62 protein-coding genes and 1 other RNA gene (2 of these 63 running past the window's edge) are annotated in these 55,126 nt (G+C 65.6%); 26 read left to right on the top strand and 37 right to left on the bottom strand.

Annotation, left to right across the window (positions count from 1 at the left end; genetic code table 11):
* From mraY to rsmI, 9 genes are all read right to left on the bottom strand, one after another.
* On the bottom strand, positions 1–429 hold the beginning of the coding sequence (mraY, locus tag EP379_RS11150) for a phospho-N-acetylmuramoyl-pentapeptide-transferase (protein ID WP_127477878.1). It extends 654 nt beyond the left edge of the window; only the first 429 of its 1,083 coding nucleotides appear in the window; its start codon is at positions 427–429; its stop codon lies off the left edge, out of view.
* The gene (locus tag EP379_RS11155) at positions 429–1,793 is read right to left on the bottom strand and encodes a UDP-N-acetylmuramoyl-tripeptide--D-alanyl-D-alanine ligase (RefSeq protein ID WP_127477879.1); all 1,365 of its coding nucleotides are present in this window, start codon (positions 1,791–1,793) and stop codon (positions 429–431) included. Before EP379_RS11155 ends, mraY begins: the two co-directional genes overlap by 1 nt.
* Before the next feature lie 10 nt (positions 1,794–1,803).
* Positions 1,804–3,306 (bottom strand): UDP-N-acetylmuramoyl-L-alanyl-D-glutamate--2,6-diaminopimelate ligase, encoded by a 1,503-nt coding sequence (locus tag EP379_RS11160; RefSeq protein WP_127477880.1) that lies wholly within the window; start codon positions 3,304–3,306, stop codon positions 1,804–1,806.
* Positions 3,303–5,054: a peptidoglycan D,D-transpeptidase FtsI family protein gene (locus EP379_RS11165; protein WP_127477881.1), complete on the bottom strand. Its 1,752-nt coding sequence runs from the start codon at positions 5,052–5,054 to the stop codon at positions 3,303–3,305. The genes EP379_RS11160 and EP379_RS11165 overlap by 4 nt, the downstream gene beginning before the upstream one ends.
* Positions 5,051–5,305, bottom strand: a complete 255-nt coding sequence (gene ftsL / locus EP379_RS11170; protein WP_127478905.1) for a cell division protein FtsL — start codon at positions 5,303–5,305, stop codon at positions 5,051–5,053. Before ftsL ends, EP379_RS11165 begins: the two co-directional genes overlap by 4 nt.
* Positions 5,306–5,313: 8 nt before the next feature.
* Positions 5,314–6,243 carry a 16S rRNA (cytosine(1402)-N(4))-methyltransferase RsmH gene (gene rsmH / locus EP379_RS11175; protein WP_127477882.1) on the bottom strand — a complete coding sequence of 310 codons (930 nt, stop codon included), beginning with the start codon at positions 6,241–6,243 and terminating at the stop codon, positions 5,314–5,316.
* On the bottom strand, positions 6,243–6,704 hold the full coding sequence (gene mraZ, locus EP379_RS11180; RefSeq protein ID WP_127477883.1) for a division/cell wall cluster transcriptional repressor MraZ: 462 nt from the start codon (positions 6,702–6,704) through the stop codon (positions 6,243–6,245). The genes rsmH and mraZ overlap by 1 nt, the downstream gene beginning before the upstream one ends.
* A 234-nt stretch (positions 6,705–6,938) precedes the next feature.
* Positions 6,939–7,304: RNase P RNA component class A (gene rnpB / locus EP379_RS11185), an RNA gene on the bottom strand.
* A 64-nt stretch (positions 7,305–7,368) separates the two neighbouring features.
* Complete coding sequence (gene rsmI / locus EP379_RS11190; RefSeq protein WP_127477884.1) at positions 7,369–8,208, bottom strand: 16S rRNA (cytidine(1402)-2'-O)-methyltransferase; 840 nt, start codon at positions 8,206–8,208, stop codon at positions 7,369–7,371.
* A 246-nt stretch (positions 8,209–8,454) separates the two neighbouring features.
* On the opposite strand from rsmI, the gene EP379_RS11195 reads away from it, so the two are divergent.
* From EP379_RS11195 to EP379_RS11215, 5 genes are read left to right on the top strand one after another with little or no spacing between them, the layout of a single operon-like run.
* Positions 8,455–10,323: a penicillin-binding protein activator gene (locus tag EP379_RS11195; protein WP_127477885.1), complete on the top strand. Its 1,869-nt coding sequence runs from the start codon at positions 8,455–8,457 to the stop codon at positions 10,321–10,323.
* A complete protein-coding gene (locus EP379_RS11200; RefSeq protein ID WP_127477886.1) occupies positions 10,320–10,682 on the top strand; it encodes a YraN family protein in 363 nt (120 codons plus the stop codon). The genes EP379_RS11195 and EP379_RS11200 overlap by 4 nt, the downstream gene beginning before the upstream one ends.
* Positions 10,683–10,689: 7 nt before the next feature.
* Positions 10,690–11,283 (top strand): phosphoheptose isomerase, encoded by a 594-nt coding sequence (locus tag EP379_RS11205; RefSeq protein ID WP_127477887.1) that lies wholly within the window; start codon positions 10,690–10,692, stop codon positions 11,281–11,283.
* 2 nt (positions 11,284–11,285) lie between these two features.
* Positions 11,286–11,867, top strand: coding sequence for a BON domain-containing protein (locus EP379_RS11210; RefSeq protein WP_127477888.1), 582 nt, complete (start codon positions 11,286–11,288; stop codon positions 11,865–11,867).
* 2 nt (positions 11,868–11,869) lie between these two features.
* Positions 11,870–13,261: an FAD-binding oxidoreductase gene (locus EP379_RS11215; RefSeq protein ID WP_127477889.1), complete on the top strand. Its 1,392-nt coding sequence runs from the start codon at positions 11,870–11,872 to the stop codon at positions 13,259–13,261.
* A gap of 48 nt (positions 13,262–13,309) precedes the next feature.
* Here the strand turns inward: EP379_RS11215 and EP379_RS11220 are convergent, their stop codons facing one another.
* The 6 genes from EP379_RS11220 to EP379_RS11245 all read right to left on the bottom strand — a co-directional run bounded on the left by EP379_RS11220 (position 13,310) and on the right by EP379_RS11245 (position 18,047).
* The gene (locus EP379_RS11220) at positions 13,310–13,681 is read right to left on the bottom strand and encodes a ClpXP protease specificity-enhancing factor (protein ID WP_127477890.1); all 372 of its coding nucleotides are present in this window, start codon (positions 13,679–13,681) and stop codon (positions 13,310–13,312) included.
* 71 nt (positions 13,682–13,752) lie between these two features.
* Positions 13,753–14,376 carry a glutathione S-transferase N-terminal domain-containing protein gene (locus EP379_RS11225; protein ID WP_127477891.1) on the bottom strand — a complete coding sequence of 208 codons (624 nt, stop codon included), beginning with the start codon at positions 14,374–14,376 and terminating at the stop codon, positions 13,753–13,755.
* Between the two features lie 120 nt (positions 14,377–14,496).
* Complete coding sequence (locus EP379_RS11230; RefSeq protein ID WP_127477892.1) at positions 14,497–15,225, bottom strand: cytochrome c1; 729 nt, start codon at positions 15,223–15,225, stop codon at positions 14,497–14,499.
* Entirely contained in the window at positions 15,222–16,451 is a 1,230-nt protein-coding gene (locus EP379_RS11235; RefSeq protein WP_127477893.1) for a cytochrome b, read from the bottom strand. Before EP379_RS11235 ends, EP379_RS11230 begins: the two co-directional genes overlap by 4 nt.
* A 2-nt stretch (positions 16,452–16,453) precedes the next feature.
* A complete protein-coding gene (gene petA, locus EP379_RS11240; RefSeq protein ID WP_127477894.1) occupies positions 16,454–17,053 on the bottom strand; it encodes a ubiquinol-cytochrome c reductase iron-sulfur subunit in 600 nt (199 codons plus the stop codon).
* Between the two features lie 235 nt (positions 17,054–17,288).
* Complete coding sequence (locus EP379_RS11245) at positions 17,289–18,047, bottom strand: Nif3-like dinuclear metal center hexameric protein (protein WP_127477895.1); 759 nt, start codon at positions 18,045–18,047, stop codon at positions 17,289–17,291.
* Positions 18,048–18,113: 66 nt separating this feature from the next.
* Here EP379_RS11245 and EP379_RS11250 point away from each other — a divergent pair, with 66 nt between their 5' ends.
* Positions 18,114–19,274, top strand: a complete 1,161-nt coding sequence (locus EP379_RS11250; RefSeq protein ID WP_127477896.1) for a Do family serine endopeptidase — start codon at positions 18,114–18,116, stop codon at positions 19,272–19,274.
* Here the strand turns inward: EP379_RS11250 and EP379_RS11255 are convergent, their stop codons facing one another.
* From EP379_RS11255 to relB, 13 genes are all read right to left on the bottom strand, one after another.
* Positions 19,275–19,802 (bottom strand): hypothetical protein, encoded by a 528-nt coding sequence (locus EP379_RS11255; protein ID WP_197722778.1) that lies wholly within the window; start codon positions 19,800–19,802, stop codon positions 19,275–19,277. It abuts the gene before it with no gap.
* A gap of 18 nt (positions 19,803–19,820) precedes the next feature.
* Positions 19,821–20,879, bottom strand: coding sequence for a histidinol-phosphate transaminase (hisC, locus tag EP379_RS11260; RefSeq protein WP_127477897.1), 1,059 nt, complete (start codon positions 20,877–20,879; stop codon positions 19,821–19,823).
* Between the two features lie 12 nt (positions 20,880–20,891).
* Complete coding sequence (gene hisD, locus EP379_RS11265) at positions 20,892–22,190, bottom strand: histidinol dehydrogenase (protein WP_127477898.1); 1,299 nt, start codon at positions 22,188–22,190, stop codon at positions 20,892–20,894.
* 71 nt (positions 22,191–22,261) lie between these two features.
* Positions 22,262–22,903, bottom strand: a complete 642-nt coding sequence (gene hisG / locus EP379_RS11270) for an ATP phosphoribosyltransferase (protein ID WP_127477899.1) — start codon at positions 22,901–22,903, stop codon at positions 22,262–22,264.
* The gene (gene murA, locus EP379_RS11275; RefSeq protein WP_127477900.1) at positions 22,900–24,210 is read right to left on the bottom strand and encodes a UDP-N-acetylglucosamine 1-carboxyvinyltransferase; all 1,311 of its coding nucleotides are present in this window, start codon (positions 24,208–24,210) and stop codon (positions 22,900–22,902) included. Before murA ends, hisG begins: the two co-directional genes overlap by 4 nt.
* A gap of 51 nt (positions 24,211–24,261) precedes the next feature.
* Positions 24,262–24,519: a BolA family protein gene (locus EP379_RS11280; RefSeq protein WP_127477901.1), complete on the bottom strand. Its 258-nt coding sequence runs from the start codon at positions 24,517–24,519 to the stop codon at positions 24,262–24,264.
* A gap of 133 nt (positions 24,520–24,652) precedes the next feature.
* On the bottom strand, positions 24,653–24,952 hold the full coding sequence (locus tag EP379_RS11285) for an STAS domain-containing protein (protein WP_127477902.1): 300 nt from the start codon (positions 24,950–24,952) through the stop codon (positions 24,653–24,655).
* Positions 24,949–25,416, bottom strand: a complete 468-nt coding sequence (gene mlaD / locus EP379_RS11290; RefSeq protein ID WP_127477903.1) for an outer membrane lipid asymmetry maintenance protein MlaD — start codon at positions 25,414–25,416, stop codon at positions 24,949–24,951. Before mlaD ends, EP379_RS11285 begins: the two co-directional genes overlap by 4 nt.
* Positions 25,416–26,198 (bottom strand): lipid asymmetry maintenance ABC transporter permease subunit MlaE, encoded by a 783-nt coding sequence (mlaE, locus tag EP379_RS11295; protein ID WP_127477904.1) that lies wholly within the window; start codon positions 26,196–26,198, stop codon positions 25,416–25,418. The genes mlaD and mlaE overlap by 1 nt, the downstream gene beginning before the upstream one ends.
* On the bottom strand, positions 26,198–27,022 hold the full coding sequence (locus tag EP379_RS11300; RefSeq protein WP_127477905.1) for an ABC transporter ATP-binding protein: 825 nt from the start codon (positions 27,020–27,022) through the stop codon (positions 26,198–26,200). Before EP379_RS11300 ends, mlaE begins: the two co-directional genes overlap by 1 nt.
* A gap of 76 nt (positions 27,023–27,098) precedes the next feature.
* Positions 27,099–27,548, bottom strand: a complete 450-nt coding sequence (locus EP379_RS11305) for a DUF72 domain-containing protein (RefSeq protein ID WP_172600456.1) — start codon at positions 27,546–27,548, stop codon at positions 27,099–27,101.
* 5 nt (positions 27,549–27,553) lie between these two features.
* Positions 27,554–27,844: a type II toxin-antitoxin system RelE/ParE family toxin gene (locus tag EP379_RS11310; RefSeq protein WP_127477907.1), complete on the bottom strand. Its 291-nt coding sequence runs from the start codon at positions 27,842–27,844 to the stop codon at positions 27,554–27,556.
* The gene (gene relB, locus EP379_RS11315) at positions 27,834–28,076 is read right to left on the bottom strand and encodes a type II toxin-antitoxin system RelB family antitoxin (protein WP_127477908.1); all 243 of its coding nucleotides are present in this window, start codon (positions 28,074–28,076) and stop codon (positions 27,834–27,836) included. Before relB ends, EP379_RS11310 begins: the two co-directional genes overlap by 11 nt.
* Before the next feature lie 108 nt (positions 28,077–28,184).
* Here relB and EP379_RS11320 point away from each other — a divergent pair, with 108 nt between their 5' ends.
* The 20 genes from EP379_RS11320 to EP379_RS11415 all read left to right on the top strand — a co-directional run bounded on the left by EP379_RS11320 (position 28,185) and on the right by EP379_RS11415 (position 45,035).
* Entirely contained in the window at positions 28,185–28,370 is a 186-nt protein-coding gene (locus EP379_RS11320) for a hypothetical protein (protein WP_127478906.1), read from the top strand.
* A gap of 83 nt (positions 28,371–28,453) precedes the next feature.
* A complete protein-coding gene (locus tag EP379_RS11325) occupies positions 28,454–29,200 on the top strand; it encodes an MlaA family lipoprotein (RefSeq protein WP_197722779.1) in 747 nt (248 codons plus the stop codon).
* Positions 29,201–29,411: 211 nt separating this feature from the next.
* The gene (locus EP379_RS11330; RefSeq protein WP_127477909.1) at positions 29,412–30,404 is read left to right on the top strand and encodes a calcium/sodium antiporter; all 993 of its coding nucleotides are present in this window, start codon (positions 29,412–29,414) and stop codon (positions 30,402–30,404) included.
* A 12-nt stretch (positions 30,405–30,416) separates the two neighbouring features.
* On the top strand, positions 30,417–30,617 hold the full coding sequence (locus tag EP379_RS11335; protein ID WP_127477910.1) for a heavy-metal-associated domain-containing protein: 201 nt from the start codon (positions 30,417–30,419) through the stop codon (positions 30,615–30,617).
* Entirely contained in the window at positions 30,614–31,600 is a 987-nt protein-coding gene (locus tag EP379_RS11340) for a KpsF/GutQ family sugar-phosphate isomerase (protein WP_127477911.1), read from the top strand. Before EP379_RS11335 ends, EP379_RS11340 begins: the two co-directional genes overlap by 4 nt.
* Positions 31,601–31,737: 137 nt before the next feature.
* Positions 31,738–32,265 carry a 3-deoxy-manno-octulosonate-8-phosphatase KdsC gene (gene kdsC, locus EP379_RS11345; protein WP_269471024.1) on the top strand — a complete coding sequence of 176 codons (528 nt, stop codon included), beginning with the start codon at positions 31,738–31,740 and terminating at the stop codon, positions 32,263–32,265.
* Positions 32,262–32,825 (top strand): LPS export ABC transporter periplasmic protein LptC, encoded by a 564-nt coding sequence (lptC, locus tag EP379_RS11350; RefSeq protein ID WP_172600457.1) that lies wholly within the window; start codon positions 32,262–32,264, stop codon positions 32,823–32,825. Before kdsC ends, lptC begins: the two co-directional genes overlap by 4 nt.
* A complete protein-coding gene (gene lptA / locus EP379_RS11355; RefSeq protein WP_127477914.1) occupies positions 32,809–33,321 on the top strand; it encodes a lipopolysaccharide transport periplasmic protein LptA in 513 nt (170 codons plus the stop codon). The genes lptC and lptA overlap by 17 nt, the downstream gene beginning before the upstream one ends.
* Positions 33,318–34,049, top strand: coding sequence for an LPS export ABC transporter ATP-binding protein (lptB, locus tag EP379_RS11360; protein ID WP_127477915.1), 732 nt, complete (start codon positions 33,318–33,320; stop codon positions 34,047–34,049). Before lptA ends, lptB begins: the two co-directional genes overlap by 4 nt.
* A gap of 193 nt (positions 34,050–34,242) precedes the next feature.
* On the top strand, positions 34,243–35,763 hold the full coding sequence (locus EP379_RS11365; RefSeq protein WP_127477916.1) for an RNA polymerase factor sigma-54: 1,521 nt from the start codon (positions 34,243–34,245) through the stop codon (positions 35,761–35,763).
* A 42-nt stretch (positions 35,764–35,805) separates the two neighbouring features.
* On the top strand, positions 35,806–36,138 hold the full coding sequence (gene hpf / locus EP379_RS11370) for a ribosome hibernation-promoting factor, HPF/YfiA family (protein WP_127477917.1): 333 nt from the start codon (positions 35,806–35,808) through the stop codon (positions 36,136–36,138).
* A 24-nt stretch (positions 36,139–36,162) separates the two neighbouring features.
* Positions 36,163–36,624 (top strand): PTS IIA-like nitrogen regulatory protein PtsN, encoded by a 462-nt coding sequence (gene ptsN, locus EP379_RS11375; protein ID WP_127477918.1) that lies wholly within the window; start codon positions 36,163–36,165, stop codon positions 36,622–36,624.
* Positions 36,625–36,642: 18 nt separating this feature from the next.
* Positions 36,643–37,596 (top strand): HPr(Ser) kinase/phosphatase, encoded by a 954-nt coding sequence (gene hprK / locus EP379_RS11380; RefSeq protein WP_127477919.1) that lies wholly within the window; start codon positions 36,643–36,645, stop codon positions 37,594–37,596.
* Complete coding sequence (rapZ, locus tag EP379_RS11385; protein ID WP_127477920.1) at positions 37,593–38,450, top strand: RNase adapter RapZ; 858 nt, start codon at positions 37,593–37,595, stop codon at positions 38,448–38,450. Before hprK ends, rapZ begins: the two co-directional genes overlap by 4 nt.
* The gene (locus EP379_RS11390) at positions 38,450–38,860 is read left to right on the top strand and encodes a PTS sugar transporter subunit IIA (protein ID WP_127477921.1); all 411 of its coding nucleotides are present in this window, start codon (positions 38,450–38,452) and stop codon (positions 38,858–38,860) included. The genes rapZ and EP379_RS11390 overlap by 1 nt, the downstream gene beginning before the upstream one ends.
* 156 nt (positions 38,861–39,016) lie before the next feature.
* Positions 39,017–39,286, top strand: a complete 270-nt coding sequence (locus tag EP379_RS11395) for an HPr family phosphocarrier protein (RefSeq protein WP_127477922.1) — start codon at positions 39,017–39,019, stop codon at positions 39,284–39,286.
* Positions 39,287–39,295: 9 nt separating this feature from the next.
* On the top strand, positions 39,296–41,035 hold the full coding sequence (gene ptsP, locus EP379_RS11400) for a phosphoenolpyruvate--protein phosphotransferase (RefSeq protein WP_127477923.1): 1,740 nt from the start codon (positions 39,296–39,298) through the stop codon (positions 41,033–41,035).
* 121 nt (positions 41,036–41,156) lie between these two features.
* Complete coding sequence (mgtE, locus tag EP379_RS11405) at positions 41,157–42,515, top strand: magnesium transporter (protein WP_127477924.1); 1,359 nt, start codon at positions 41,157–41,159, stop codon at positions 42,513–42,515.
* Positions 42,515–43,018, top strand: coding sequence for a ribosome biogenesis factor YjgA (gene yjgA, locus EP379_RS11410; protein ID WP_127477925.1), 504 nt, complete (start codon positions 42,515–42,517; stop codon positions 43,016–43,018). Before mgtE ends, yjgA begins: the two co-directional genes overlap by 1 nt.
* A gap of 79 nt (positions 43,019–43,097) precedes the next feature.
* Positions 43,098–45,035 (top strand): DUF389 domain-containing protein, encoded by a 1,938-nt coding sequence (locus tag EP379_RS11415; protein ID WP_127477926.1) that lies wholly within the window; start codon positions 43,098–43,100, stop codon positions 45,033–45,035.
* A gap of 125 nt (positions 45,036–45,160) precedes the next feature.
* Here EP379_RS11415 and EP379_RS11420 read toward each other — a convergent pair whose 3' ends face one another.
* The 9 genes from EP379_RS11420 to EP379_RS11460 all read right to left on the bottom strand — a co-directional run.
* Positions 45,161–45,985 carry a carbon-nitrogen hydrolase family protein gene (locus EP379_RS11420; protein ID WP_127477927.1) on the bottom strand — a complete coding sequence of 275 codons (825 nt, stop codon included), beginning with the start codon at positions 45,983–45,985 and terminating at the stop codon, positions 45,161–45,163.
* Between the two features lie 35 nt (positions 45,986–46,020).
* Complete coding sequence (locus EP379_RS11425; RefSeq protein ID WP_127477928.1) at positions 46,021–46,377, bottom strand: hypothetical protein; 357 nt, start codon at positions 46,375–46,377, stop codon at positions 46,021–46,023.
* Positions 46,378–46,381: 4 nt separating this feature from the next.
* On the bottom strand, positions 46,382–50,002 hold the full coding sequence (locus tag EP379_RS11430; RefSeq protein WP_127477929.1) for a YhdP family protein: 3,621 nt from the start codon (positions 50,000–50,002) through the stop codon (positions 46,382–46,384).
* A gap of 128 nt (positions 50,003–50,130) precedes the next feature.
* The gene (gene rng, locus EP379_RS11435; RefSeq protein ID WP_127478908.1) at positions 50,131–51,633 is read right to left on the bottom strand and encodes a ribonuclease G; all 1,503 of its coding nucleotides are present in this window, start codon (positions 51,631–51,633) and stop codon (positions 50,131–50,133) included.
* Positions 51,634–51,665: 32 nt separating this feature from the next.
* On the bottom strand, positions 51,666–52,241 hold the full coding sequence (locus tag EP379_RS11440) for a Maf family protein (RefSeq protein ID WP_127477930.1): 576 nt from the start codon (positions 52,239–52,241) through the stop codon (positions 51,666–51,668).
* A gap of 46 nt (positions 52,242–52,287) precedes the next feature.
* Positions 52,288–52,755: a 23S rRNA (pseudouridine(1915)-N(3))-methyltransferase RlmH gene (gene rlmH, locus EP379_RS11445; RefSeq protein ID WP_127477931.1), complete on the bottom strand. Its 468-nt coding sequence runs from the start codon at positions 52,753–52,755 to the stop codon at positions 52,288–52,290.
* Positions 52,756–52,823: 68 nt separating this feature from the next.
* Positions 52,824–53,183 (bottom strand): ribosome silencing factor, encoded by a 360-nt coding sequence (rsfS, locus tag EP379_RS11450; protein ID WP_127477932.1) that lies wholly within the window; start codon positions 53,181–53,183, stop codon positions 52,824–52,826.
* Positions 53,184–53,209: 26 nt separating this feature from the next.
* The gene (gene nadD, locus EP379_RS11455) at positions 53,210–53,923 is read right to left on the bottom strand and encodes a nicotinate-nucleotide adenylyltransferase (RefSeq protein WP_127477933.1); all 714 of its coding nucleotides are present in this window, start codon (positions 53,921–53,923) and stop codon (positions 53,210–53,212) included.
* Positions 53,923–55,126, bottom strand: the 3' portion of a protein-coding gene (locus EP379_RS11460) for a type IV pilus assembly protein FimV (RefSeq protein WP_172600458.1). It continues 140 nt past the right edge of the window; only the last 1,204 of its 1,344 coding nucleotides appear in the window; the start codon falls outside the window, past its right edge; it ends in the stop codon at positions 53,923–53,925. The genes nadD and EP379_RS11460 overlap by 1 nt, the downstream gene beginning before the upstream one ends.

Consider the following 55,126-nt stretch of genomic DNA (forward strand, 5'->3'; position numbering starts at 1 on the left):
ACCGAAGCCGAAGATGGATTGCAGCAGATATTTGTGTTTTGCACGCAGTCCCTGCGACTGCTTCTTCACCAGCTTGATGTAGTCGTCGAGCCAGCCGACGAAGCCGAACAGCAGCGTCACCGCCAGCACCACCCAGATGTAGCGATTGCCCAGGTCCGCCCACAGCAGGGTGCTGACGAAAATGGCCACCAGGATCAACGCGCCGCCCATCGTCGGCGTTCCCGCCTTGGACAGATGGCTCTGCGGGCCGTCGTTGCGCACATGCTGGCCGATCTGATACCGGCTGAGGCGGCGGATCATTGCCGGTCCCAGCAACAGGGATATCGTCAGCGCGGTGAGTATGCCGAGAATGGCGCGCAACGTGAGGTACTGGAACACGTTGAAGCCGCTATGGAACCGCATCAGGTATTCCGCCAGGTACAGCAGCATCAACCACGCCCCCCTTCTTGTAACGCTTCCACCACCCGCTCCATGCGGGCGCTGCGCGAGCCCTTGATCAGTACCGTCATGTCCGCTGTCAGTACCTGATGCAGCGCTGTCGCCAGCGCCGCACTTTCATCGAAATGCCGCGCCCCGGCACCAAAGCCTGCCGCCGTCGCCGCGCTGAGCGGTCCGACGGCGTACAGCGCGTCGATACCTGCGGCGCGGGCATAGGCGCCGATCTCCCGGTGCAGTTGCGCGGCGCCTTCGCCCAGTTCCCCCATGTCACCCACCACCAGAATGCGCGGCGCCGCACAGGCGGCGAGCACGTCGATGGCCGCGCGCATGGAGGCGGGATTGGCGTTGTAGCTGTCGTCGATGAGTTGGGCGCCGTTGAATGCCGTACGCCGCGCCAGGCGCCCGGCCACGCCCTGCATGCCCTCCAAGCCACGTCGTATGGCAGCGAGATCGACCTCCAGCGCCAGCGCCAGGGCAGTGGCCGCCAGTGCATTCATCACGTTGTGGCGCCCCGGCACCGGCAACAGCAGTTCCGCCTCGCCCGCCGGTGTTTGCAGCCACAGCCGGCTGCCGCAACCTTCCGCCTGCCAGCGCGCGGTGACGATGGCCTCCGGTGCCATGCCGAAGCACAGTTGCCGGTGAGTGCCCGCCATGCTGCGCCACAGATCGGCGTAGGCATCGTCGGCGTTGATCACCGCCACGCCGTTTTCCCGCAGACCGCGGTAGATCTCGCCCTTGGCCCGTGCCACGCCCTCGACGCTGCCGAACCCCTCCAGATGCGCCGGACCGGCATTGGTGATCACCGCGGCATCCGGTTGTGCCAGATCGCTCAAATAGGCGATCTCGCCAGCATGATTGGCCCCCATCTCAACCACTGCATAACGATGCTGCGGGGTCAGCCGCAACAGCGTCAGCGGCACACCGATGTCGTTATTCAGATTACCCTCGGTGGCCAGCACCTTGCCGGTGTGGGCGAAGATGGCGCGGCACATTTCCTTCACCGTGGTCTTGCCGTTGCTCCCGGTGATCGCCACCAACGGCGTATTGCAGTGCAAACGCCAGGCTGCTGCGAGGCGTCCCAGCGCCAGACGCGTGTCGCGTACCACGAGTTGCGGCAACGGGCTGTCCACCGCATGCTCAACCAGTACGGCAACAGCGCCGCGTGCCGCCGCCTCGGCGACATAATCGTGTCCATCAAAACGCGGGCCGCGCAGCGCGATGAACAGGGCGCCCGATATCAGGGTGCGCGTGTCGGTGCTCACACCGTGGAACTCCACGTCGGCGCCGCTACGTTCCGCCGCCAGCCAGGCTGCCGCCTGCGACAGGCGCACCTGGATTCCTTCAGGCAGATGCATTGCCGTTGATTTATGCATCTCTCCGCTCCCGCAAGCAGCGCGCGACTTCCTCGCGATCCGAGAACGGCAGCACCTGGCCTGCAATGAGCTGCTCGGTTTCGTGCCCTTTTCCAGCCACCAGCACGATGTCACCCATCCCGGCCATGCCAATCGCATGACTGATGGCAGCCGCGCGATCACGCATGACATAGGCGCCATCCGGTTCTTTCATACCGCGCTGGATATCCTCAATGATGTCCCAAGGATTTTCGCTGCGCGGATTGTCGTCGGTGAGAACAACACGATCGGCCAAGGCCTCAGCCAGCTGCCCCATCAGCGGGCGCTTGGCCCGGTCACGATCGCCGCCACAACCGAATACACACCACAGGGTGCCGGCACAATGACCTCGCAATGCCTTGAGCACCTGCTCCAAGGCATCAGGCGTATGAGCGTAATCCACCACCACCGTCGGCTGCTGTGCGCTGCCGAAACGCTCCATGCGGCCGGGCACCGTGCGTACCTGCTTGAGGCGCTGTATGGCAATATCGAAACCCATGCCGCCAGCCAGCAATGCACCCAGTGCCGCGAGCAGATTGGCGGCATTGAATTCACCGAGCAGCGCCGTGGCGATACGTGCCTCCCCCCAAGGTGAGGACACCTTGAACGTCAGCCCCACCGGGCAGAGTTGCAGCTCGCTGCCACGCAGCACCGTGCCAGGCGTCCGCTGCGCTACGGCGCCGAAGCCGTACCCGATACACGCCAGCCGGCTGTGCATCTCGTCGTACCACTGCGCGCCGATCGCATCATCCAGATTGAGCACTGCGGCCTTGAGGCCATCGCATTGGAACAGCCGGCGTTTGGCCAGGGCGTACGCGGCCATATCACCATGGTAATCCAAGTGCTCGTGGCTCAGGTTGGTGTACACCGCCACATCAAAGGCGACACCGGCGACTCGCTGCTGATCGAGAGCATGGGAAGATACCTCCAACACCGCGGCACTGGCACCGGCCGCCTGTTGTGCCGCCAGCTCCGCCTGTAGGGTAACTGCATCAGGCGTCGTATGGCCGGTAGCGTGCAACGCGCCATAGATGCCGCTGCCCAAGGTACCGTTGACACCGCAGGGCGCGTCCACTGACAGTGCTTGCGCAATGAATTGGCTTACCGAAGTTTTGCCGTTGGTGCCGGTGACACCGTACACGGCCATGGCACGACTGGGATCACCGAAAAAGCGGGCTGCGATATGACCAACTTTGGAGCGCAATCCCGGTACCGCCACCATAGGCACCTTGCTACCTTCATCAACCTGCCCATCTACCAGCACAGCAACGGCACCTCGCTCTATCGCCTGCGCAATATAGGCGGCGCCGTGCTCGCGGCTGCCGCTCAGTGCAATGAACAGATCACCGGGCCGTACCTTGCGACTATCCAACGTTATGCCACTGATGACACAGGAAACGGGGGCCTGCGTATCGACCAGCCCCTGCAACAATTCCTGCAGTGGATATCCAGGTTCCAGGCGCGACTGTGCCATCATAGGACGCCCCGCGTCGTATTCCTGACTGGTGCCGGCGCAGGTGCATCGGCCAGCTTCACACCCAGCGACTCCAGATCGTCCGGAGCAATATCCAGCAGACGCAACGCGCCACCCATCACACGGCTGAACACCGGCGCAGCCACCTGGCCACCGTAGTATTCCTCCCCCTGCGGTTCATCAATCACCACTACCATCGCCAGACGCGGTGCGCTCGCCGGTGCAAAACCGGCAAACAGAGCGAGATAACGATCCTCGCTGTAGCCGCCGGTGGTTACCTTGTGCACCGTGCCGGTCTTGCCGCCGACGCGGTAGCCGGGTACTGCAGCACGGCTGCCCGTACCATCCTTCTCTACCGCCAGCTCCAACATGGCGCGCACCTGCTGGGCAATCTGCGGACGCATCACCCGCTGACTCTCCGGCACCTCGCCAGCCACAGGCAGCAGCGTCACAGAATGCATGCGGCCGTCGGCGGCCAACGCGGCATAAGCCTGGGCCAGTTGCAGCGCTGTCACCGACAGGCCGTAGCCGTAAGACAGGGTGGCTCGTTCGGTTTCACGCCAGCGCGTGTAATCAGTGAGCAGGCCTGTAGCCTCACCCGGGAAAGCGCTGGCGGTTATGGTGCCGAAACCGAGGCGACTGAACATGTTCCACAACTGCTGCGGCTTGATCGCCAGGGCCATGGTAGCGGCGCCGACATTACTCGACTTCTGAATTACACGGCTCACATCGATTCGGCCATAGTTGTGCACATCGCGCACAGTGAGGCGGCTGCTGACGCGCAGAAAACCGCTGCCGGTATCTATCACCGTGTCGGGACGAAACTTGCCGCTTTCCAGTGCCGCCGCCACAGTGAATGGCTTGATGGTGGAGCCGGGCTCGAATACGTCCGTGGCGGTCCGGTTGCGCAGGCGCTCGCTGCTCAGGCCACTGCGATTGTTTGGGTTGTAGGCCGGCTGGTTCACCATCGCCAGCACCTCGCCGCTGGTCACATCCAGCACCACGGCGGAACCGGCGCGCGCCTGGCTGCGCTGCACCACCGCCTTCAGTTCACGATAAGCGAGATACTGGATACGACGATCCAACGCCAAACGCAGATCCTGTCCCGGGCGCGGCTCGCTGATGCTCTCCACGTTTTCCACAATGCGACCGAGACGATCCTTGATGACGCGTTTGCTGCCAGGTGTGCCTTTGAGCCAGTCGTTGTACAGCAATTCCATGCCTTCCTGGCCTACATCGTCGATATTGGTGAAACCGACGACATGGGCGAACACTTCACCGGCGGGATAGTAGCGACGGTATTCGCGCTGCAAGGCAACACCCGGTATCTCCAGAGCCATCACCTGCTGCGCCAACTCCGGCGTGATGTGGCGGCGCAGATAGACGAACTCGCGTTCCTGGCGCTTGGCCAGTAGTTGCTCCAGCGCGCGCGGCGGCAACTCCAGCACACGGGCCAGCACCTTCCATTGATCGCGTGCGGCGGCCAGTTCCTTCGGGTTGGCCCACACCGATTCCACGGGAGTGCTGATCGCCAAAGGCTCGCCATGGCGATCGGTGATCATGCCGCGGTGCGCCGCCACCTCGACCACGCGCAGGGCACGGGCATCACCCTGATGCTGGAGGAATTCACGATTGAACACATGCAGGTCCACCACCCGCCACATCAGTACCACCGTGGCGAGGCCGAGGAGAGCCAGCAGAAACCGCAGGCGTCCGTCGTAGTGCGGAATGTGGGACTCGCGCTCGCTCATGGTTTCACCAGCACCACCGCATCCGGTGGCGGAATCATCATTTCCAGTTTGTCACGGGCGATCATCTCGATACGGCCATGGGTCGCCCAAGTACTCTGTTCCAACTGCAGCCGTCCCCATTCGATGTTCAGTTCATCGCGTATCGCCTGCAGTGCCTGCAGTTCGACAAAGGATTTGCGTGCCTGATGCTGCGTGTACACCACGCCCAGGGCGGTGGCGAATACCGCGCCGGCGAGCAGGGCGAGAAACATGCGCCCGATCACGCCGGCTTCTCCGCCACGCGCAACACGGCGCTGCGGGCGCGGGGATTGGCTGCCACTTCCGCGGCGCCGGCAACGATCTTCTTGCCCACCGCGCGCAGTCGCGGTTGCCACATCTGCGCCTGAGTGAGCGGCAGGTCCGGCGGCAACTCCTCGCCGCGCTGCTGGTGGCGGATGAACTGCTTCACGCGCCGGTCTTCCAGCGAGTGAAAACTGATCACCGCCAGGCGCCCGCCCGGTGCCAGCAAGTCGACGCTCTGCGCCAGAAAGTCATCCAGGTCATCCAGTTCGCGGTTGATGTAGATACGCAGCGCCTGAAAGGCGCGCGTCGCCGGATCCTTGCCCTTTTCCCAGGCCGGATTGGCGCGCGCCACGATCTCCTGCAGTTGCGCAGTGCGGCTGATGGGCGCCTGTACGCGGGCCTGTACGATGGCACGCGCAATGCGCTTGGCAAACCGCTCCTCGCCGTATTCCTTCAGCACGCGGGCAATGTCCTCCTCCGCCGCCTGCGCCAGCCATTCGGCCGCGCTCATACCGCTCTCCGGGTCCATGCGCATGTCCAGCGGACCGTCGAGACGAAAGCTGAAACCGCGCCCCGCCTCGTCCAGCTGTGGTGAAGACACGCCGAGGTCGAGCAGGATGCCATCCACCTTGCCCACCCAGCCGCGCTCCGCCACCAGTGCGCCCAGCCGGGTGAAACTCCCGCGTTCGATGGTGAAGCGCGCGTCGGCACCGAAGCGCTGCTGCGCCACCGCCACGGCCTGCGGGTCCTTGTCCACCGCCAGCAGCCGCCCCTGCGGTCCCAATCGGGCCAGGATTTCCGCTGCATGGCCGCCACGGCCGAAGGTGCCGTCCAGATAGATGCCCTCCGGGCGCACCCGCAGCGCCGCCAGCACCTCCGCCAGCAGCACCGGCTTGTGTTCCATCATCAGAGCACCAGGCTCTGCAGCTCGGGCGCCAGATCCTCGCCGGCGCGGAACACGCCCTCGGCCAGCATCTGGTCGCGCTGGGCATTCCAGCGCTCCTCGTCCCACAGCTCGAATTTCTTGCCCTGTCCCACCAGCACCAGCTTGCGCTCCAGACCGGCGTATTCACGCAGGGTCGGCGCCAGCAGGATGCGGCCGGCACCATCCATCTCGGTATCGGTGGCATAACCGACCAGCAGGCGGCGCAGTTTGGTGGTCATGGGATTGAAGGCAGGCAGGGCGGCGATACGGGCCTCGATCTCCTCCCATTCCGGCTGGGGGTAGATCCACAGGCAGCGATCGTCCGTGTGAATGGTAATCACCAGATTGCCCCCGGCGCGCTCCAGCAACAGGTCGCGGTAGCGCGCAGGCATTGCCATGCGGCCCTTCGCGTCCAGCGTCAGTGCGGTCACACCTCGGAACAAGTTCTGGCCCCCTGGAACTCCATATCCCATTTTTTTCCACTTCGATCCACTTCTGCACACTATAGGTACCGGAGAGCCTCTGTGTCAAGCCGGAAAAAGGATATTAATTCTTATGTGACAGTAACTTAGCGCAGGTGGGTGAAGGTGGGGCATGAGGAAATCCGGGTCTTTCCGACCCTATAAAAATCAATGCGTTGGGGGTTAAAGCTGGAGTGGACTATGAAGAGTTTGGAAGGTGGGAGCCGGCCTGTAAGCCGGGTTCTGTCGTGGACGATCATTCCTCTGGGTAGTGCGTCACCGCACCCCTCAAGCAACCTACCCGGGAACTGTGCGGGCCGCACATCGCGGCCCGAAGGCCGCACGCTCCCCTATTTGGTCTTGCTCCGAGTGGGGTTTACCGTGCCGCGGACTGTTGCCAGCCGCGCGGTGCGCTCTTACCGCACCTTTTCACCCTTGCCGGCGCCCGAAGGCGCTTGGGCGGTATGTTTTCTGTGGCACTTTCCGTCGGCTCGCGCCGCCCAGGCGTTACCTGGCACCCTGCCCTGTGGAGCCCGGACTTTCCTCCATGCCTTGCGGCACAGCGATCGTCCGGCCGGCTCCCGGAGCATAGTTTCAAGTTGCAAGTGACAAGTTGCAAGTTATTCCTGCCTTTACTTGCCACTTGTCACTGCCTTTCGTTGACCAGGTAATCGTAGATCTGGTTCTTCTTGGCGCCGGTTATTTTCGCCGCCAGGGCGGCGGCCTGTTTCACCGGCAGCTCGGCGGCCAGCAGTTCGGCGATGCGCCGCGGCTCGTCCGCCAAGACATCGGCCGCCGGGGGCGGCGCGCCGTGCACCAGCAGCACCGCCTCGCCGCGCTGCTGGTCGCTATCGGCGCGCACAAACTCCAGCAGTTCTCCCAGCGGCGCCCGGCGCAGCGTCTCGAAGGTCTTGGTCAGTTCCCGCGCCAGCACCGCCAACCGCTCCGGGCCAAACACCGCCGCCATATCCTCCAGGGTTTCCAACAGGCGGTGCGGCGCCTCATAAAAGGCCAGGGTGCGGCGCTCGCCCGCCAGTCCCTCCAGGACATGACGGCGGGCAGCGCTCTTCGGCGGCAGGAAGCCCTCGAAGGCAAAGCGATCGGTGGGCAGACCGGCGGCGGACAGGGCGGCAATCAACGCACTGGCCCCGGGTACCGGCACGACACGAATGCCGGCCTCGTGGGCCAGGCGGGTGAGCGGAAAGCCGGGGTCGCTAATCAGGGGCGTGCCGGCATCGGAGATCAGGGCGATGTCCTCCCCCGCCAGCAGGCGCCGCACCACCTCCGCACTGACCTCGCGTTCGTTGTGTTCATGCAGGGCAAACAGCGGGGTATGGATGCCGAAGTGACGCAGCAGACCGGCGCTGTGGCGGGTATCTTCGGCGGCGATGCGCGCGACGCGTTGCAAGACCTCCACCGCCCGCGGCGTCATGTCGCCCAGGTTGCCGATGGGGGTGGCCACCACGTACAGGGTTCCTGCGTTCATTGACACTCGCTGATTCCTTTATTGATACTGTGCGCCTGCGGGCAAAATGCCGCGAGCACCGTTTGCTATTATCCCGGAAACTCCCTCAGAGGGTGTGATGATCGCGCCGGGGTTTGGATTCACAAGGGATTTTCTGAGGGAGCGCAATACCGGGCCGTACTACCGACCGAAGAAAATTCCTTGTAAATCCGGAGATCAAGCGAGGGCGTGCCCTCTTACGGACATTTCGGGATCATCCCTTTTCCCATGCCCAGACTATTCAAGACATCCCTGCTATTGCTCGTCCTGGCCCTGCTCGCTGCCGGCTGCGCCGTTCAACCCCGCGCGCCACGCGGCGAGCCCAGCGAGAGTGCCGCCGCCGCGGCACTGAGCAAGGCCGACTACGAGGCCGCCGCCCGCGAATACCTGCGCCTGGCCGATGCGGCCCAGTATTCCGCCCTCCAGCGCCAGCAGTTCCGCCTGCAGGCCGCCGACGCCCTGAGCCGCGCCGAGCAGCCGGCGCGGGCCCTGCAACTGGCGGAACTCATCGATCCCCGCAACCTGACGGTCGCGGAGCAATTGCAATGGCGCCTGCTGCAGGCACGCGCCTGGCATGCCCTGCGCAACGCCGAGCGCGTGCTGGAGGTACTGGCCATGCTGCCGCCGGCCAGTGCGGCCACGGCCGCGCTGGAGGAATACCACCGGCTGCGCGCCTTGGCCTACACCCAGTTGGGCAACCATTTGGAGGCGGCACGGGAACGCAGCCTGCGCAGTCACTATCTCTATGACGATGCGGTGCTGGAAGACAACCAACAGCAACTATGGAACGCCCTGACCCAGCTCTCCGCCCAGACCCTGCGCGCCCTGCGCTACGTACCGCCACCCGATGAGTTCAGTGGCTGGCTGGCGCTGGCCGAGATCAACAAGCAATACCAGTTAGGCCGACGTGAACTGCAACAATTGATCGATGGCTGGCATCAGGCCTATCCGCAGCATCCCGCGCCGCAGCGCTTCATCGACGACATGCTGCAACGCAGTACCGAACTGGTGCTGCAACCGAAACAGATCGCCCTGCTGCTGCCCCTGTCCGGCCGCTTTGCCAGCGCCGGAGCGGCAGTGCGCGATGGCGTGCTCGCGGCCTACTATCACTCCCCGGCCGAGCAACGCATCAACATCCGTATCTACGACACCGCCAATCCGGCACAGGTCCTGCCCATCTACGAACAGGCACTGCTGGAAGGTGCCGACTTCGTCATCGGCCCGTTGAGCAAGGAAGGCGTCACCGCCCTGCTCGACCGTAGCGATTTCCCGGTGCCGACCCTGGTGCTGAACAGCGTCGACGGTTCTTCCCTACCCGCCAACCTGTACCAGTTCTCCCTCTCGCCGGAGGAAGAGGCGCAGCAGGTGGCGGAGCGCGCCTGGGTACAGGGTTACAACCATGCGGCCGTCTTTGTTCCCGAAGGGGAATGGGGCGAACGCATCGAGCAGGCCTTCGACCGGCGCTGGCAGGAGCTGGGCGGCAGTGTCACCACCCTGGCACGCTATGACGCCAGCAAGAATGATTTCACCCACCCGTTGCGCACCCTGCTCAATCTGGATCTGAGTGATGCGCGGCACCGGCAATTGCAGGCCGTGATCGGCCAGAAACTGCACTTCGAGCCGCGTCGGCGCGAGGACATCGATTTTGTGTTCCTCGCCGCCTTTCCGCGTCAGGCGCGCCTGATCCGGCCACAGCTCAAATTCCATCATGCCGCCGACCTGCCGGTACTGGCCACCTCGCACGTCTATTCCGGCGCCTTCGCCCGCGAGCTGGATCGGGACATGGATGGCGTGCTGTTCGGCGACATGCCGTGGACACTGAAAGCTGCGACGCCCACCCAGGCCCTGCGCAAGGATAGCGATGCCCTCCGCGTCAGCGACAACGGCCTGCAGCGGCTGATCGCCCTCGGCGCGGATACCTACAACCTGATCCCGGTCCTCAAGGTGCTGGAAAACTATCCGTTCGAGCGTTTCCACGGTGAAACCGGCTCCCTGCGTCTCGATGCGCAACGGCGCCTGAACCGCCAGCTGACCTGGGCGCACTTCAGCGGTGGCGTACCACACCTACTCACGGAGAGTGGCGCCGACCAACCGTGATCGATCGTGCCGCCCTGGGACAGGCTGCCGAACAGCTGGCCTGCACTTACCTGCAGCACAACGGCCTCACCCTGCTGCAGCGCAATTACCGCTGCCGCCGCGGTGAGCTGGACCTGGTGATGCGTCAGGGCGACACCACGGTGTTCGTGGAAGTGCGTTACCGCAGTCCCTCCGCCTATGGCGACGGCATCACCAGCGTCGATCGCCACAAGCAGGAAAAACTGCTCGCCGCCGCCCAGCATTACCTGCAGCAACACCCGGACGCAGCGCGTCGTCCCTGTCGCTTCGACGTGGTAGCCGTTACTCCGGAGCGGGGAGAAAACCGCGTAGAATGGATTACCAATGCCTTCGAAACCTGACTCTGCCATGAACGAACTCGACCGCATCCGCAGCCACTTCCAGGAAAGCATCCGCACCAAAGAGACAGCACTGGAACTGCTCACACCCAGCATCGCCACCGCCGCCGAAATGATGACCCAGTGTCTGGTGGCGGGCGGCAAGATACTCAGTTGTGGCAACGGCGGCTCCGCCGGCGACGCCCAGCATTTTTCCTCCGAGCTGCTCAACCGCTTCGAACGCGAGCGTCCGGGGCTGCCGGCCCTGGCGCTGACCACCGACTCGTCGACCATCACCTCCATTGCCAACGACTATGACTACAGCCAAGTGTTTTCCAAGCAGGTACGCGCCCTCGGCCATGCCGGCGACATGCTGCTGGCCATATCCACCTCCGGCAACTCTGCCAACGTTCTCGCCGCCATTCATGCCGCGCACGACCGGCAGATGCATGTAGTAGCACTCACCGGCCGCGACGGCGGCACCATGGCCGCCGCGTTGACCGAAGGTGACGTGGAGATCCGCGTGCCGGCCCAGGTCACCGCGCGCATTCAGGAAACCCACCTGCTGGTGATTCACTGCCTGTGCGATCTCATCGATCTGCACCTGTTCGGAGAGGAGGGCTGAACGTGAAACTGTTGTTCACCATCGTGGCGGTTTTCAGCCTTTTGCAGGGCTGTGCCCCGGTCATCGTCGGTGGCGCCGCGGCCGGCGCTGTGGCCGTGGCCGATGATCAACGTACCACAGGCACCATCATCGATGATCAGGGAATCGAGCTGAAGATCGGCAAGGCCATCAACGACAATGCCGAATTGCGTGAGCAGACCCACATCAACATCACCAGTTTCAACGGCGTGGTGCTGCTGTCGGGCGAAGCGGCCACGGCGGCACAACGGGACCAGGCGGAAAAACTCGCCGCTGCCGTCGTCAAGGTACGCCGCGTCGTCAACGATATCGTCATCGGTCCCATCAGCTCGTTGGCCAGTCGCTCGCGCGACAGCTGGCTCACCACCAAGGTGAAGACGCAGCTGCTTGGCGACAAGGACGTACCCGGTAACCAGATCAAGGTACTCACCGAAGCACAGACCGTCTATCTGATGGGCATGGTGACGCGCAGCCAGGGCGACCGTGCCGGCGAAATCACCCGCAACACCAGTGGTGTAAAACGCGTGGTGAAGCTTTTCGAGTACGTCGAACAACCGACACCGTGACGATGACCGCCTCTCTGCCGGCGGCGTTCCTCGACGCCCTGCGCGCCTTGCTCGGTAACGACGGCTGCATCACCGCCGCGGACGAGCGCTGGACCTACGGTTACGACAACAGCCGGCGCCACGCCCTGCCCGATGTGGTGGTACGCCCGACCGAGCACGCTCAGGTCGTGGCAGTCATACGCCTGTGCAACGACTACCGCGTGCCCCTGGTGGCGCGTGGTTACGGCACCGCCACCACCGGTGCGGCAGTACCGCTCAGCGCTGGCGTGGTGCTGTCGCTGGAGCGCATGAACCGCATCCTGCGCATCGATCCGGCCAACCGATTGATGGTGGTGGAGCCCGGCGTGACCAATCAGGCCGTGCAGGAAGCGGCGGCGGCCCACGGTTTCTTCTGGCCGCCCGATCCCACCAGCGCCGCGGTGTGCAGCGTGGGCGGCAACCTGGCCTGCAACGCCGCCGGACCACGTGCGGTGAAGTACGGCACGCCGCGCGAGAACGTGCTTGGCCTGCATGCCGTGACCGGTGGCGGTGTCGAGCTGCGCGCCGGCGTATTCACCACCAAGGGCGTGGTCGGCTACGACCTCACCCGCCTGCTCATCGGCTCGGAGGGCACCCTGGCGGTGATCACCGAGGCCACCCTCAAGCTGACACCGCTACCACAGGCACGGCGTACCCTGCAGGCCAGCTACCGCGACATGCGCAGCGCCGCCGAGGCGATCTCGCGCATCATGGCCCAGCCGGTGGTGCCCTGTGCGCTGGAGTTTCTCGATGCCAAGGCGATCGAAATGATCCGCGGCTACGCCGGCGACGTATTGCCTGCCCATGCCGGTTCGCTGCTGATGATCGAGGTGGACGGGCCCGCGGCCTGCCTCAACGACGCGGCCCAGGCACTGATCGATGCCGCACGCGGCGCTGGCTGCATCGAAGTCATCGAGGCACGCACGACGGAGGAAGTGGCGGCCCTGTGGAAGACGCGCAAGGCACTGTCACCGGCCTTGCGCAAGGTGGCACCGAAGAAGATCAACGAAGACGTGGTAGTGCCGGTATCGCACATGCCGGAACTGATCGAAGGACTCGGCGGACTGGCCGAACGCTACCGCATCACCATTGTCAATTTCGGCCATGCCGGCAACGGCAACATCCATGTCAATCTGCTGGCCAATCCCGACGACCCGGAAGAAATGGAGCGCGCGCGGCTGTGCCTGTCGGAGGTATTCGACCTGGTGCTGCGTCTCGACGGCACGCTGTCCGGCGAGCACGGTATCGGGGTGGAGAAACGGGAGTTCGTCAGTCGCGAAATCGATCCGGCCACACTGGCCCTGATGCACGCCATCAAGGGGCAATTCGACCCCCAGGGGATTCTCAATCCCGGCAAGAAACTGCCGCCGGCTTAATCACGCCATTATCATTTAGGGAAGCTCTGAATAAGTTCAGAGCTTCCTTTACTTCACCACCCGCAAGGCTGGCTTCTTGTTTCCTTCCGGCGTGGTCGGCGGTGGGGTCTCCTCTTCCTCGGCAAACACCATGCCGCGGCCGTTTTCCCGCGCATAGATCGCCTGTACCGCGCCGATCGGCACCACGATGTGATTGGCTACACCGCCAAAGCGGGCGCTGCAACCGATACTTTCGTTTTCAATAGCCAAACCCTGCACGGCAAAGGGGCCGATATTGAGCACGATCTTGCCGTTCTCGACGAATTGCTGCGGCACGATGGTGCCGGGATAGCTGGCATCCACCAGGACATGCGGCGTCATTTCGTTGTCGACGATCCATTCGTACAGGGCGCGGATCAGATAGGGGCGGCTGGAAGTCATTGCTCTAGTCAAGTTGTAGGGCCCGCTGCGCGGGCGAAGACGTTCGGCAGGGTGACGCGTTCGGGCACACCCTACCGCATCTCTTTCTCGGCATCGCTCAGACTGGCCTTGAAGGCGCCACGCCGGAACAGGCGCTCCGTGTAGGCATTGAGGGCTGTGGCCTGGCGCGGCAGTTCAATACCCAGCAGCGGCAGACGCCATAGCAGCGGCAACAGGGCGCAATCGACCAGGGAAAATTCGTCACTGAGAAAGAAAGGCCTGGCGGCAAACGCCGGCAGCGACGCGATCAGATTGTCGCGCAGGTCTTTGCGCGCCTTGCTGGCCTGCTTCTCGGTGCCGTGCAGCACGACATCGGCGTGGGTGTAGAGATCCCGCTGGATGCGGTGCAGCATCAGGCGATGGCTGGCACGATTTACCGGGTCTACAGGCATCAACGGCGGATGGGGGAAACGCTCATCGAGATACTCCATGATGATGACGGAGTCGTACAGGGCAAGCTCCCGATCCACCAGGGTGGGAACCTCGTTGTAGGGATTCAGTTCGATGAGGTCTTCCAGGCGGTCGCCCGGCTGTACATCCACTCGTTCGAACTCGATCCCTTTCTCGGCCAGTACGATACGCACACGATGGCTGTACATGTCGTTGGTGCCGGAGAACAGCACCATGGCTGCACGTCTGTTGGCAATTACCGCCATGTCCGTCTCTCCCTTTGCACAAAAAACAGGGGGGCATAGCCCCCCTGTCGGTGTTGCTGATCCCAGCGGAGGCCTGGGCCATTCTAGCACAGCCCTCCGCCCGGCCTGGCGGCCGCGGGATTAATGCACGTCCTTCCAGTATTCCTTCTTCAACAGATAGGCCAGCACGAAGAAGAAGGCCAGGAAGATCAGTACCTTCACACCCAGCTCCTGACGCTTCAGCTGTACCGGCTCGCCCATGTAGACCAGGAAGTTGACCAGGTCGCCCACGGCCGCGTCGTACTCGGCCGGGGTCATGGTGCCGGGCTTGACCATCTCGAAGCCGCTGATGGTGGCATGACCGTCCTCACCCGTGTGGTACACCGGCTTCTGCAGACCCTGCAACTCCCACAGCACGTGCGGCATACCGACGTCCGGGAACACCAGGTTGTTCACACCCATGGGCTTCTTCTCGTCGAGGTAGAAGGTGCGCATGTAGGTGTACAGCCAGTCGGCGCCACGGGCACGGGCGATGACCGACAGGTCAGGCGGCGGATTGCCGAACCAGCCCTTGGAGTCCGCCGCCGCCATGGCGATGGTCATGGTGTCGCCCACCTTGTCGGTGCCGAACATCATGTTGGCCTTCAGCTGCTCATCGCTGATGCCCAGGTCCGCGCCCATGCGATTGAAGCGCATGAACTGGGCCGAGTGACAGCTCAGACAGTAGTTGACGAACATCTGGGCACCACGCTGCAGGGAGGCCTGGTCACGCAGATTGACCGGGGCCTTGTCCAGGTGCACGCCGGCACCGGCAGCCAGGGCAAAGGCCGGCAGGGCTGCCATTACGAAAGCAATTACCAACTTTTTCATTCTGTCACCCTCTCCGGAACCGGCTTGGTCTTGTCGATCTTGCTGTACCACGGCATCAGGAAGAAGAACGCGAAGTACAGGGCGGTGAAGAGCTGCGCCAGCAGCGTCTTGGTCGGCGTAGCCGCCTGCACGCCCAGCCAGCCCAGCACCACGAAGGAGATCACGAAGATGGTGATGGCGATCTTGAAGATCGGCCCCTTGTAGCGGATGGACTTGACCGGACTGCGATCCAGCCAGGGCAACACGAACAGCACGGCGATGGCACCGAACATCACCAGCACACCAGGGAACTGCGAACCCGCGATGGGCGGAATGGCGCGCAGCATGGCGTAGAACGGGGTGAAGTACCACACCGGGGCGATGTGCTCAGGCGTCTTCAGCGGGTTGGCCGGTTCGAAGTTCGGGGCCTCCAGGAAGAAGCCGCCCATTTCCGGTGCGAAGAACACTACCGCCGCGAAGATGAACAGGAAGCCGGCGACGCCGACGATGTCCTTCACGGTGTAGTAGGGATGGAACGGAATACCGTCACGCGGAATGCCGTTTTCGTCCTTGTTCTTCTTGATCTCGATGCCATCCGGGTTGTTGGAACCCACCGCGTGCAGGGCCACGATGTGCAGGAACACCAGGGCGGCCAGGATGAACGGCAGCAGGAAGTGGAAGGCAAAGAAACGGTTCAGGGTGGCGTCGGAGATGACGTAGTCACCACGTACCCAGACCGACAGTTCCTCGCCGACGAAGGGCACGGCGGCGAACAGGTTGACGATAACCTGGGCACCCCAGAACGACATCTGGCCCCACGGCAGCAGGTAGCCGAAGAAGGCGGTGGCCATCATCACCAGGTAGATAATCACGCCGATGATCCACAGCAACTCGCGCGGCTTGCGGTAGGAACCGTAGATCAGGCCGCGGAACATGTGCAGATAGATGACGATGAAGAAGGCCGACGCGCCGGTGGAATGCAGGTAGCGGATCAGCCAGCCCCAGTCCACGTCGCGCATGATGTACTCGACGGAGGCGAAGGCCAGACCGGCATCGGGTTTGTAGCTCATCGCCAGCCAAACGCCGGTGAGGATCTGGTTGACCAGCACCAACAGGGCCAGGGAACCGAAGAAATACCAGAAGTTGAAGTTCTTCGGCGCGTAGTACTTGGAAAGGTGGGCTTCCCAGGTTTCGGTCGCGGGGAAGCGCTCGTCCACCCACGCCATGAATTTTTTCATCGTGCTCATGGTTACGCAGCGCCTCCATCTTCACCGATCAGGATACGGGTGTCGCTCAGATACTTGTGCGGCGGCACCACCAGATTCGACGGGGCCGGCACGCCGGAGAAGACACGGCCGGCGAGGTCGAAGCGGGAGCCGTGGCAGGGGCAGAAGAAGCCGCCCTTCCAGTCCGGGCCACCCAGGTCGGCGGCACCGATATCGGGACGGTAGGTGGGGGAGCAACCCAGATGGGTGCAGATACCGACCAGCACGGCGTATTCCGGCTTGATGGAACGGTATGCGTTCTTGGCATACTCCGGCTGCTGAGCCGTGTTCTCGGAGGCCGGATCGAGCAGCTTGCCGTCGAGGCTCGGCAGGTCCTTCAGATTCTCCTCGGTGCGGCGCACGATCCACACCGGCTTGCCGCGCCATTCCACGGTCAGTTTCTGGCCGGGTTCCAGTTTGCTTACGTCCGCCTCAACCGGCGCGCCAGCAGCCTTGGCCTTTTCGCTGGGCTGCATGGACAGGACGAAGGGGGTCAGGGCATACACGGCTCCCACGCCGCCGACCACCGAGGTGGCCGCCGTCAGGAACCGGCGCCGACCCTTATCAACGCCTTCAGTGCTCATCAATACTCTCTCCCGAAGTCAGGCAAAAAAACAAAAACCCGGGCCCTGGCCTTGGCAGTGCTACGGCCGTGACCGTACCGGGCAAACGCTAAAAAAACCGTCTTGATGCAGTTCGAAGTCGCTTCCGGCCTTACCACTTTCAGTAAGTCAGAAGATACCTATTGAGAATTAGCCGCGTAGTTTCATACAAAGACCTGCGCCGGGTCAAGGAAAGAACGCCCCCAGTGCGGGGCTTTCATACCGGGTTGTCGATGTCGATAAATTCATGATTGATAGCAAATTTCCGAGCCAAATACTCACCTAATGCCTGCACGCCATAACGCTCGGTGGCGTGATGGCCAGCACCGAAGTAATCGATACCCAGTTCGCGTGCCGCGTGCACCGTCTGCTCCGACACCTCGCCGCTGATGAAGCCATCCAGCCCCAGGGCCGCGGCCTGCTCGATCCAACCCTGGGCCGCCCCGCTGCACCAGCCGATGCGCCGCAGAGGACGGTCGCCGCCGCTGACATGCAACGGTGTCCGCCCCAGGCAACGGCCGATGTGGGCGGCCAGTTCCGCCCCGGACAGGCCCTGCGGCAGGGAACCGTGGAACGCGATGCCGCCGCCCGGTCCCTTGCCGAAGCGCCCCTCGACGGACAGGCCCAGCACCTGGCCGAGACGGGCGTTGTTACCCAGCTCGGCATGACCGTCCAGCGGCAGATGATAGGCCACCAGGCTGATGTCATTGGCCAGCAGGGACTTCAGCCGGCGCTGCTTCATGCCTACCACGCGGGGATCCTCCCCGTTCCAGAACCAGCCGTGATGCACCAGGAGGGCGTCGGCCCCGCGGACGATGGCCGCCTCGATCAGCGCCTGGCTGGCGGTGACACCGCTGACCAGCCGCCGCACCTCGCCCCGCCCCTCCACCTGCAGACCGTTGGGACAGTAGTCCTGGTAATCGTCCACCTGCAGCAGATTGTTGCTCCAGGTCACAAGCTCGTTCAGTCGCACCATGCCGCGCACCCGCAATTACGTTAAAATCAGCGCCTTCCATACAACCCTCGGCGCGGGACTCCCTGCATGAAGCTCTACCGGCCCATCGTCTTTCTGGTCCAGTCCGTCACCATCGGCCTGGCCGTCGCCTTTCTGGTCCTGGTGTGGAAGCCGGACCTGCTCGACAACGGCAAGAAGGTGGTGGCCTTCATCGAAAGCACGCCGGGCGCGCGCCCGACACCGGCCTCCGGCCCCGTATCCTACGCAGACGCCGTGGAGTTTGCAGCCCCGGCGGTGGTGAACATCTATACCAGCAAGACCGTCACCACGCGCAGCCCGCTGTTCGACGACCCGCTGTTCCGCCACTTCTTCGGCGACCGTTTCGGTGCCGTGCCGCGCAGCCGCCAGGAGACCAGCCTCGGCTCCGGTGTCATCGTCAGCGACCAGGGCTACATCCTCACCAACAACCATGTGGTGGCCGAAGCGGAAGAAATCGAAGTCGCCCTGCGCGACGGGCGCACGGCCCGTGGCAAGGTGGTGGGCACCGATCCGGACACCGATCTCGCCGTGGTCAAGGTGGAGCTGGGCGACCTGCCCGCCATCGTCCTGGGCGACTCCGAGCAGCTGCGTGTAGGTGACGTGGTGCTGGCCATCGGCAATCCCTTCGGTGTCGGCCAGACCGTCACCCTGGGCATCGTCAGCGCCACCGGCCGCAGCCAGCTCGGCATCAGCACCTTCGAGAACTTCATCCAGACCGATGCCGCCATCAACCCGGGCAACTCCGGCGGCGCCCTGATCAACGCCGGCGGCGAACTGGTCGGCATCAATACCGCCATATTCTCCCGTACCGGTGGCTCCCAGGGCATCGGCTTCGCCATTCCGGTGAGCCTGGCGCGCGGCGTGATGCAGCAGATCATCGAACAGGGCCGCGTCAGCCGCGGCTGGCTCGGCGTGGAAATTCAGGAAATGACTGCGGCCCTGGCCGAGTCCTTCGGCCTCAGTGAACAGCGCGGCATCATCATCGCCGGCGTGCTCAAACGCGGCCCGGCCGATCGGGCCGGCCTGCAGCCGGGTGATGTGATCCTGGAAATCAACGGCAACCCCATGCGCGATGTGCGCACCGCCCTCAACGTCATCACCCAGACCAAGCCGGGCCAGCGCATCCGCGTCAAGGGACTGCGCAACCGCAAGACCTTCGAACTGGAGGCCGAGGTGGCGGAACGGCCGGTGCAGAACACCGAACAGTAATCAGAACAAGGCGCGGAGCTTGTTCCACAGCGCCGTGAAGTGGGCCACCGCCGCCGGATCGCTCTGCTCCGGCGTCCACAGGTGGCTGCCTATGCCCAGTTGGGCCAGCACGTACTCGCCCAGAGCAAGCTGTCCGACGGCGGTGTAACCCGTCGCCAGTTGGCCGATGCCGAACTCCACCCCCAGCGCCAGCTGCCCCAGCGCGTACCAGCCGCTGGCCGCCTGCCCCAATCCGAACAGCAGACCCACCCCGGCCTGCCCGATGGCACACAGACCAAAGGCCGCCTGCCCCAGGGCGATACCCCCCACCGCCACCCGGCCCACGGCGATCACCCCGCGTGCCGTGGTGAGTCGACCGGTCTGCGGGTCGATGCCACGGGTGTAGTGCAGCAATGGCCAGCCGAGCAGTTCGGCATGGGAGGTGAATTCGGCGTAGTAGCGCCCCTGCTCCGACAGGTGGGTGCGCCAGGTGCCCCAGGCGGTCTTTTCGATTTTGTAGTCGACGGGTTGCAGCAGCAGGTTCTTCATGCCGGTCCCCGCGCTGTCCTAGGCCAGGATTTCCCGCAGCGCCGCCACCAGTGCCGCATTCTGCTCCGGCGTACCGATGGTGATGCGCAGGTGCTGATCGATGCGCGGCAGGCGGAAGTGGCGCACGATGATGCCGCGCGCGCGCAGCGCCGCCGCCAGTTCCGCCGCATCGCGCTGCGGGTGGGTGGCGAAGATGAAATTGGCCGCCGATGGCGGCATGCGGAAACCGAGCTGTTCCAGCTCGCGGCACAACGCATCGCGGCTTTCCATCACTGCCCGGCGCGTGTGCTCGAAGTGCGTGCGATCCTCCATCGCCGCCACGCCGCCGATGAGGGCGAGGCGGTCCAGCGGATAGGAATTGAAGCTGTCCTTCACCCGTTCCAGCGCCTGGATCAGCTCGGGTTGACCCAGCGCAAAGCCGACACGCAGGCCGGCCAGTGAGCGCGACTTGGACAGGGTCTGCACCACCAGCAGGTTGGGATACCTGTCCACCAGGACCACGGCGCTGGCGCCGCCGAAATCCACGTAGGCCTCGTCCACCACCACCACCGAATCGGTGTTGCGTTGCAGCAACCACTCGATCTCGGAAAGCGGCAACAGGCGGCCGGTGGGGGCGTTGGGGTTGGCGAAGATGATGCCGGCGTTGGGCTGCAGATAGTCGGCGACGCGCAGCTCGAAATCGTCCGTGAGCGGCACCGTCCGGTAGTCGATGCCGTACAGGCCGCAGTACACCGGATAGAAGCTGTAGGTGATGTCCGGGAACAGCAGCGGCGCCGGATGCTGGAACAGGCCGAGGAATACATGGGCCAGCACCTCGTCGGAGCCGTTGCCGACGAACACCTGCGCGGGGGTGAGACCATAGTAGTCGGCCACCGCCTGGCGCAGCGCCATGCCGGTGGGATCGGGGTACAGGCGCAGACCGTCGTTCACCGCGGCACCGATCGCCGCCAGGGCGCGCGGCGACGGGCCGTAGGGATTCTCGTTGGTGTTGAGCTTGACCAGATTCGGCAGCCTGGGCTGCTCGCCCGGGACGTAGGGCGACAGCCGGTGCACCAGTGGGCTCCAGTAGCGGCTCATGGACGGCTCCGGTTACGGCTTGATGCGGAATTCGGCGGAGCGGGCATGGGCGGTGAGGCCCTCGCCGCGCGCCAGCACCGAGGCCACCTTGCCCAGCTCCGAGGCGCCGTCCGGCGAGCACATGATGAGCGAGGAGCGCTTCTGGAAATCGTACACCCCCAGCGGCGAGGAGAAACGCGCGGTGCGCGAGGTGGGCAACACATGGTTGGGACCGGCGCAGTAGTCGCCCACCGCTTCGGCGGTGTGGCGGCCCATGAAGATGGCACCGGCGTGCTTGATCTTCCTGGCCATCGCCTGCGGGTCGGCCACCGACAGTTCCAGATGCTCCGGCGCGATGTGGTTGGCCACGGCGACGGCCTCGTCGAGGTCGCGCACCTTGATCAGCGCGCCGCGCGCGTACAGCGAGGTGCGGATGATCTCGGCGCGCTCCATGGTGGGCAGCAGACGCGCGATGCTGGCCTGTACCTGGTCGAGGAAGGCGGCATCGGGGCAGAGCAGGATGGACTGCGCGTCCTCGTCGTGCTCGGCCTGGGAGAACAGGTCCATGGCGATCCAGTCCGGATGGGTCTGGCCGTCGCAGACGATGAGGATCTCGGAAGGACCGGCGATCATGTCGATGCCGACGGAGCCGAACACCATGCCCTTGGCGGTGGCGACGTAGATGTTGCCGGGGCCGACGATCTTGTCCACCTGCGGCACGCTCTCGGTGCCGTAGGCCAGCGCGGCCACGGCCTGGGCACCGCCGATGGCGAACACGCGATCGACACCCGCCACCGCGGCAGCGGCGAACACCAGCTCGTTGACCACACCGTCCGGTGTCGGCACCACCATGATCAGTTCCTCCACCCCGGCCACCTTGGCAGGAATGGCATTCATCAGCACCGACGACGGATAGGCCGCCTTGCCACCGGGCACATACAGGCCGACGCGATCCAGCGGCGTCACCTGCTGGCCCAGCACGGTGCCGTCGGCCTCGGTATAACTCCAGGAATCCACCTTCTGGTGTTCGTGATAGGCGCGCACGCGCGCCGCCGACTGCTCCAGTGCCTGGCGCTGTGCGGGACCGATCCGGCCCAGGGCCTCTTCCAGACGGGCGCGCGGGATCTCCAGTTCGGCCATGCTCGTGGCCTGCATGCGATCGAAGCGGTTGGTGTACTCCAGCACCGCCGCATCACCGCGTTGCTTCACCGCCTGCAGGATCTCGCGCACGACGGCGTTGACCTTGTCGTCGGACACGCCTTCCCAGGCCAGCAGCTGATCCAGCGCCTTCCAGAAATCAGGGGTGGTGGTATCGAGTCGTTTGATGGTCATTTGAAGGAAGTTCCAAGTTGCAAGTTGCAAGTTACAAGTGCAGGAAATCTTTTCTCGTCACTCGTAACTTGTCACTTGTGACTGTTGTTTTCGACCGCCTCGCTCATGCGCTCGATGAACGCCTTGACGCGGGCGTGCTTCATCTTCATCGCCGCCTTGTTCACCACCAGGCGCGAACTGATGTCCATGATGTGCTCCAACGGTTCCAGGCCGTTGGCCTTCAGGGTATTGCCGGTTTCCACCAGGTCGACGATGCAGTCGGCCAGGCCCACCAGCGGCGCCAGTTCCATGGAACCGTACAGCTTGATCAGGTCCACCTGGCGGCCCTGGGCGGCATAGTAGTTCCGGGTGATGGTGAGGTACTTGGTGGCGACACGCAGGCGGCGGCTCGGCGCCACGCCGGGCTTGCCCGCCACCATCAGGCGGCAGCGCGCAATCTTCAGGTCGAGCGGCTCGTACAGACCCTCGCCGCCGTGTTCCAGCAGTACGTCCTTGCCGGTGACGCCGAGGTCGGCGGCGCCGTATTCGACGAAGGTCGGCACGTCGGCGGCGCGGATGATCACCAGCTTCACGTCGTCCCGGTTGGTGTCCAGGATCAGCTTGCGGCTGGTCTCCGGATCGTCCTTGGGCACGATGCCGGCATGGGCCAGCAGCGGCAGCGTGTCCTTGAAGATGCGGCCCTTGGACAGGGCGATGGTCAATGTCTCGCTCATGGCATTACGTCGCGCAGCAGGCTGCCGGCGCGGCTGCGCTGGAAGCTCTTGTCCGGCAGGCGCTGGATGCGCGCGCCGAGCTGCTGCAGCTTTTCCTCGATACATTCATAACCGCGATCGATGTGGTAGATGCGGTCGACGATGGTGTCACCCTGCGCCACCAGGCCGGCCAGCACCAGGCTGGCGGAGGCGCGCAGGTCGGTGGCCATCACCGGCGCGGCGGTAAGCCGGTCCACGCCGGTGGTGATGGCGGTGTTCCCCTCCAGGCGGATGTTGGCGCCCATGCGCTGCAACTCCTGCACATGCATGAAGCGATTCTCGAACACCGTCTCGGTGATGATCCCCGAGCCCTCGGCAATGGCGTTGAGGGCGGTGAACTGCGCCTGCATGTCGGTGGGAAAGGCCGGATAGGGCGCGGTGTGCACGTTCACCGCCTTGGGCCGGCGCCCCTGCATGTCCAGACTGATCCAGTCGGCACCGGTCTCGATCTCGGCGCCGGCCTCGCGCAGCTTGGCCAACACCGCATCGAGCAGCGCCGGGTTGGTGTCCTTCAGCTTCACCTTGCCGCCGGTGATCGCCGCCGCCACCAGATAGGTGCCGGTCTCGATGCGATCGGGCATCACGTCGTAACGGCCGCCGTGCAGCGTATCGACGCCCTCGATGGTGATGGTGTCGGTACCGGCGCCGGACACCTTGCCGCCCATCATGTTGATGCAGTTGGCCAGGTCCACCACCTCAGGTTCACGCGCGGCGTTCTCGATCACCGTGGTGCCCTGGGCCAGGGCGGCGGCCATCATCAGGTTCTCGGTGCCGGTGACGGTGACCAGGTCCATCACCAGCTTGGTGCCCTTGAGGCGCTTGGCGCGGGCCTTGATGTAACCGTTTTCCACCGTGATGTCGGCGCCCATGCGCTGCAGGCCGGTGATGTGCAGATTCACCGGACGCGAGCCGATGGCGCAGCCGCCGGGCAGCGACACCTCGGCCTGGCCGAAGCGCGCCACCAGCGGCCCCAGCACCAGGATCGAGGCGCGCATGGTCTTCACCAGCTCGTAGGGCGCAACGAAAGACTTGATGGTGGAACTGTCCACCTCGGTGTTGAGCTTTTCGTCCACCGTCAGGTGCACGCCCATCTGGCCGAGCAGCTCCATGGTGGTGGTGATGTCGTGCAGATGCGGCACGTTGCCCACGGTGAGGGGGGTGTCGGCCAGCAGGGTGGCGGACAGGATCGGCAGCGCCGCGTTCTTGGCGCCGGAGATGCGTATCTCACCGCTGAGTCGGCTGCCGCCGGTGATGATCAGTTTATCCATGGACTGGCTCCGGCCCGCGTACCGCGCAGGCCGCCGGTTCGGTGTAGGGGATCAGAAGGACACCTTCAGCTTGCGCTGGGTCTCCCACTCCTGCGGCGTGTAGGCCTTGATGGACAGGGCATGGATGGCGCCGCTGGTGATGCGATCACCCAGGGTGGCGTACACCAGCTGCTGCTCCTTGACCATGGACAGGCCCTCGAAGGCCGCGCTGATGACAGTGGCGTCGAAGTGGCTGCCGTCGCCGCTGACGATGGCCTCGCAGCCGGGAATGCCGGCCTCGATGAGGCGCTTGATCTCGCTCGGTTCCATGGGGGACTCCAAACCATGCCGGAAAAACAAGGGGAGGAATGATACCCCCTGAACCGCGATTTTGTAAGCTGGAAAACGGGACGCGGTCCCCGGAAACGCCCGCCGCGGCAAGGGTTGCGCCGCGCCGACGCCCTCAGGCCAGCGCGAGGATGTCGCTCAGGCCCGAGGCGGCGGCGATGGCCCGCATCTGCGCTGGCACCGCCTGGAACTGCAATTCGCACCCCGCACCGCGTGCCAGACGCAGCCATTCGATGAGCAGGGCCAGGCCGGCGCTGTCGGCGCGACCGACGCCGGACAGATCGACCCGCAGCGGACCGCGGCAGGCACTGAACAGGGGTTGGCTGGCCGCCAGCAGGGCACCCACCGTGGCGAAGGTCAGATCGCCCGCGACGCGCAGGCCGTCGGCGTCCTTGTCGATGCGCGGCGTGCTCACTCCTTGCCGGTCTCCGCCTTGTCGAACAGGAACTTGCCGATCATCTGTTCCAGCACCAAGGTGGACTGGGTCAGCTTGATCTCGCCGCCGTCCTTGAGCACGTCCATATCCCCCCCCGGTTCCAGGCCGACATATTTCTCGCCCACCAGGCCGGAGGTCAGCACGGCGGCGGAGGTATCCGCCGGCAACTGATCGTAGGCGGCGCCGATACGCATGGACACCACCGCCTGGAAGGTCTGCGGGTCGAACTCGATGGCGGTGACACGGCCGACGCGCACCCCCGCCACCGTCACCGGCGAACGCACCTTGAGGCCGGAAACATTCTCGAAACGGGCCTTGATGGTATAGCCCTGGTCATCACCCACCACGGTGAGATTGCTCACCTGCATCGCCAACATGAACAGCGCGGCCAGACCCGCCGCCACGAACACGCCGACCCAAATTTCCACCATTTTCGTCTGCATCAGTCCACTCCGAACATCAGGGCCGTCAACACGAAGTCCAGTCCCAGCACCGCCAGCGAGGAATGCACCACGGTACGGGTCGTCGCCCGGCTCACCCCTTCCGAGGTGGGCACGGCGTCATATCCCTCGAACACGGCGATCCAGGTCACCACCGCGCCGAATACCAGGCTCTTGATCACGCCGTTCATCACGTCATCGTCGAAATCCACCATCGACTGCATCTGCGACCAGTAGCTGCCCTCGTCCACACCGAGCAGGCCGACACCGACGAAATAGCCGCCGTAGACACCGACCAGGCTGAAGATGGCCGCCAGCAGCGGCATGGCGAGGAAACCGCCGAGGAAGCGCGGCGCCAGCACCCGCTTCACCGGGTCCACCGCCATCATCTCCATGCCGGACAACTGCTCGGTGGCCTTCATCAGGCCGATCTCGGCGGTGAGGGCCGAACCGGCACGGCCGGCGAACAACAGGGCCGTCACCACCGGACCCAGCTCGCGCACCAGGGTCAGCGCAATCACCGGACCGAGCGACGCCTCGGCGCCGAAGTCTACCAGGGTGTTGTACAGCTGCAGGCCCAGCACCATGCCGACGAAGGTGCCGGACACCACGATGATGAGCAGGGACAGCACACCGATGGAGTACACCTGCTGCACCACCAGCCGCGGCCGCAGCACCAGGCCCGGCACACCGCGCAGCAGCGCCAGTAGCAGCAGGTGGCCGCGCCCGAGGCGCTCGAAGAAGCTCAGGCCGTGACGGCCCAGTTGCGCCAGCCAGTCCAGCATCAAACCCTCCCCTCGCGCCCGGCCAGCAGGTCCTCGGCATAGGGCGCGGCGCGGTAATGGAACGGCACCGGCCCGTCGGGCAGCCCCTGCAGGAACTGCTGCGCCCAGTCGGAACTGGAACGTTCCAGTTCGGCCGGTGTACCGTGCGCCACCACCTTGCCGCCGGACAGCAGGTAGATATAGTCGGAAATGGCCGCCGTCTCCTGCACGTCATGGGAGACGATGATCGAAGTCAGCCCCAGGGCGTCGTTGAGGGAACGGATCAACTTCACCAGCACACCCATGGAGATGGGGTCCTGCCCGGTGAACGGCTCGTCATACATGATCATCATCGGGTCCAGGGCGATGGCGCGGGCCAGGGCGACGCGGCGCGCCATGCCGCCGGACAGCTCGTTGGCCATCAGGCCGCGCGCGCCGCGCAGGCCGACGGCCTCCAACTTCATCAATACCAGGTCGCGGATCATCGACTCCGGCAGGTCGGTGTGCTCGCGCAACGGAAAGGCGACGTTTTCGTAAACGTTGAGGTCGGTGAGCAGGGCGCCGGACTGGAACAGCATGCCCATGCGCTTGCGCAGGTCATACAGCGCACGATGGCTGAGGCGGTGCACGTCCTGGCCATCGACGGTGATGCTGCCGGCGTCGGGCCGCAACTGGCCGCCGATGAGCTTGAGCAGGGTGGTCTTGCCGGTGCCGCTCGGCCCCATGATGGCGGTGACCTGGCCGCGGCGGATATCGAGGTCGACGCCGTCGAAGATGGGGCGGCTGCCGCGCGCAAAGCGCAGCCCGCGAATCTGTACCAGCGGTGAATTCGAGTCTTCGGTCATATAAACAAAAGGCCCCGGCGGGGGCCATGCGACGCTCCTTGTTGAGGCGGCAGTGTCGACGACTTGCGCCGCGCCGTCAACCGTAGCGACCGAGCAATTGTGTGATGGTCTGCGCCGTGCGCAGGACTTGCAGCGACGGCGGCGCACCGACCACCAGCAGCACGCCATCCGCCGGCAGCCCCTCGATCAGCCCGCGCAGGGTGGCGGCATCGGCTCCGCCCTCCCAGCGCACCACCGGCAATCCGCCCGCGCCCGCCACGCCGCCGTAGCGCCCGCCCAGGGCCGCGGTCAATTCCAGCGGCGGGACAATGTCCGCGCCCTCCAACAAAAAGCGAAACCCCTCCGCCGTATCCGCCGCCCATTGCGCCGCCGTCGCCACATCGGCCCGGCGCCACAGCGCCGCCGGGACCACCACGGCACGGAATTCGTTGGCGTAATAGGTCAGCCGCCACTCGGGCGGCAGGTCGTCGGGATAGAAGGTACCGGACCAGCCGGCGTGGTCCCAACCGAGGGAGGCGATGTACATGCGTATTACCAGCGTTGCGGCGGCTTGCGGGAGGCATGAAACACGCGCAGGATTTCGATGCATTGCAGGCGCGGATTCACGCGATAGGGGATAAGGTAACGCCTCCGGTTGATCACCAATTCGCGGGTACCGTGGATGCGACCGGGTTGTCCCAGCGCCGGGTTCTCCGCCAACAGGCTGACCGCCTGCCAAATGCGTTGCACCACCATGCGCGCAGCCGCCGGATCCTCGCGGGCAACGTAAGAGGCTTCCTGCTCAAGATTGCCAAGCGCCTTGCGCAGCCATCTAATCTCCATTCACGCCCCACCGCCCAAGCACGTCATTGACCTCCTCTGCCGAAGCGAAGTCCCCCGCATCCGCCTCCTGCAAAGCGGCCTGGATCTCCCGGATCTGCCATTCGTTCAGTTCAACGAACTCACGTATCGCTTCGGCGGCCAAAAACGATTTGGAACGGTGGGTCGCCGCCGCCAAGTGTTCCAGCCGCTCCTTCAAATCGGGTTCCAATCGGACGGTCATCGTCGTAGACATGGCTTACCCCTCGCAGGTACTCTAATGTGTACATCCTAGCACACGGTCCTGATTCAGGAAAAACCGGCCCGCTTGCAACTTGTCACTTGAAACTTGAAACTGCCCCTCATGGGTGAAATCCTCAAATTCAAGCGTCCCTCCCCCGCCGAAAAGCACAAGGGCAAGACCCTGTGCAAGAGCGGCTTTCACCGCTGGGAAGTGCAGAAAGAACAGCCCTTCGACGTCAAGCTGGGCCGGCTGGTAACCCTGTACCGCTGCGCCCGCTGCGGCGCCACCAGAACCGAGGCGAAATAGCCGGGTTTCAGGTTTGGGGAAAAATAAGGTAAGGTGCCGCTCGTTCCGCGTGACAGCCAACACCAACCAGAAAGCCTCCGACCTTGAATCCGCGTCTTCTCCTCCTGCCCCTGCTCCTCGCCCTCACCGGCTGCGCCACCGTGCCCGGCGAGCGCGACCCACGCGATCCCTGGGAGAGCTTCAACCGCGGCATGTACGACTTCAACACCGATTTCGACAACAAGATTCTCAAGCCGGTGGCCGAGGGCTACGTCAACGTGGTGCCGCAGACGGCGCGCACCGGCGTGTCCAACTTCTTCAGCAACCTGGGCGACGTGGTGGTGCTGGCCAACGACCTGCTGCAATTCAAGCTGCGCCAGGCGGCCTCGGACTTCTCGCGCCTGGTGTGGAACAGCACGGTGGGCCTGGCCGGCCTCATCGATGTCGCCACCCCCATGGGGCTGCCCAAGCACGACGAGGATTTCGGCCAGACCCTCGGCCACTGGGGTGTCGGCTCCGGCCCTTATCTGGTGCTGCCCTTCCTCGGCCCCAGTTCGCTGCGCGACGGCACCGGCCTGGCAGTGGATCGAAGCCAGTTCAACCTCGTCAACGAAGTGGAGAGCGACGGTGCCCGCTATACGCTCATCGGTCTTGAGGCCGTGGATACCCGCGCCAGCCTGCTGCACACCACCCGCCTGCTGGAGCAAGGCGCCCTCGACCCCTATCTATTCCTGCGCGAATCCTATCTGCAGATGCGGGAAAACCTGGTCTACGATGGCAACCCGCCGGCGCCCGCCTTCGACCTGGACGAATTCGACGATCTGCCGCCGGATGAACCGATGGCGCAGTAACTGCCGTGCACCGGCGCCCGGCGGGAAGGACGAAGAACACAGGTACGAGGGGCGAGAGATCGAGCGCGCCGCGCGCAGCCCACATCAACCGTCGCGCTGCGCTACATCCCTTCGTACCTCATCCCTTGCCCCGCGTGCCTGTGTTCTTCGTATCTCGTAGCTGTCTTCTTGTGGCAGAATGCCCGGCTTCAACCCCTTTGAACCACTGACCATGCTCTGGACCTCGTTTCTAGCCATCCTCGGCGGCTTCGTGCTGCTGGTGTGGGGCGCCGACCGTTTCGTCACCGGCGCCGCCGCCACCGCCCGCAACCTGGGCGTATCGCCCCTGATCATCGGCCTGACCATCGTCGGCTTCGGCACCTCGGCGCCGGAGATGCTGGTCTCGGCCATGGCCGCCTGGGCCGGCAATCCCGGCATCGCGGTGGGCAATGCCATCGGCTCCAACATCACCAATGTCGGCCTGGTGCTCGGCCTCACCGCCCTGCTCAGCCCCCTGACGGTGAAGTCGGAGACCCTGCGCCGCGAGTTCCCCATCCTGTTCGCCGTCACCACCCTGGCCCTGATCCTGCTGCTGGATGGCGAGCTCAGCCGTAGCGACGGCGTGATCCTGCTGGCCGGTTTCGGCCTGATGGTTTACTGGCTGGTGAGTCTGGGCCTGCGTGAGCGTGCCTGCGACCCGGCGCTGCAAACCTGCGACCCGATACAGGACGAATTCGCCGAGGAGATCCCCGCCGACATGCCCATGGGCCGCGCCCTGTTCTGGGTGGCGCTGGGCCTCGTGGTGCTGCTGCTCAGCTCGCGCCTGTTGGTGTGGGGCGCGGTCAACGTGGCGCAGTATTTCGGTGTGTCCGACCTCATCATCGGCCTGACCATCGTCGCCATCGGCACCAGCCTGCCGGAACTGGCCGCCTCCGTCGCCGGCGCCCTCAAGGGGGAGGACGACATTGCCATCGGTAACGTGTTGGGCTCCAATATGTTCAATCTGTTGGCCGTGCTCGGCCTGCCCGGTCTGATCAGACCCCTGGCGACCCCGAACGGCGTGATGGAGCGTGACTTCCCCATCATGTTCGGCTTCACCGTGCTGCTGTTCGCCTTCGCCTACGGCTTCCGCGGCCAGGGCCGCATCAACCGGCCGGAGGGCGGTATCCTGCTGGCCGGTTTCTTGGCCTATCTGGGCCTGTTGTTCCATGCCAGCACCCAGTAAGGAGGCAGTCCCATGCAAACGGAAGAGTTCAGCGTGCAAAACGTCAAATGCGGCGGCTGCGTCGCCAACATCCACAACGGCCTCCAAGGACTGCCCGGCGTCAGCGCCGTGGAGGTGACGCTGGCGGGACAAGTGACGGTGCGTGGCGAAGGACTGGATCGCGCCGCCCTCACCGCCAAGCTGGCCGAACTGGGCTATCCGGTGGCCGGATGACGCGCCCCGCCGACGACGACAAGCTGCAGCAGCTCGGCCGCGCAGTGCTGGAGACCGAGGCCGCGGCGGTAGCCGCCCTCAGCGGTCGCATCGATGCCGGCTTCGCCCGCGCCTGCCGCCACCTGCTGGCCTGCGAGGGCCGCATCGTGGTCACCGGCATGGGCAAGTCCGGCCACATCGGCGCCAAGATCGCCGCCACCCTGGCCAGCACCGGCTCGCCGGCCTTCTTCGTCCACCCCGGCGAGGCCAGCCACGGCGATCTCGGCATGATCACCCCCAAGGACGTGGTGCTGGCCCTGTCCAACTCGGGCGAAACCGAGGAGATCCTCACCATCCTGCCCCTGCTCAAGCGCCTCGGTGTGCCACTCATCACCCTCACCGGCAACCCGCGCTCGCGCCTGGCCAAGGCCGCCGAGGTCAACCTGGATGTCAGCGTGGCCAAGGAGGCCTGTCCGCTGGGCCTGGCCCCCACCGCCAGCACCACCGCCACCTTGGCCATGGGCGATGCCCTGGCCGTGGCCCTGCTGGAGGCGCGCGGCTTCACCGCCGAAGACTTCGCCCTGTCCCATCCGGCCGGCAGCCTGGGCCGGCGCCTCTTGCTGCGCATCGAGGACATCATGCACACCGGCGAGAGCATTCCCCGCGTCGGCGCGGAGGCGTCGCTGCGCGACGCCCTGCTGGAAATGACGCGCAAGGGGCTGGGCATGACCGCGGTGGTGGACGAGCGCGGCCGCATCATCGGCATCTTCACTGACGGCGACCTGCGCCGCCTGCTCGATCACGGCGAGGTTTCCATCGCCGGCATGCAGGTGGCCCAGGTGATGACCCGCGGCTGCACCACCGTCCGCGCCGACCTGCTCGCCGCCGAGGCACTGCGCATCATGGACGAGAAGCGCATCAACGCCCTGCCGGTGGTCGACGCCGACGGCGTGCTGTGCGGAGCCATCAACATGCATGACCTGCTGCGCGCCGGCGTCGTGTAGCGACGCAGGTACGAGATAACAAGCTACGAGGGACGAGGAATGAGTCGCTACGCGACAATCTTCTATAAACACACGCGCGCAGCGCACCCCGGCCTCGTGTCTCGTACCTTGTCCCTCGTACCTTGTTTTGGGGTTATGTGATGCAGGACATACTGGAAAAAGCCGCACAGATACGCCTGGTGATCTTCGACGTCGACGGCGTGCTCACCGACGGCAGCCTGTACCTGGGCGATGACGGCCAGGAATACAAGGCCTTCCACTCCCGCGACGGCCACGGCATGAAGATGCTGCAGGCCAGCGGCGTGGAGATCGGCATCATCACCGGCCGCACCTCGCAGGTGGTCAAACACCGCATGGACAGCCTCGGCATCCGTCATGTCTACCAGGGCAAGCTGGAGAAGCTGCCGGCCTTCGAGGAACTGATCGCCAAGCTCGGCCTGGCACCGCATCAGGTGGCCTACACCGGTGACGATGTAGTGGACCTGCCGGTGATGCGCCGCGTCGGCCTGGCCCTGGCGGTACAGGACGCCCACCCCCTGGTCAAACAGCATGCCCACTGGATCAGCGAGCACGGCGGCGGTCGCGGCGCCGCGCGCGACGTATGCGAACTGATCATGCGCGCGCAGGGCACGCTCGATGCCCAGCTGCAACACTATCTCGCATGAACCGCCGCCTCCTTGCCGTCACGCTGCTGGTCGCCCTCGCCCTCCTCGCCCACTGGCTGTTCAGCCGGCGCGAGGAGACCGAGCGCGAGCGGGCCGCCGAGGCAAGACACGTGCCGGAATATTTTCTGCGCGACTTCATCACCACCACCATGAACCTGGAGGGCCGGCCGGACCAGCGCCTGGCCGCCGAATTCATGCTGCGCTACGCCGATGACGGCTCGATGGACCTGACCGCGCCGCGCATGACGCTGTACGACACGGCGGACGGCACGCCGCCCTGGCAGATCGACGCCGCCCGCGGCCTGGTCAGCGGCGACGGCAGGGAAGTGCAGCTGTCCGGCGGTGTGCGCATGACCCGCGAGGACGCGGGCGGCCTGCTGGTGCTCACCACCGACGCCATGCTGCTGCGGCCGAAGGAGCGCTACGCCGAAACGGATGCCCCGGTCACCATCACCAACCCGGAGGGCCGTGTCGACGCCGTCGGCATGCGCGCCTACATGAAGGAAGAGCGCCTGGTGCTGCTGGCCCAGGTCAGGGGGAACTATGTCCCGTCACCTTAAGCTTCTCGGCTGCCTCCTGCTCGCCCTGCCGGGCCTGGCCGCCGCCCTGGAGAGCGACCGCCGACAACCCATCCACGTGCGTGCCGACTGGGCGGAAATGGACAACCGCAGCGGGGTCAGCACCTACCGCGGCAATGTGGTGCTGGATCAGGGCACGCTGCACATGGAGGCCGACCTGCTCAAGGTCTACCGCAGCAACGACGAACTGGATCGCCTCGAGGCGGAGGGCCGGCCGGTGCGCTTCCGCCAGCGCCCGGAGGGCGCCACGGCGGACGTCGAGGGCGAGGCCCTGCGGCTCGACTACCGCGTCAGCGAAGATCGCCTGCATCTGCGCGGCGCCGCCTGGGTCCAGCAGGGCGGCGACCGCTTCAGCGGCGAGCGCATCGACTACGACATCGTGCAGAGCCGGGTGCAGGCCAGCGGCCAGGACAACGGCGGCGGCGGCCGTGTCCATGCCGTCATCCAGCCGCGCACCGAAGGGGAGAAGAAACCATGACCAGCGCCCGCCTCAGTGCCGAAGGGCTGGCCAAGCGCTACAAGGCGCGCACCGTGGTCAAGAGCGTCTCGCTGCACATCGACAGCGGCGAGGTGGTGGGTCTGCTCGGCCCCAACGGCGCCGGCAAGACCACCTGCTTCTACATGATCGTCGGCCTGGTCCCCTGCGATGCCGGCAGCATCACCATCGACGGCCTCGACATCACCCGCGACCCCATCCACCGCCGCGCCCGGCGCGGCGTCGGCTACCTGCCGCAGGAGGCCTCGGTGTTCCGCAAGCTCACCGTGACCGAAAACATCCTCGGCATCCTGGAGACCCGCAGCGAACTGTCCCGCGCCCAGCGCGAGGAAAAGCTGGAGGGCCTGCTGGAGGAGCTGCACATCGGCCACATCCGCAACAACACCGGCATGAGCCTGTCCGGCGGCGAGCGGCGCCGGGTGGAGATCGCCCGCGCCCTGGCCATGGAGCCCCGCTTCATCCTGCTCGACGAACCCTTTGCCGGCGTCGACCCCATCTCGGTGCTGGATATCCAGGGCATCATCAACCACCTGCGCGAACGCAACATCGGGGTCCTCATCACCGACCACAACGTGCGCGAGACCCTCGGCATCTGCGGCCGCGGCTACATCATGAGCGACGGCCAGGTCATCGCCGCCGGAACGCCGGAAGATTTGCTGAAGAATGAGCAGGTTAGAAAGGTTTACCTGGGCGAGGGGTTCAAGCTTTAGGGTGCCCGGCCAGGTACGCGGTTCAAGGTACGAGAGGCGAGGGAGACCTGCGCTGCGCAACGCCCGGGCAGTTTGGCCGCTCACAGCGCGCTCCGTAACTCGTATCTCGTCCCCCGAATCTCGTACCTTTCTTACCCTGGCATGCTCTTTGCGGTAGAATCCTCCTCCCGCCTCCCGGCGCCCCAATAACCCAATGAAACAGTCATTACAGCTCCGCCTCGGTCAGCAGCTCACCATGACCCCGCAACTGCAGCAGGCGATCCGCCTGTTGCAGCTGTCGACGCTCGAGCTGCAGATGGAGGTGCAGCAGGCGCTGGAATCCAACGTCATGCTGGAACTGGCCGAGGAGGGCGAGGACGAGGGCCTGGAAGGTCTCGACGCGGGTGACGAAGCCATCGCGCCGGTGCCGGAAGCGGACAACTACCCCGACAGCGAAGTGGCGGAGGCCGCGCCGCGCCACGAGGCCCCCGCCGCCGAGCACGACCTGGAACTGCAGACCAGCAGCGACATCCCCGACGAACTGCCGGTGGACAGCGCCTGGGAAGACATCTACGACAACATCAACAGCGGCGGCACCTCCAGCTACGACAGCGAGGACTACGACACCGACTACGGCGACACCTCGGGCGAAACCCTGCAGGAACACCTCACCTGGCAACTGCGCCTGATGCCCATGAGCGACACCGACCGCGCCATCGCCGAGGCCATCGTCGACGCGGTGGATGACGACGGCTTCCTCAGCGTGCCGCTGGAGGAGCTGTATGAAGGCCTGCGCGGGGAATTTGACATCGACCCGGACGAGGTGGAGGCGGTACTGCACGCAGTGCAGAACCTCGACCCGCCGGGGGTGGCGGCGCGCGACCTGCGCGAAAGCCTGCTGCTGCAGCTGCGCCAGCTACCGGAGGACACCCCGCAGCGCGCAGCCGCAGTGCAGTTGCTCACCGACCATTTCGACCTGCTGGCCGGCCGCGACTACAACCAGCTCAAGCGCCGTCTCAAGCTGGAGGACGAGGAACTGGGCCGCATCATCAAACTGATCCAGTCGCTCAACCCGCGCCCCGGTGCGCAGATCTCCAGCGCGCGCACCGAATACATCGTGCCCGATGTCATCGTGCGCAAGGTCAAGGGCGCCTGGCGTGTGGAGCTGAACCCGGAGGCGGCGCCGCGCCTGCGCATCAACGCCACCTACGCCGGCCTGATGAAACAGGCCGGCTCGGCCAGCGACAACACCACTCTGAAAAACCACCTGCAGGAGGCGCGCTGGTTCATCAAGAGCCTGCAGAGCCGCAACGAGACCCTACTCAAGGTGGCCAGCTGCATCGTCGAACACCAGCGCGGCTTCCTGGAACAAGGCGAGGTGGCAATGAAGGCGCTGGTGCTGCATGATATTGCCCAGGAGGTGGGCATGCACGAATCCACCATCTCCCGCGTGACCACCAAGAAATACATGCACACCCCGCGCGGGATTTTCGAGCTGAAGTATTTCTTCTCCAGTCACGTCAGCACCGCCAGCGGTGGCGAGTGCTCGTCCACCGCCATACGGGCATTTATCAAGAACATGATCGCCGAGGAAAATCCGGCCAAGCCGCTCAGCGACAGCAAGATCGCCGAAGTGCTTTGCAAACAGGGGATTAACGTGGCCCGTCGCACCGTCGCCAAATACCGCGAAGCCATGAACATCCCGCCGTCCAACGAACGCAAACGTCTGTCCTGATTTCATCACCTATTGCACTTGAACCGTCCCAAGGAGAACACCATGCAACTCAACCTCACCGGCCACCACGTCGAAATCACCCCCGCCCTGCGTGACTATGTCAGCAGCAAGCTGGAGCGCCTGGAGCGCCACTTCGACCACGTCACCAACGTGCATGTGGTACTGAGCGTGGAAAAACTGCGCCACAAGGCCGAGGCCACCTTCTCCATCACCGGCAACAACCTGTTCGCCAACGCCGAGGAAGAGGATATGTACGCCGCCATCGACGCCCTGGCCGACAAGCTGGATCGCCAGATCAAGAAGCACAAGGAAAAGCTCACCGATCACCACCGCACGGAAGGCGCCACGCTGAAGAACACCACCGCCGGCGAATAAGGTCCGGTCGGCCGCGCCCCCATCATGCATATCGCAGACCTGCTAACGGCCGGACGCGTCGCCTGCGGCGACCCGGCGGCCAGCAAGAAACGGGTGCTGGAACAGCTGAGCGCACTCATCGCCGGCGACCAGCAGGCATTGAACCCGACCGACGTGTTCGACAGCCTGATCGCCCGCGAGCGTCTCGGCAGCACCGGACTGGGGCATGGCGTGGCCATTCCCCACGGCCGCGTCAAGAACGGCACGGTGACGGTCGGCGCCTTCATCAAGCTGCAGCAGCCCATCGACTTCGACGCCGTCGACGGCGAGCCGGTGGACCTGCTGTTCGGCCTGCTGGTGCCGGAACAGTCCACCCAGGAACATCTGCAGTTGCTGGCCCAGCTGGCGGAGATGTTCAGCGACACCGCCTTCGTCGCCCGCCTGCGCGCCGCCGCCTCCGCCGCCGAGCTGCATACTCTGCTCAGCCAGTGGAAGCCGGCCGCCTGATCCAGTGCTCGCCCCGCCATGCCCGTCGCGCCCCTCAGCGTCCGTGTCCTGTTCGAGACCTACCAGAAACGGCTGGCGCTGCACTGGCTGGCAGGACATGCCGGTGCCGAGCGCACCATCGGCCGCGACCCCGCTGATGCCACCGATGCCGCCCTGGTCGGCTATCTCAACCTGATCCATCCCTCGCGCCTGCAGATCCTCGGCGCGGCGGAACTGGACTACCTGCTCGGCCTGGACGAAAAGACCTACACCGAGGCGCTGGACCACCTGTTCACCGAGCCCACCCTGGCCGTTCTCATCGCCGGCGGCCTGCCAGCGCCGCCGGCCCTGCGCCGCGCCGCCGAACAGCACGGCACCCCGCTGCTCGGCTCGGCCCTGGCCAGTGACAAGCTGCTCAATCACCTCGACTACTACCTCTCCGATCTGCTGGCCGACAAACAGGTGGTGCATGGCGTGTTCATGGATGTCATGGGCATCGGCGTGCTGCTCACCGGGGAAAGTTCGGTGGGCAAGAGCGAGCTGGCGCTGGAGCTCATCACCCGCGGCCACATCCTCATCGCCGACGATGCCCCGGAGTTCCGCCGCGTCGGCCCGGACACCCTGCGCGGCAGCTGCCCCGAGCTGCTGCAAGACTTCCTCGAGGTGCGCGGCCTCGGCCTGCTCAACATCCGCGCCATGTTCGGCGACAGCGCGGTGAAACGGCACAAGAACCTGCGCCTGATCGTCAATCTGGTGCCGGTCGCCAAGAGCGACATCCACAACATCGATCGCCTGCAGGGCAGCTTCAGCCACCGCACCCTGTTCGAGGTGGAGGTGCCGGAGATCCAGCTGCCGGTGGCGCCCGGCCGCAACCTCGCCGTGCTGGTGGAGGCGGCGGCGCGCAACCACATCCTGCGCGAGAACGGCTACGACGCCACCGCCCACTTCATCGAGCGCCAGCGCCACCTCATCGCGCGGGAAGAACAGGAATGAAGCTGTACATCGTCAGCGGCACCTCCGGCTCCGGCAAGTCCATCGCCCTGCACGCGCTGGAAGACCTCGGCTACTACTGCATCGACAACCTGCCGGTGGGCCTGCTGCCCGCCTTCGTGCAGGAACTGCAGGCCGCCGAGCGCCAGGGCTACAGCAACGCCGCCGTCGGCGTCGACGCGCGCAACCTGGTCAACGACTTCAGCGCCCTGCCCGACGCGCTCAAGCACATCCGCGAGAGCGGCATCCCCTACCAGATCCTGTTCATGGATGCCGACGACGACACCCTGCTCAAGCGCTTCTCGGAGACACGCCGACCGCATCCGCTCACCCGCGGCGACACCCCGCTGGCGGACGCCATCCGCCGCGAACGCGAACTGCTGGAGCCCATCGCCTCGCGTGCCGATTTGCGCCTCGACACCAGCCACACCAACGTGCACCAGCTGCGCGACCTGGTGCAGGCCCACGTCGGGGCCTCGTCGGCCGGCAAGCTGTCGCTGCTGTTCGAATCCTTCGGCTACAAGCACGGCATCCCGGTGGACGCCGATTTCGTGTTCGACATCCGCTGTCTGCCCAATCCGCACTGGAAGCCCAGCCTGCGCGCCCTCACCGGCCGCGACGCCGACGTGATCACCTTTCTGGAGCAACAGCCCGAAGTGGAAAAGATGTTCCAGTCCATCAGCGGTTTCATCAGCACCTGGCTGCCGCACTTCGAAAACGACAACCGCAGCTACCTCACCGTCGCCATCGGCTGTACCGGCGGCCAGCACCGTTCGGTGTATTTCGCCGAGCGCCTGGCGCGTCACTTCGCCAGCGATCGTGCCAAGGTCAGCGTGCGTCACCGCGAACTCTCCTGATGAACGGCACAGCGAAAATCGGCGTCCTGCTGATCACCCACGATCCGCTCGGCCATGTGCTGCGCAGCACCGCCGACGCCATCCTCGGCCACTGTCCGCTGCCGCTGGAAGTGCTCACCGTGCCGCTGGACGCCGACCCGGACCAGACCGCCGCCGAGGCGCGCCGTCTTGCCACCGCGCTGGACAAGGGTGCCGGCGTGCTGGTGCTCACCGATCTGTACGGCTCCACCCCGGGCAACATCGCCTGCCGCCTGCTGGAGTGGCCGCAGGTGCGCGTGGTCTCCGGCATCAACCTGCCGATGCTGCTCAAGGTGTGCAACTACCACAGCCTCGCCCTGGATGAACTGGCGGAGAAGGCCGCCACGGGCGGCCGCGACGGCATCATGCTGTGTGGAGAAAGAGAACGATAACGAAAGGGACACAGCCCCGGAAAACAGAGGCACGAGGGACGAGATGCAAGGTACGAGGAAGGAACTCGCTGCGCTCGTGTTATATGTAAAACACCGTGCGCCCAGCGCACGCCTTCCTCGTACCTCGTACCCTTCAACTCGTACCTGGATTTGGACATGCTCAGCAAGGAACTCACCATCGTCAACCGTCTCGGCCTGCACGCCCGCGCCGCGGCCAAGTTCGTCAACGTCGCCTCGTCCTGCGCCAGCAACGTGCAGATCGCGCGCAACGGCCGCAGCGTCAACGGCAAGAGCATCATGGGGGTGATGATGCTGGCCGCCGCCTGCGGCAGCACCGTCCAGCTCACCATCGACGGGCCGGACGAGCAGGAGGCGCTGGCCAAGCTGGAACAACTCATCGCCGATCGCTTCGGCGAGGACGAATAGGGACCGGCGATGCCCGTCGCGCTGCACGGCACCGGCGTCTCCCCCGGCATCGCCCTCGGCCCGGCGCGGCTGTTGCAGCGCGGCAGACTCGATATTCCCCATTATGTCCTGCCGCCCCACCTCGTCGACGAGGAGGTGGAGCGTTTCATCACTGCGCTGGAGGCGGCGCGCGCCCAGCTGCGCGCGGTACGCAACCAGATCCCCGGCGGCACGGCCGCCGACATCACCGCCTTCATCGACACCCACCTGCTGATGCTGGAGGACGCCACCCTCGCCACGGTGCCCATCGAGCTGATCCTGCGCGAGGGCTGCAACGCCGAATGGGCCCTGCACCTCCAGCAGGAGGCGCTCACCAAGGTATTCGACCAGATGGACGATGCCTATCTGCGCACCCGCCGCGACGATGTCGAACACGCCATCCTGCGCGTACAACAGATCCTGCTCAACCAGGACCAGCGCGAGGCCGCCATCGCCGCCGAGGCGCAGGGCGGCCGCATCATCGTCACCGACGACCTGTCGCCGGACGAACTGATGCTGCTGCATCAGCACGACGTCGCCGCCATCGTCACCGAACACGGCGGCCCCATGTCCCATGTGGCGATCCTGGCGCGCAGCCTGGGCATACCCGCCGTGGTCGGCGCGCACAACGCCTGGCAATACATCCGCGAAGGCGAGCCGGTGGTGGTGGACGGCCGCCAGGGCGTGCTGCTGGCCGGTCTCGATGCCGCCGGCACCACCTTTTATCGCGCCCGCCAGCAGCAGGAACGGCGCGCGCGCAGCGAATTGCGCCGCCTCAAGGACACGCCGGCCATCACCCGCGACGGTGTGCCGATCACCCTGTTCGCCAACATCGAGCTGCCGGAGGACATCCAGGCGGCACGGCGCGTCGGCGCCGCCGGCATCGGCCTGTACCGCACCGAGTTTCTCTACATGAACCGCAGCGCACCGCCGGACGAGGAGGAGCAATACCGCGCCTACAGCAAGGTGGTGAAGGCGATGAAGGGCATGCCGGTCACCATCCGCACCCTCGATCTCGGCGCCGACAAGACCGCCGACGGCGTCGGTAGCGAGCGTAGCGCCGCCAATCCGGCCCTCGGCCTGCGCGCGGTGCGCCTGTGCCTGCGCGAGCCCGAGCTGTTCCGTCCACAACTGCGCGCCATCCTGCGCGCCTCGCAGCATGGACCGGTACGGCTGCTGATCCCGATGCTGAGCACGGTGCAGGAGATCCGCCAGGTGCGGGAATTGATCGACGAAACCAGGGAAGACTTGCGCCGCTGCCGCCAGCCCTACGCCGGGGACATCGCTGTCGGCGGCATGATCGAGGTGCCTGCCGCCGCGGTGTGCGCCGAGGATTTCGCGCGCCGCCTCGATTTCCTTTCCATCGGCACCAACGACCTGATCCAGTACACCCTGGCGGCCGATCGTCTCGACGAGGCCCTGGGCCATCTGTATCAACCGCTGCACCCGGCCGTGCTGCGCCTGATCCACACCACCCTGCGCGCCGGCCAGGACGCCGGTATCCCGGTCACCATGTGCGGCGAAATGGCCGGCGATCCCCAGCTCACCCGCCTGTTGCTCGGCCTGGGCCTGACCGAATTCAGCGTGCCGCCGCCGGCCCTGCTGGAGGTCAAGCGCATCATCACCGGCAGCGAGCTGGAACCGCTGCGCCGCGCGGCGCGCAAGATTCTGCGCCAGGACGATATGGAGCAGTCCATGCGCCTGCTGGCCGAACTGAACGCCGCCGACTGAGGCGGCCCCACACACGGCGCAATCCATAGCGCATCACAACGCTTTCATCGTTTCTTTTTTCCCTTTGCCGGCCCCGCTTGGTACACTTTGCGCGCCGATTCCCGTTCTTTTTTCCCGAACAATGACCGACGCCCTCGAACAGGACAAGGAGACCGACCGCCTGCAAGCGCTGCGTGACGCGCTGGCGGAGGACGACCTGCAGCTGGCGCAACGGCTGCTCGACGACTTGCATCCGTCGGAGATCGCCCTGCTGCTGGAGTCGCTGCCGGGGCCCGAGCGCATCACCGCCTGGGAGCTGGTCAGCCCGGAGCTGGACGGTGAGGTACTCACCTACGTCAACGATGAAGTGCGTGCCACCCTGATCCGGGAAATGGATGCCCAGGAACTGGTGGCCGCCATCGAGGAACTGGACACCGACGATCTGGCCGACATCCTGCCGGAGATGCCGGAGGACGTGATTCAGCAGATTCTCGGCAGCATGGACGCCCAACACCGTGCGCGCCTGGAAAAGGTTCTGTCCTACCCGGAAGACAGTGCCGGCGGCCTGATGAACGTCGACACCATCACGGTGCGCGAGGACATCACCCTGGACGTGGTGCTGCGCTACCTGCGCTGGCACGGCGAGATCCCGGAGACCACCGACAGCCTGATGGTGGTGGACCGCGAGGGCAAATACCTCGGCCTGCTGTCCCTCACCGATCTGCTGACGCGCAATCCCGACCTGTCCGTCGCCGAGGTGATGATCCGCGACGTGGAAGGCATCAACGCCAATACGCCGGCCAGCGACGTGGCACAGCTGTTCGAACTGCACGACCTGATTTCCGCGCCGGTGGTCGACGACGACGGCAAACTGCTTGGCCGCATCACCATCGACGACGTAGTGGACGTCATCCGCGAGGAAGCCGATCAGTCCATGTTGTCCATGGCCGGTCTGCGCCGCGAGGAAGGGCTGTTCACCGACATCCGCGGCAGCCTGCGCAACCGCTGGGCCTGGATCGCCGTGAACCTGGTCACGGCCCTCATCGCATCGCGCGTCATCGGCCTGTTCGAGGGCTCCATCGAGAAAATCGTCGCCCTCGCCGCCCTGATGCCCATCGTTGCCGGCATCGGCGGCAATTCCGGCAACCAGACCATCACCATGATCGTCCGCGGACTGGCCCTCGGCCACGTCCACCGCGGCAACACGCGACTGCTGTTCTTCAAGGAACTGGGCATTGCCATGATCAACGGCCTGATCTGGGGCAGCATCCTCGGCATCATCACTTACCTGTTGTATGGCAGCGTTTCGCTCGGCCTGGTGATGACCGGTGCCATGACCCTCAACCTGCTTCTGGCCGCCGTGATGGGCGTAACGATACCGCTGGTGCTGGAAAAGCTCGGCCGTGATCCGGCGGAAGGCTCCAGCGTGCTGATCACCGCCATCACCGATAGCGGTGGCTTCTTCATCTTCCTCGGCCTCGCCACTATTTTCCTGCTGTAATGACGCACGACGACTTCGACGACGCGGACCTCGGCCCCAGCAAGAGCCAGCTCAAGCGTGATGCCCACGAACTGCTCGACCTCGGCGCCGCCCTGGTGGAGCTGGCGCCGCAGCAACTGGCGCAGATTCCGCTGTCGGAAACCGTGCTTGCCGCGGTGAAGGAGACGCGCGGCATCACCGCCCACGGCGCGCGCAAGCGCCAGCTCAAGTACCTCGGTAAACTGCTGCGCCTGGAGGACGATGCGCCGATCCGCGAGGCGCTGGAACGCCTGCAGAGCCGCCACGCCCTCACCGTCGCCCATCATCACCAGTGCGAGCGCTGGCGTGACCGCCTCATCGCCGAAGGCGACGCCGCGCTGACCGCACTGCTGGACGAATTTCCCCACGCCGATCGCCAGCAACTGCGCCAGCTGATGCGCGCCGCCCAGACCGAACAGGCGCAGGGCAAGCCGCCGAAGAGCGCACGTGAACTGTTCCGCGCCCTGCGCGCACTGATCGGCTGAGACAGACAGGCGACGCCATCGTGGCGTCATTGTACAGCCGTCAGCCGCCGTCAGCTCCGGGGACGAAGGGAGGTCGTTCATGCCATTGGTCAGTCGTGCCCTGCTGGTAGCACCGCCATCAGCCGAGGCGCAGGTCGCCCCCATCACCGCCTTCGCGGCAGCGCAGGGTATCACCCTACTGCGCGCCACGACTGAAGACTTCCTGCAGCGCCCGGCGGCAAGCCTGCATGGTTGCAGCCACGTAGTGGCCCTGGTGGATGACGCCACACTGGCGCCGCTGCTGCAACGGATCCGCGTTGAAAACGTTTCTCTCGGCTTTCTGCCGCTCGATCCGCGCAGCCGCCTGTATGACTGGTTCCGTGTGCCGCGTAGCGCCGACGAGGCCATTGCCCTCGCCTTCGACGACGGCGCCCAGGCCATCGACCTCCTGCGCTGCAACGACGAAATCGCCCTCGGTACGGTCCTGCTGGGCGAAACCCCCTTCCTCAGCACCGGCAGCCGCATCTATCGTGAACGCACCGGCTCCTGGCTGCGTGCCCTGCGCTACACCCTGACTCTGCTGCTGTACAGTTTCCGCAACCTGTTCGCCATCCACCCCTTTCCGGTGAAGGTCACCACTGGGAAGGACAAAACCTTTCCGACCGCCATCACCGGGCTGGTGGCCATCGAGAACGACGTCAGCAACGCCGCCGCACGCCTGCTCAACACCACCATCTCGGTGCAGGACGGCAAGGTATCCACCATCCTCATCGCGCCCAAATCGATCATGGAGTACCTCGCCTTCCTGTTCACCGCCCTGGTGTGGGGTGAACAGAAAGTAAACCGCCTGCCCACTGCCATCAGCTACATCAAGAGCAGTTATCTGCAGATCGAAAGTCCGCGCCCGCTGCGCTACTTCATCGACGGCCGGCGGCGTCTGGCGGAAAACATAGAGCTGGAGATTCTGCCGGCAGCGGTACGCCTCAACCTCAGTGCTGCCTACCACGCGCAGCATGAAATCCAGGCCGACGACAAGGACACGGTGAAGGTCGAGAACCTGCCCACCAACGAGGCACGCGTGGCGATGATCCAGCGCAGCCTGCCGCTGTTCACCCACGCCCTGGAAGAGGACTTCAAGGAATTGTTCCTGCAGCTGCGCGACAGCGCGCGCGCCCCGGCGCACTTCCTGCTGCTGATGGTGCTGAGCGCCATCGTCGCCACCCTGGGGCTTTTTCTCTCCAGCGCCGCGGTGATCATCGGCGCCATGGTACTGGCACCGCTGATGGCGCCGATCATTTCGCTCGCCATGGGCATTCTGCGCGGCGACCGCAGCCTGCTTGCCACCTCGCTCACCACCATCGGCATCGGCACACTGCTGGCCCTGGGCACCGCCGCCTTGATCGCCCTGATCATCCCCTTCGAGAAGATCACCCCGGAGATGGCCGGCCGCCTCAACCCCAATCTGCTCGATCTCGGCGTGGCCATCGCCGCCGGCATCGCCGGCGCCTATGCCCACGCCCGTGAAAGCGTGATGAAAAGCCTGCCCGGTGTCGCCATCGCCGTGGCGCTGGCGCCGCCGCTGTGCGTGGCCGGCATCGGTATCGGCTGGATGGACCTGCACATCATCAGCGGCGCCCTGCTGCTGTTCCTCACCAACCTGGTGGGCATCGCCCTCGCCGCCGCCGTCACCTTCCTGGTGCTCGGTTATGCGCCGATCCTCAAGGCCAAACGGGGGCTGGCCATTTCCCTCTTGCTGCTCGGCCTGATCAGCGTGCCGCTGTCGGTATCGTTCTACAACATCTACAGCTACTGGAGCATCGAACGCGATGCCGCCACCACCGTATTCCAGATCCACGGCAAGCAGCTGCACCTCAAACAATTGCAGGTGGCGATCCAGCGCGACAAGGTGCTGCTGCGCGCCGATGTCAGTGCGCGCCAGCCCGTCGACATCGACGACCTCAAGGCGTTGAAGCAACTATTGAGTGAACGGTGGGGGCGCGAGGTGGAGCTGGAAGTGACGCCACGGTTGCAACTCTGAACGACGACAAGAGAAAAGATGCAAGGGGATGCCGGCGCTACGCGCGGTTATCGGATTAATGAAACACCACGAGCGCCGCGCGTTCCCTGCCTTGCATCTTTCCCCTGTGCTCTTGTATCTGTTTTTCAGGGCAAGGTGCAAGGCAGGCGGCGATGATCCAGCGCGGGGAAATTGCGGCGGATCGCCTGCAGGCGGGAGCGTTCGATGTCGGCCATGACGAAGCCGGAGCCGCGCGGCAGGCGGTCCATCACCACGCCCCACGGGTCGACGATCATCGAATCACCATGGGTCTCGCGGCCGTTGGCATGATAGCCGCCCTGGGCCGAGGCGATGATGTAGCTCAGGTTCTCGATGGCGCGGGCGCGGATCAGCGGCTCCCAGTGCGCCTTGCCGGTGATGGCGGTGAAGGCGGACGGCAGGGCGATGATCTCGACGTTCTCCTGCACCATGCGGCGGAACAGTTCGGGGAAGCGCAGGTCGTAGCACACGGCGAGGCCGAGGCGACCGAAGGGGGTGTCCACCACCACCACGTTGTTGCCCGGTTCGATGGTGCGCGATTCGGCGTAGTCCTCGTTACTTTCTTCCAGGTGCACGTCGAACAGGTGCACCTTGTCGTAACGGGCGACACGCTTGCCCTTGTCATCGAACAGCAGGCAGGCGGCGCGCACCTTGTTGGCATCGTCGGCCACCAGCGGCACGGTGCCGCCCACCAGCCAGATGCCGTAGCGCGCGGCGGTGCGGGCGAGGAAGTCCTGGATCTGCCCCTTGCCGTCCGCCTCGCGCACCTTGACCTTGTCGAACTCGTGCATGCACATCAGGGCGAAGTTTTCCGGCAGCACCACCAGACGCGCGCCGGCGGCCGCGGCTTTGGCGATGAGGCGCTCGGCCTCGGCGAGGTTGGCGCTGATATTGGGGCCGGAGGCCATCTGGACGGCTGCCACGGAAGTCACGCTGCGTTCTCCTTGGTCGTTATACGAATTCTTCGTTATTGCGCCACACCGCTGACACGCAGCTCGATGGCGTCCTCGCGCGTGCTGCCGGGCAGCAGTTCGATACGCTGCGACGACAGCCCCAGGGCCACCAGCCAGGCCTGCAGCTCGCGCGCCCACAGGCTGCCCTCATCCCCGCCGGGATAGAGCAACTGCAAGGTCTGGCCATCGTGCAGTTCGGCCATCGCCTGCGCCAGGGCCGGGTGCTGCAACAGCGCCGTGCCGGTGCGCGGCTGCGCCCACTCGGCGGCGGTGACGAACAGCGGCTCGCCCGCCGTGACACCACCGGCCATCAGCAACCACACCGCTGTCCACAGCACGCGCTTCATGCGTTGCAGAATACCATTTTCCATCCGCTTACGATGCTCCCTCTACCGGCGCCGCAGGCGGCAGCTCCAGCTTTTCCACCAGTGGCTGATCCCATGAGCCGGTGATGCGGTACTCGGTGCGCGCCGCCTCGTCGACATTCTTGTGCAACAGGCGCTGGAACAGCAGCATCACCGCGCCCACCTGCGGCCCGAAGGCCAGCGTGCCGACCACCGGCGCGGTGCCGGACAGATTGGGCACTACCGTAATGCGCTGATCATAGTCGCGTGCCACCAGTCCGGTGCGTCCTTCGATGCGCACCACCGCGGCGGCGGAATCCATCACCATGTTCGAGGTGTGCGCATCGCCGGCATGGAGAGTGATATCGCCCTCGATGCTGTTGAACGCCAACCCCTTCTGGAACAGGTCGCGGAAGTCCAGGATCAGGCGGCGCGGCAGGGCCTGCAGGCTGAGCAGGCCCAGCAGGCGGCCGGCGCCGGGGCTGACCTCGTCCAGCTTGCCGTCCTCGATGCGTACATGCAGACGCCCGTCCAGGCGCGCCAGGTCCAGCTCGGTCAACCGGCCGGGCCAGTTGAGCTCGATGTCGACCTGCGCGGTGCCGCGGGTAATGACGCTGGCCACCTGCAGGTCCTGGAGCATCTGTCCCACATCCGGCGATGCCAGATGCAGCTTCACCTCGCTGTAGGAACGCGGCCGCAACTGCCAGCGCGCCTGTCCGCTCAGTTGCAGGGCCGGCCCCTGTACCGACAGGTCGTTCACCTGCACCGCCGCACGGCTGCTGCGCAGGGAAAAGCCGAGCTGGCCGAGCTGCAGGTCACCGTAGCCGAAGCGCTGGATCTGTACCTGCAACGGCGGCAGATCGCCGCCGGGTGCGGCCGGTATGTCCTCGCCGGAGGCCGGCAGCAGATGCAGCTCCTCCATCTCCAGTCGCAACGGCAAGGTGCCACCCATGCCGCCGCTGCCCAGCAACCGGCGCCAGCGGCCCAAGTCCAGCGCGCGCAGGCGGCCGCTGATATGCAACTCCTTCGCCGCCGGCAGTACCGCCTTGCCGGCACCGAAATGCAGCGCCCCGCGCTGCACGCGGCCCGCATCATCCAGTGCCAGCCGCGCCGTCAGCACCTCGCCGTAGCCCAGGCGCAACTGCCCGCGCCGCGGTCCGGAGAAATGGTGCACCAGCTCCAGTGCCGACCCGTCCTCCGCCGCCCTGGCCAGGGGAGGCGGCAGGGCCAGCTCCATGCCGTGCAAGTCGGAGTAGACACGCAACACGGCCCCCTCTTCACCGCCACCATGGGGAACGGTGAGGGTGGCCTGCCAGGGGGCGCTGCCGTGCACCTGATCGAGCAGCGGCGTATCCGCCAGGCGACGCAAGCCCGTCGCAGTCAGGGTGCCGCGACCGGCAAATACCGTGCGGGCGCTGTTACCCGCTCCCTCGCCGTAAATGGTGATACTGGCCGGCGCGTCCAGCAGGCGTGCCTGCAGGGCCTCCGCCTGCAGGCCGGTTTCGCTGAAGGCCAGCCGGCCGCTGATCGCCTCGATGGCAAAGCGCTCCTCGAGCCACAACCGGTTGTCCTGCAAAGTCACCGTCCCGTCGAGGCGGAACGGCTGACTGGCAGCCAGCGCCTTCTGCAGCGGCAGGTCGAAGGCCAGTTCCAGGGCACTCTGTCCCTCCAGGCGCAGGGCGGAGACGTACTCACCCACATGCTCACGCAGCGGCGTGTCACGCAGCAGGCGGAGGGCATCATCACCATTCAGCTGCGCCATCCCCCGCACGCTCAGCAGGGGCTGATGCAAATCGTCGATGGCCACCCGGGTCGGCCCGATGGCACTGTCGTACATACGGCCGCTGGCGACATCGATCACCATGCCACGGTTGAGGAAACGCACACGGGCATCGGTCTGGCGCAGGCTGGGCCAGTTGGGACGCAGGAACAACTCGGCACCTTCAACGCCGAAATCCACCTCGAAGCGACCTTCCTGACCATCGAAGGGAAAGGCATGCAGGGGGCCATGGAACAGCACGCTGCCCTGAGTGACGCGGCCGTCTTGGAACGCGGCATCCAGCCAGGCCAGCGCCTCGCTGCCCATGATCGCCGCCGGCAGGTAGCGCGGCGTGGCCACGGCACGGCCGTTCCAGAACACACCGCGCAGATCGAGATAAGGCGCATCATGGCGCGGCAGATTGATGACGGCGTCGACCGCCGCGTGGATGTCGGCATTGGCCACACGCATGCCATTGACGGCGACTCGCCAGCCGTCGCCATCCCGCGACAGGCCGATCTCGCCCTGCAGTTGCTGCAGGGACAGGGGCGCGCGGAACAGTCGCGGCAGCGTCAGCATGCCGTCGTGACTGTCGAGCAGCACACGGCCGTTACTGCCGTCCCATACCCATTCCGCCTGCAATCCGCTGACACCGGGCAGGCGCTGCCAGGGCGCCAGCACCCCCTGCTCCACTGCCCCCTGGACATGGGCCGGCCGGCCATCGCCCGCCAGCACAAGACGCAGCTCGCGCAGCCGCCCGCGCGGCTGCAGGGCATGCAGGGCCGCGCGCATCTCCTCATCCACTCCCGGCACCAGGGGGACGAGCGTCGCAATATCCTCCAACCGCAGAGCGGTAAGCTGCACGTCCCAGCCGCCATTGCGCCGCACACGCAACTGCGCCGGTTCGGTGCGTTCATCCTGCCGCTGCGTCAGGCGCAGATCGTGCAGCCGCAGCTCCCAACCCTCCGCATCACGTTGCCACTGTACCCCTCCCCCGACGGCGGCCAGTTCCACCCCACCCCCCGCCGCCGCCAGCCTCAGCTGCTGTGCACCGACCTCACCGTCGATGCGTACCAGGCGGCCGGCCTCCCACTCCCCCCACATCTGGAAATCGAACACCCCCTGGTGCAGGGAGATACCGGCCAGGGGCCCCCACTCTTCCAGCCAGGGGAGCGGACGCAGACCGCGCCCCTGGATGTGGCCACGCCCGGCCCAGGCGCCGGGCTGCAGGATATTCCCCTCCAGGTCGAGGTGGAGGCGCAGATCACGGCCGGCCCCCGGCGGCAAAGCGATATCGACGTTGAGCTGATGGCGCTCATCCCGGTTGTGGAGCGTGATCTCCACGCGTTCGAAATCGAGCCGGTGACCGCTCTTGCGGTCATCCCAGTGCAGGCGGCTTTCCTGCAACGCCAACCGCTCCTGCGCCAGCAGCCACCGGCCTATGCCGGAGGTGCCCGCCGCCGCCTCGCCCTGACCGACCACCCCTTGCACGGCGATACGCCCGTCGGCCTGGCGCACGACGGTCAGTTCGGCGCCGCTCACCGCAAGAGAGGCCATTACCGGCTGCATGCGCCGCAGGCTGGCCAGCACATCGATGCCGATGGCCACCTCGCCGAGACGTGCCACCGGCATCTGCGCGGCGGCATCGAGCAGTTCCACCCCTTCCAGCACCACCAGCGGACTCAGGCCATGCAGGCGCGAACTCAGGGTGGTGATGCGCACCGGTTGACCCAGGGCGGCACTGGCCAGCGCCTCCACCTGGCCGCGATAACCTTCCAGCCCCGGCAACAGCAAACGCGTCAGGGTCAACAGCACCGCCACCAGGATCACCCCCCCCGCCGTAGCAAACCACAGCGCACGGCGCAGGCGGCGAAACAGGCTGGGCTTTTCCATGCGATACGCTTCCCGGAGTGGGATCAAGGGTATTTCGATTGGAGCAAACTAACAGAAGATAAGTTGCGCGTCCCGCGCCGCAATCACGATTTTATTTGTCACTTGTATCTTGCGACTTGTATCTGCCTTCAAAGCAACACCACGTCGAACTGTTCCTGGGTGTAGAGCGACTCCACCTGGAACTGGATCGGCTTGCCGATGAACTCCTCCAGTTCGGCCACCGCGGTGGATTCTTCGTCCAGCAGGCGATCGACCACTTCCTGCGAGGCCAGCACCAGCAATTGCTGGGCATCGAACTGGCGCGCCTCGCGCATGATTTCACGGAAGATCTCGAAACAGACGGTCTCCGCCGTCTTCAGCGTGCCGCGACCGTTGCAGGTGGGACAGGTGGAACACAGCACATGCTCCAGGCTCTCGCGCGTGCGCTTGCGCGTCATCTCCACCAGCCCCAGTGCCGACACCTCGGAAATGTGGGTGCGGGCATGATCGCGCTCCAGCGCCTTCTCCAGGCTGCGCAACACCTGACGCCGGTGCTCCGGGTCCACCATGTCGATAAAGTCGATGATGATGATGCCACCCAGATTGCGCAGGCGCAGCTGGCGGGCGATGGCCTGACTGGCCTCCAGGTTGGTCTTGAAGATGGTCTCTTCCAGATTGCGATGACCGACGAAGGCGCCGGTGTTGACGTCGATGGTGGTCATCGCCTCGGTCTGATCGATGATCAGATAGCCGCCGGACTTGAGGGTCACCTTGCGTTCCAACGCACGCTGAATCTCGTCCTCGATGGCATAGAGATCGAAGATCGGCCGCTCGCCGGCATAATGTTCGATGCGCGGCACCAGCTCGGGGATGAACTTCTCGGCAAAGCGCAACACCTTGCGGAAGGTCTCGCGCGAATCGATGCGCACCTTCTCCACCTCGGCGCCGACGACATCGCGCATGGTACGCATCACCAGCGGCAGATCTTCGTGAATCAGCGTGCCGCTGCGCTCGCTGCCGGCACGCGCGCCGATCTCGCCCCACAGCTTGTGCAGGAAGGCCATATCAGCCCGCAGCGCCTCATCATCGGCATCCTCCGCCGCGGTACGCACGATGTAGCCGCCGGGGCCGAACTCCGCCGCCAGCGTCGTGACGCGCTCCTTCAGCCGCTGCCGCTCCGCCTCGTCCTCGATGCGCTGCGACACGCCGATGTGGCTGGATTGCGGCATGAACACCAGGAAGCGCGCCGGAATGGTGATGTGCGTGGTCAGGCGTGCGCCCTTGGTGCCGAGCGGATCCTTTACCACCTGCACCAGCAGTTCCTGCCCCTCGCGCAGCAACTCGTCGATCTGACGCTGCGACGGGCGCTCGCCCTCCGGCGCCTCCCCCTTGAGGCAACGCTCGCGTTCATCGCTGTCGTTATCGGGACAGAGGATGTCGGAGGCATGCAGGAAGGCGGTGCGATCCAGGCCGGCGTCGATGAAGGCCGCCTGCATGCCGGGCAGCACCCGGCGCACCGTGCCCTTGTAGATGTTGCCGACCAGGCCGCGCTTGCGCGCGCGCTCGATTTGCACTTCCTGCAACACGCCGTTCTCGACGAAGGCGACGCGGGTTTCGTGCGGCGTGACATTGACCAGGATTTCGCCGCTCATCGCCGGCGTCAGCGGTGCGTTCATGGACATGTTCAAGAGGCTTCCAGTAACTCTATTCCGCAGCCGCGCAACAACGCGGCCGTTTCAAACAGCGGCAGGCCCATCACCCCGGAGTAGCTGCCTTCCAGGCGCTCGATGAAGATGGCGCCCAGACCCTGCACTGCGTAACCCCCTGCCTTGTCCAGCGGTTCACCGCTGTCCCAGTAGGCGGCGCGCTCGCGGTCGGTGAGCGCACGAAAGGTCACCGCGCTCACCGACAACAGGGTGTGCGCCTCGCCTGCCGCGTCCACCAGCGCCACACCGGTGTAGACATGGTGGGTGCGTCCCGACAGCCGCGCCAGCATGGCCAAGCCGTCGGCGCGATCGCGCGGCTTGCCCAGGATGACGCCGTCGATCACCACGGCGGTATCGGCACCGAGCACCGGCCAGTCGCTGCAAATCGCATGTCCGGCCCGCGCCTTGGCCAGGGCCAGGCGCACCACATACAACTCCGGCGCCTCGCCCGGATGCAGCGCCTCGTCGACACGCGCCTCCACCACCCGATGCGCCACACCGATCTGCTCCAGCAGCTCGCGCCGCCGCGGCGATGAAGAGGCCAGAAAGATCATCCGTCGGTTCGCTCTCGTTACTCGTTACTTGTTGCCTGTATCTGCCTCACCGGTGATACGGATGCCCCTGGGTGATGCTCCAGGCCCGGTAAAGCTGTTCCGCCAGCACGATGCGCACCAGCGGATGCGGCAGGGTCAGGCGCGATAACGACCACTGTACGTCGGCACGGGCGCGGCAGGTATCGGCCAGTCCCTCGGGACCGCCCACCAGCAGGGCCACATCGCGCCCCCCCTGGCGCCATTCGGTGAGGCGCTGCGCCAAGTCTGCCGTGCTCCAATCCTTGCCGCCGACCTCCAGCGCCACCACATAGGCCCCCTTGGGCAGGGCGGCGAGCATCTTCTCGCCCTCCTCGCGCCGCGCCCGCTCCAGATCGGCGCCCTTGGTGCGCTTGCCCGGCGCGATCTCGTGCAGCACCAGCGCGCAGTCGGCGGGCAGGCGCTTGGCGTACTCCGCGTAGCCAGCCTCCACCCACTCCGGCATACGGTTACCGACGGCGATCAGGTGCAGGCGCATCGCTGTTCAGTGCATCGCAACAGACCGGTTGGACAAAAGACGCACGATGTGTCGCACGCAACAGGATTTCATCCTGCGGCTCCCGCCACACCCTGCGCCGCCGGTGCGGCGTCACCCCAGAGTTTTTCCAGGTTGTAAAAGTCGCGCTTTTCCGGGATGAAGATATGCACTACCACCTCGCCCAGATCGACCACCACCCATTCGCCTTCCCGCTCGCCCTCGACGCCGAGAGGGGTGAGACCATTTTCCTTGGCCTGGTCGAGCACACTCTGCGCCAGGGATTTCACCTGGCGATCGGAACGGCCGCTGGCGATGACCATAAAGTCGGTGATGCTGGTCTTGCCGCGCACATCCAGGACGACGATATCGAGACCCTTTACGTCCTCCAGCGCGTTCACCACCAGTTGCTTCATCTGTTCTGCTTGCATCAATACCTTCCAGTCATGACAAAAACTCACTCCGCCGGCGCGGCGGCATACAGATTCCGGCGGCGGATATAGTCCCATACCGCATCGGGCAGCAGATAACGGGGACTGCGCCCCGCCGCGATCTGCGCGCGTATCGCCGTGGCCGAGATATCCAGGGGGGTGACCGGCTGCAGCAGAATGCCGCCGGCCGGCCGCCGCATCAGCTCGGCAGCCGCGCTGATACGCTGCGCCGCCAGCATTTCGGCCAGCGGCGCGGGTACGGCATCCAGCGTCCAACCCGGCCGGTGCAGCACCACCAGATGGGCCAGTCGCGGCAACTCCCGCCAGCGGTGCCACTGTGGCAGACCGAGAAAGGCGTCGCTGCCCAGCAGCAGGCACAGCGGCGCAGTACCCAGTTCGGCACGCAGCGAGGCCAGGGTATCCACCATGTAGGACGGACCGGATCGCTCCAACTCGCGGCGATCGACCCGCAACCCGGGCTGCCCCGCCAGCGCCAACTCCAGCATGGCCAGGCGCTCGGTGGCGGAGGCCCGGGGCGGCTCCCGGTGCGGCGGCTGGCCACAGGGGAGAAGGCGCACCTCGGCCAGGCCCAGAACCTCCAGCATCTCCAGCGCGGCGCGCAGGTGGCCGAAATGTACCGGGTCGAAGGTACCGCCCAGGATACCGACGGCAACGCCGGATACACCGCCCCTCTGCGCAGCGAGCGGATCGGCGGTGGCGGGAAAAACCGGTCCCGGCATCAGCGGAAGCGCTGGCGCGCCTTTTCCAGCATCGCCTCGCGGGCCCGCGCCTTGGCCTCGGCGTCGTCGCGCAGGGCCTGTGCCAGGTCACGGTATTCCCAACGCCGGTTGCGCCGCCACCACAGCCAGCCCAGCAGGACCGCCGCCAGCAACAGCAACCCGGCCAGCACGGTTATCCACCAGGCCGGGTTCTGCCAGCGGCTCGCCGGGGCGTTCACCGTCGTCGCCACCGTCAGCCGCCCATCGGCAAACGGCTCCGCGGCAGGAGGTGCGGCCGGCGCCGGTACAGCGTCGGTGGAAGCCGTCACCGGGGAGGCGGGTTCTGCCGTAGCCGGCGTGGCCGCCGGCATGTGCAATACCTGCTCGGCCAGGCGCTGCGCCTGCCGCTCCAGCGCGCCCAGGCGCTGGCGCAATGCCTCGTTTTCCTCAGTCACGGTGGCATTGAGCTTGCGCACCTCGGCCAGACGCCGCTCCAACTCACCGGCCTGCGCCCCCGGCGACGGGGGGGTAAGGATCTGCAGTGCCGGCGCCGGTGCGGCGTCAACGGGTGCCGCCGCTGCGGGACCGGTCGGGACCGTTTCCTGCAGCGCCTGTCGCTGTTGCAGCATGAGCTTGCCGGCGCTGCCGCGACTGCGTGCGGTGATGGCCTCGGCGGAGGGCATGTACAGGGTGGTGCCCCAGCGCAGGCGGTTCATGTTGCCGCCGATGAAGGCATGGGGATTGGCCTCGAACAGGGCCACCGTCATCTGCGGCGTGCCGACGCCTTCCGGCTTGAGGCGCTGGGCGATCTGGCTCAGGGTTTCGCCGCGCTGCACCGGACCATAACTGGCCACCACCGGCGCCGGCGGGACGGGCGCCGCCACGGTGACCGGGGGCGCGGGCGCCTCGAGCGCGGCCGGGGCGGCGCTTGCCGCCGGCGGGGTATACAGGGAGGGCGGGTCCAGCAGCAGGGCGTACTGGCGCAACATACTGCTGCGCCCCCAGCGAATCTCCAGTAACAGCTCCAGCGCCGGCTCGCGCACCGGCTGGCGACTGCTGATCGATATCACCGGTTGGCCGCTCGCCCCCCGGGCGATCTTGAAGCTGAGGGGCGGCAGTCCCTCGTGATAGGGCAGGCCGATACGGCGGTAGGCCTCGCGCCCGGCCAGACCGACCTTCACATCCGCGACCGTCTCGCCCGGCGCCAGCACCAGGGGCAGCTCG

The organism is Sulfurivermis fontis, from assembly GCF_004001245.1.
GTDB classification, from domain to species: domain Bacteria; phylum Pseudomonadota; class Gammaproteobacteria; order Thiohalomonadales; family Thiohalomonadaceae; genus Sulfurivermis; species Sulfurivermis fontis.

Bases quoted from the DNA above. Each gene is read 5' to 3' on its own strand.
- EP379_RS11155 (WP_127477879.1), bottom strand. From the start codon at position 1,793: ATGCATCTGCCTGAAGGAATCCAGGTGCGCCTGTCGCAGGCGGCAGCC.
- EP379_RS11160 (WP_127477880.1), bottom strand. From the start codon at position 3,306: ATGATGGCACAGTCGCGCCTGGAACCTGGATATCCACTGCAGGAATTG.
- EP379_RS11165 (WP_127477881.1), bottom strand. From the start codon at position 5,054: ATGAGCGAGCGCGAGTCCCACATTCCGCACTACGACGGACGCCTGCGG.
- ftsL (WP_127478905.1), bottom strand. From the start codon at position 5,305: ATGTTTCTCGCCCTGCTCGCCGGCGCGGTATTCGCCACCGCCCTGGGC.
- rsmH (WP_127477882.1), bottom strand. From the start codon at position 6,243: ATGATGGAACACAAGCCGGTGCTGCTGGCGGAGGTGCTGGCGGCGCTG.
- rsmI (WP_127477884.1), bottom strand. From the start codon at position 8,208: ATGAACGCAGGAACCCTGTACGTGGTGGCCACCCCCATCGGCAACCTG.
- EP379_RS11195 (WP_127477885.1), top strand. From the start codon at position 8,455: ATGCCCAGACTATTCAAGACATCCCTGCTATTGCTCGTCCTGGCCCTG.
- EP379_RS11205 (WP_127477887.1), top strand. From the start codon at position 10,690: ATGAACGAACTCGACCGCATCCGCAGCCACTTCCAGGAAAGCATCCGC.
- EP379_RS11215 (WP_127477889.1), top strand. From the start codon at position 11,870: ATGACCGCCTCTCTGCCGGCGGCGTTCCTCGACGCCCTGCGCGCCTTG.
- EP379_RS11220 (WP_127477890.1), bottom strand. From the start codon at position 13,681: ATGACTTCCAGCCGCCCCTATCTGATCCGCGCCCTGTACGAATGGATC.
- EP379_RS11225 (WP_127477891.1), bottom strand. From the start codon at position 14,376: ATGGCGGTAATTGCCAACAGACGTGCAGCCATGGTGCTGTTCTCCGGC.
- EP379_RS11230 (WP_127477892.1), bottom strand. From the start codon at position 15,225: ATGAAAAAGTTGGTAATTGCTTTCGTAATGGCAGCCCTGCCGGCCTTT.
- EP379_RS11235 (WP_127477893.1), bottom strand. From the start codon at position 16,451: ATGAGCACGATGAAAAAATTCATGGCGTGGGTGGACGAGCGCTTCCCC.
- petA (WP_127477894.1), bottom strand. From the start codon at position 17,053: ATGAGCACTGAAGGCGTTGATAAGGGTCGGCGCCGGTTCCTGACGGCG.
- EP379_RS11245 (WP_127477895.1), bottom strand. From the start codon at position 18,047: ATGGTGCGACTGAACGAGCTTGTGACCTGGAGCAACAATCTGCTGCAG.
- EP379_RS11250 (WP_127477896.1), top strand. From the start codon at position 18,114: ATGAAGCTCTACCGGCCCATCGTCTTTCTGGTCCAGTCCGTCACCATC.
- EP379_RS11255 (WP_197722778.1), bottom strand. From the start codon at position 19,802: ATGAAGAACCTGCTGCTGCAACCCGTCGACTACAAAATCGAAAAGACC.
- hisC (WP_127477897.1), bottom strand. From the start codon at position 20,879: ATGAGCCGCTACTGGAGCCCACTGGTGCACCGGCTGTCGCCCTACGTC.
- hisD (WP_127477898.1), bottom strand. From the start codon at position 22,190: ATGACCATCAAACGACTCGATACCACCACCCCTGATTTCTGGAAGGCG.
- hisG (WP_127477899.1), bottom strand. From the start codon at position 22,903: ATGAGCGAGACATTGACCATCGCCCTGTCCAAGGGCCGCATCTTCAAG.
- murA (WP_127477900.1), bottom strand. From the start codon at position 24,210: ATGGATAAACTGATCATCACCGGCGGCAGCCGACTCAGCGGTGAGATA.
- EP379_RS11280 (WP_127477901.1), bottom strand. From the start codon at position 24,519: ATGGAACCGAGCGAGATCAAGCGCCTCATCGAGGCCGGCATTCCCGGC.
- mlaD (WP_127477903.1), bottom strand. From the start codon at position 25,416: ATGCAGACGAAAATGGTGGAAATTTGGGTCGGCGTGTTCGTGGCGGCG.
- mlaE (WP_127477904.1), bottom strand. From the start codon at position 26,198: ATGCTGGACTGGCTGGCGCAACTGGGCCGTCACGGCCTGAGCTTCTTC.
- EP379_RS11300 (WP_127477905.1), bottom strand. From the start codon at position 27,022: ATGACCGAAGACTCGAATTCACCGCTGGTACAGATTCGCGGGCTGCGC.
- EP379_RS11305 (WP_172600456.1), bottom strand. From the start codon at position 27,548: ATGTACATCGCCTCCCTCGGTTGGGACCACGCCGGCTGGTCCGGTACC.
- EP379_RS11310 (WP_127477907.1), bottom strand. From the start codon at position 27,844: ATGGAGATTAGATGGCTGCGCAAGGCGCTTGGCAATCTTGAGCAGGAA.
- relB (WP_127477908.1), bottom strand. From the start codon at position 28,076: ATGTCTACGACGATGACCGTCCGATTGGAACCCGATTTGAAGGAGCGG.
- EP379_RS11320 (WP_127478906.1), top strand. From the start codon at position 28,185: ATGGGTGAAATCCTCAAATTCAAGCGTCCCTCCCCCGCCGAAAAGCAC.
- EP379_RS11330 (WP_127477909.1), top strand. From the start codon at position 29,412: ATGCTCTGGACCTCGTTTCTAGCCATCCTCGGCGGCTTCGTGCTGCTG.
- EP379_RS11335 (WP_127477910.1), top strand. From the start codon at position 30,417: ATGCAAACGGAAGAGTTCAGCGTGCAAAACGTCAAATGCGGCGGCTGC.
- EP379_RS11340 (WP_127477911.1), top strand. From the start codon at position 30,614: ATGACGCGCCCCGCCGACGACGACAAGCTGCAGCAGCTCGGCCGCGCA.
- lptC (WP_172600457.1), top strand. From the start codon at position 32,262: ATGAACCGCCGCCTCCTTGCCGTCACGCTGCTGGTCGCCCTCGCCCTC.
- lptA (WP_127477914.1), top strand. From the start codon at position 32,809: ATGTCCCGTCACCTTAAGCTTCTCGGCTGCCTCCTGCTCGCCCTGCCG.
- lptB (WP_127477915.1), top strand. From the start codon at position 33,318: ATGACCAGCGCCCGCCTCAGTGCCGAAGGGCTGGCCAAGCGCTACAAG.
- EP379_RS11365 (WP_127477916.1), top strand. From the start codon at position 34,243: ATGAAACAGTCATTACAGCTCCGCCTCGGTCAGCAGCTCACCATGACC.
- hpf (WP_127477917.1), top strand. From the start codon at position 35,806: ATGCAACTCAACCTCACCGGCCACCACGTCGAAATCACCCCCGCCCTG.
- ptsN (WP_127477918.1), top strand. From the start codon at position 36,163: ATGCATATCGCAGACCTGCTAACGGCCGGACGCGTCGCCTGCGGCGAC.
- hprK (WP_127477919.1), top strand. From the start codon at position 36,643: ATGCCCGTCGCGCCCCTCAGCGTCCGTGTCCTGTTCGAGACCTACCAG.
- rapZ (WP_127477920.1), top strand. From the start codon at position 37,593: ATGAAGCTGTACATCGTCAGCGGCACCTCCGGCTCCGGCAAGTCCATC.
- EP379_RS11390 (WP_127477921.1), top strand. From the start codon at position 38,450: ATGAACGGCACAGCGAAAATCGGCGTCCTGCTGATCACCCACGATCCG.
- EP379_RS11395 (WP_127477922.1), top strand. From the start codon at position 39,017: ATGCTCAGCAAGGAACTCACCATCGTCAACCGTCTCGGCCTGCACGCC.
- ptsP (WP_127477923.1), top strand. From the start codon at position 39,296: ATGCCCGTCGCGCTGCACGGCACCGGCGTCTCCCCCGGCATCGCCCTC.
- mgtE (WP_127477924.1), top strand. From the start codon at position 41,157: ATGACCGACGCCCTCGAACAGGACAAGGAGACCGACCGCCTGCAAGCG.
- yjgA (WP_127477925.1), top strand. From the start codon at position 42,515: ATGACGCACGACGACTTCGACGACGCGGACCTCGGCCCCAGCAAGAGC.
- EP379_RS11415 (WP_127477926.1), top strand. From the start codon at position 43,098: ATGCCATTGGTCAGTCGTGCCCTGCTGGTAGCACCGCCATCAGCCGAG.
- EP379_RS11425 (WP_127477928.1), bottom strand. From the start codon at position 46,377: ATGGAAAATGGTATTCTGCAACGCATGAAGCGCGTGCTGTGGACAGCG.
- EP379_RS11430 (WP_127477929.1), bottom strand. From the start codon at position 50,002: ATGGAAAAGCCCAGCCTGTTTCGCCGCCTGCGCCGTGCGCTGTGGTTT.
- rng (WP_127478908.1), bottom strand. From the start codon at position 51,633: ATGAGCGGCGAAATCCTGGTCAATGTCACGCCGCACGAAACCCGCGTC.
- EP379_RS11440 (WP_127477930.1), bottom strand. From the start codon at position 52,241: ATGATCTTTCTGGCCTCTTCATCGCCGCGGCGGCGCGAGCTGCTGGAG.
- rlmH (WP_127477931.1), bottom strand. From the start codon at position 52,755: ATGCGCCTGCACCTGATCGCCGTCGGTAACCGTATGCCGGAGTGGGTG.
- rsfS (WP_127477932.1), bottom strand. From the start codon at position 53,183: ATGCAAGCAGAACAGATGAAGCAACTGGTGGTGAACGCGCTGGAGGAC.
- nadD (WP_127477933.1), bottom strand. From the start codon at position 53,923: ATGCCGGGACCGGTTTTTCCCGCCACCGCCGATCCGCTCGCTGCGCAG.